At 65.5% G+C, this 57671-nt stretch carries 46 protein-coding genes (2 of these 46 only partly in view); 35 read left to right on the top strand and 11 right to left on the bottom strand.

Going from position 1 to position 57671, the window contains the following annotated elements; translation table 11 throughout:
• The 4 genes from ASC78_RS02890 to ASC78_RS02905 all read right to left on the bottom strand — a co-directional run.
• Positions 1-336, bottom strand: partial view of a hypothetical protein gene (locus ASC78_RS02890; RefSeq protein ID WP_055796104.1) — the 5' end (the start) only. Its footprint begins 360 nt before the window's first position; only the first 336 of its 696 coding nucleotides appear in the window; its start codon is at positions 334-336; its stop codon lies off the left edge, out of view.
• Positions 337-347: 11 nt separating this feature from the next.
• A complete protein-coding gene (locus tag ASC78_RS02895; RefSeq protein WP_055796107.1) occupies positions 348-1238 on the bottom strand; it encodes a substrate-binding domain-containing protein in 891 nt (296 codons plus the stop codon).
• Positions 1235-1639: a c-type cytochrome gene (locus ASC78_RS02900; RefSeq protein ID WP_055796109.1), complete on the bottom strand. Its 405-nt coding sequence runs from the start codon at positions 1637-1639 to the stop codon at positions 1235-1237. Before ASC78_RS02900 ends, ASC78_RS02895 begins: the two co-directional genes overlap by 4 nt.
• Before the next feature lie 102 nt (positions 1640-1741).
• The gene (locus ASC78_RS02905) at positions 1742-3517 is read right to left on the bottom strand and encodes a methanol/ethanol family PQQ-dependent dehydrogenase (RefSeq protein ID WP_443082702.1); all 1776 of its coding nucleotides are present in this window, start codon (positions 3515-3517) and stop codon (positions 1742-1744) included.
• A gap of 566 nt (positions 3518-4083) precedes the next feature.
• Between ASC78_RS02905 and ASC78_RS02915 the strand changes: the two genes are divergently transcribed.
• The 6 genes from ASC78_RS02915 to ASC78_RS02940 all read left to right on the top strand — a co-directional run bounded on the left by ASC78_RS02915 (position 4084) and on the right by ASC78_RS02940 (position 11192).
• On the top strand, positions 4084-4797 hold the full coding sequence (locus tag ASC78_RS02915; protein WP_055796119.1) for an ABC transporter ATP-binding protein: 714 nt from the start codon (positions 4084-4086) through the stop codon (positions 4795-4797).
• Positions 4798-4937: 140 nt separating this feature from the next.
• Positions 4938-5846: a PQQ-dependent catabolism-associated beta-propeller protein gene (locus ASC78_RS02920; RefSeq protein ID WP_443082703.1), complete on the top strand. Its 909-nt coding sequence runs from the start codon at positions 4938-4940 to the stop codon at positions 5844-5846.
• Positions 5843-7021 carry a hypothetical protein gene (locus ASC78_RS02925; RefSeq protein WP_055796126.1) on the top strand — a complete coding sequence of 393 codons (1179 nt, stop codon included), beginning with the start codon at positions 5843-5845 and terminating at the stop codon, positions 7019-7021. Before ASC78_RS02920 ends, ASC78_RS02925 begins: the two co-directional genes overlap by 4 nt.
• Positions 7003-7893 (top strand): ABC transporter permease, encoded by an 891-nt coding sequence (locus ASC78_RS02930; protein WP_055796129.1) that lies wholly within the window; start codon positions 7003-7005, stop codon positions 7891-7893. Before ASC78_RS02925 ends, ASC78_RS02930 begins: the two co-directional genes overlap by 19 nt.
• The gene (locus tag ASC78_RS02935) at positions 7890-8885 is read left to right on the top strand and encodes a tripartite tricarboxylate transporter substrate binding protein (RefSeq protein ID WP_055796132.1); all 996 of its coding nucleotides are present in this window, start codon (positions 7890-7892) and stop codon (positions 8883-8885) included. Before ASC78_RS02930 ends, ASC78_RS02935 begins: the two co-directional genes overlap by 4 nt.
• A 12-nt stretch (positions 8886-8897) precedes the next feature.
• A complete protein-coding gene (locus tag ASC78_RS02940) occupies positions 8898-11192 on the top strand; it encodes a TonB-dependent receptor (protein WP_055796135.1) in 2295 nt (764 codons plus the stop codon).
• A gap of 18 nt (positions 11193-11210) precedes the next feature.
• Here the strand turns inward: ASC78_RS02940 and ASC78_RS02945 are convergent, their stop codons facing one another.
• A complete protein-coding gene (locus ASC78_RS02945) occupies positions 11211-12188 on the bottom strand; it encodes a LysR family transcriptional regulator (protein WP_055796137.1) in 978 nt (325 codons plus the stop codon).
• Between the two features lie 127 nt (positions 12189-12315).
• On the opposite strand from ASC78_RS02945, the gene ASC78_RS02950 reads away from it, so the two are divergent.
• From ASC78_RS02950 to ASC78_RS03040, 20 genes are all read left to right on the top strand, one after another.
• Positions 12316-13773 (top strand): form I ribulose bisphosphate carboxylase large subunit, encoded by a 1458-nt coding sequence (locus tag ASC78_RS02950; protein WP_327198106.1) that lies wholly within the window; start codon positions 12316-12318, stop codon positions 13771-13773.
• Positions 13774-13822: 49 nt separating this feature from the next.
• Positions 13823-14242 carry a ribulose bisphosphate carboxylase small subunit gene (locus ASC78_RS02955; protein ID WP_055796143.1) on the top strand — a complete coding sequence of 140 codons (420 nt, stop codon included), beginning with the start codon at positions 13823-13825 and terminating at the stop codon, positions 14240-14242.
• Between the two features lie 35 nt (positions 14243-14277).
• Positions 14278-15207 (top strand): CbbX protein, encoded by a 930-nt coding sequence (gene cbbX / locus ASC78_RS02960; protein WP_055796146.1) that lies wholly within the window; start codon positions 14278-14280, stop codon positions 15205-15207.
• Complete coding sequence (locus ASC78_RS02965; protein WP_055796149.1) at positions 15204-16007, top strand: HAD-IA family hydrolase; 804 nt, start codon at positions 15204-15206, stop codon at positions 16005-16007. The genes cbbX and ASC78_RS02965 overlap by 4 nt, the downstream gene beginning before the upstream one ends.
• A complete protein-coding gene (rpe, locus tag ASC78_RS02970; protein WP_055796152.1) occupies positions 16008-16712 on the top strand; it encodes a ribulose-phosphate 3-epimerase in 705 nt (234 codons plus the stop codon).
• Positions 16709-17437: an HAD-IA family hydrolase gene (locus ASC78_RS02975; RefSeq protein WP_055796155.1), complete on the top strand. Its 729-nt coding sequence runs from the start codon at positions 16709-16711 to the stop codon at positions 17435-17437. Before rpe ends, ASC78_RS02975 begins: the two co-directional genes overlap by 4 nt.
• 19 nt (positions 17438-17456) lie before the next feature.
• Positions 17457-18530: a class 1 fructose-bisphosphatase gene (locus ASC78_RS02980; RefSeq protein WP_055796158.1), complete on the top strand. Its 1074-nt coding sequence runs from the start codon at positions 17457-17459 to the stop codon at positions 18528-18530.
• Positions 18531-18611: 81 nt separating this feature from the next.
• Positions 18612-19490: a phosphoribulokinase gene (locus tag ASC78_RS02985; RefSeq protein WP_055796161.1), complete on the top strand. Its 879-nt coding sequence runs from the start codon at positions 18612-18614 to the stop codon at positions 19488-19490.
• 60 nt (positions 19491-19550) lie between these two features.
• Positions 19551-21590 (top strand): transketolase, encoded by a 2040-nt coding sequence (gene tkt / locus ASC78_RS02990; protein WP_055796164.1) that lies wholly within the window; start codon positions 19551-19553, stop codon positions 21588-21590.
• Positions 21587-22768: a phosphoglycerate kinase gene (locus ASC78_RS02995; RefSeq protein WP_055796167.1), complete on the top strand. Its 1182-nt coding sequence runs from the start codon at positions 21587-21589 to the stop codon at positions 22766-22768. Before tkt ends, ASC78_RS02995 begins: the two co-directional genes overlap by 4 nt.
• Before the next feature lie 50 nt (positions 22769-22818).
• Positions 22819-23832 (top strand): class II fructose-bisphosphate aldolase, encoded by a 1014-nt coding sequence (fba, locus tag ASC78_RS03000; protein WP_055796170.1) that lies wholly within the window; start codon positions 22819-22821, stop codon positions 23830-23832.
• A 188-nt stretch (positions 23833-24020) separates the two neighbouring features.
• Positions 24021-32372 carry a VCBS domain-containing protein gene (locus ASC78_RS27355; RefSeq protein WP_055796173.1) on the top strand — a complete coding sequence of 2784 codons (8352 nt, stop codon included), beginning with the start codon at positions 24021-24023 and terminating at the stop codon, positions 32370-32372.
• Between the two features lie 52 nt (positions 32373-32424).
• Entirely contained in the window at positions 32425-34137 is a 1713-nt protein-coding gene (locus ASC78_RS03010) for a type I secretion system permease/ATPase (RefSeq protein WP_055796485.1), read from the top strand.
• A gap of 61 nt (positions 34138-34198) precedes the next feature.
• Positions 34199-35536 (top strand): HlyD family type I secretion periplasmic adaptor subunit, encoded by a 1338-nt coding sequence (locus tag ASC78_RS03015; RefSeq protein ID WP_055796176.1) that lies wholly within the window; start codon positions 34199-34201, stop codon positions 35534-35536.
• 214 nt (positions 35537-35750) lie between these two features.
• Positions 35751-37925 (top strand): catalase/peroxidase HPI, encoded by a 2175-nt coding sequence (gene katG / locus ASC78_RS03020; protein WP_157634374.1) that lies wholly within the window; start codon positions 35751-35753, stop codon positions 37923-37925.
• A gap of 124 nt (positions 37926-38049) precedes the next feature.
• On the top strand, positions 38050-38280 hold the full coding sequence (locus tag ASC78_RS03025; RefSeq protein WP_055796181.1) for a hypothetical protein: 231 nt from the start codon (positions 38050-38052) through the stop codon (positions 38278-38280).
• A gap of 463 nt (positions 38281-38743) precedes the next feature.
• On the top strand, positions 38744-39229 hold the full coding sequence (locus ASC78_RS26895; RefSeq protein WP_082517410.1) for a hypothetical protein: 486 nt from the start codon (positions 38744-38746) through the stop codon (positions 39227-39229).
• A 59-nt stretch (positions 39230-39288) separates the two neighbouring features.
• A complete protein-coding gene (locus ASC78_RS03030; protein WP_162246081.1) occupies positions 39289-39648 on the top strand; it encodes a hypothetical protein in 360 nt (119 codons plus the stop codon).
• A gap of 508 nt (positions 39649-40156) precedes the next feature.
• Entirely contained in the window at positions 40157-41197 is a 1041-nt protein-coding gene (gene dusA / locus ASC78_RS03035; protein ID WP_082517411.1) for a tRNA dihydrouridine(20/20a) synthase DusA, read from the top strand.
• A 155-nt stretch (positions 41198-41352) separates the two neighbouring features.
• Positions 41353-42138: an IclR family transcriptional regulator gene (locus ASC78_RS03040; RefSeq protein ID WP_055796190.1), complete on the top strand. Its 786-nt coding sequence runs from the start codon at positions 41353-41355 to the stop codon at positions 42136-42138.
• A 31-nt stretch (positions 42139-42169) separates the two neighbouring features.
• On the opposite strand, the gene ASC78_RS03045 is transcribed toward ASC78_RS03040, so the two are convergent.
• Entirely contained in the window at positions 42170-42817 is a 648-nt protein-coding gene (locus ASC78_RS03045) for a GntR family transcriptional regulator (protein WP_055796192.1), read from the bottom strand.
• Positions 42818-42945: 128 nt separating this feature from the next.
• Here ASC78_RS03045 and scpA point away from each other — a divergent pair, with 128 nt between their 5' ends.
• From scpA to ASC78_RS03080, 7 genes are all read left to right on the top strand, one after another.
• Positions 42946-45108, top strand: a complete 2163-nt coding sequence (gene scpA / locus ASC78_RS03050) for a methylmalonyl-CoA mutase (RefSeq protein WP_055796195.1) — start codon at positions 42946-42948, stop codon at positions 45106-45108.
• 14 nt (positions 45109-45122) lie between these two features.
• The gene (locus ASC78_RS03055) at positions 45123-45596 is read left to right on the top strand and encodes a GNAT family N-acetyltransferase (protein ID WP_055796198.1); all 474 of its coding nucleotides are present in this window, start codon (positions 45123-45125) and stop codon (positions 45594-45596) included.
• Positions 45597-45640: 44 nt separating this feature from the next.
• Positions 45641-46639 carry a methylmalonyl Co-A mutase-associated GTPase MeaB gene (gene meaB, locus ASC78_RS03060; protein ID WP_055796487.1) on the top strand — a complete coding sequence of 333 codons (999 nt, stop codon included), beginning with the start codon at positions 45641-45643 and terminating at the stop codon, positions 46637-46639.
• A 40-nt stretch (positions 46640-46679) separates the two neighbouring features.
• The gene (locus ASC78_RS03065; protein WP_055796201.1) at positions 46680-48224 is read left to right on the top strand and encodes an acyl-CoA carboxylase subunit beta; all 1545 of its coding nucleotides are present in this window, start codon (positions 46680-46682) and stop codon (positions 48222-48224) included.
• A 17-nt stretch (positions 48225-48241) separates the two neighbouring features.
• Positions 48242-50290: an acetyl-CoA carboxylase biotin carboxylase subunit gene (accC, locus tag ASC78_RS03070; protein ID WP_055796204.1), complete on the top strand. Its 2049-nt coding sequence runs from the start codon at positions 48242-48244 to the stop codon at positions 50288-50290.
• 140 nt (positions 50291-50430) lie between these two features.
• Positions 50431-51480 (top strand): biotin synthase BioB, encoded by a 1050-nt coding sequence (gene bioB, locus ASC78_RS03075; RefSeq protein ID WP_055796208.1) that lies wholly within the window; start codon positions 50431-50433, stop codon positions 51478-51480.
• Entirely contained in the window at positions 51477-51965 is a 489-nt protein-coding gene (locus ASC78_RS03080; RefSeq protein WP_055796211.1) for a VOC family protein, read from the top strand. The genes bioB and ASC78_RS03080 overlap by 4 nt, the downstream gene beginning before the upstream one ends.
• Here the strand turns inward: ASC78_RS03080 and ASC78_RS03085 are convergent.
• The gene (locus ASC78_RS03085) at positions 51955-52452 is read right to left on the bottom strand and encodes an Lrp/AsnC family transcriptional regulator (protein WP_055796214.1); all 498 of its coding nucleotides are present in this window, start codon (positions 52450-52452) and stop codon (positions 51955-51957) included. The genes ASC78_RS03080 and ASC78_RS03085 overlap by 11 nt on opposite strands.
• Positions 52453-52567: 115 nt before the next feature.
• Between ASC78_RS03085 and yedA the strand changes: the two genes are divergently transcribed.
• Positions 52568-53485, top strand: coding sequence for a drug/metabolite exporter YedA (yedA, locus tag ASC78_RS03090; protein ID WP_055796217.1), 918 nt, complete (start codon positions 52568-52570; stop codon positions 53483-53485).
• Positions 53486-53498: 13 nt separating this feature from the next.
• Here the strand turns inward: yedA and ASC78_RS03095 are convergent, their stop codons facing one another.
• The 4 genes from ASC78_RS03095 to ASC78_RS03110 all read right to left on the bottom strand — a co-directional run bounded on the left by ASC78_RS03095 (position 53499) and on the right by ASC78_RS03110 (position 57533).
• Positions 53499-54137, bottom strand: a complete 639-nt coding sequence (locus tag ASC78_RS03095; protein WP_055796219.1) for a LysE family translocator — start codon at positions 54135-54137, stop codon at positions 53499-53501.
• On the bottom strand, positions 54134-54766 hold the full coding sequence (locus ASC78_RS03100; protein ID WP_055796223.1) for an RnfABCDGE type electron transport complex subunit B: 633 nt from the start codon (positions 54764-54766) through the stop codon (positions 54134-54136). Before ASC78_RS03100 ends, ASC78_RS03095 begins: the two co-directional genes overlap by 4 nt.
• On the bottom strand, positions 54763-56178 hold the full coding sequence (locus ASC78_RS03105) for a polyhydroxyalkanoate depolymerase (protein ID WP_055796226.1): 1416 nt from the start codon (positions 56176-56178) through the stop codon (positions 54763-54765). Before ASC78_RS03105 ends, ASC78_RS03100 begins: the two co-directional genes overlap by 4 nt.
• A 158-nt stretch (positions 56179-56336) precedes the next feature.
• On the bottom strand, positions 56337-57533 hold the full coding sequence (locus ASC78_RS03110) for an amino acid aminotransferase (RefSeq protein ID WP_055796229.1): 1197 nt from the start codon (positions 57531-57533) through the stop codon (positions 56337-56339).
• Between the two features lie 105 nt (positions 57534-57638).
• Here ASC78_RS03110 and uvrB point away from each other — a divergent pair, with 105 nt between their 5' ends.
• Positions 57639-57671, top strand: the 5' portion of a protein-coding gene (gene uvrB / locus ASC78_RS03115; RefSeq protein ID WP_055796231.1) for an excinuclease ABC subunit UvrB. Its footprint extends 2085 nt past the window's final position; 33 of the gene's 2118 nt are visible here — the first part of the coding sequence; its start codon is at positions 57639-57641; its stop codon lies off the right edge, out of view.

A 57671-nucleotide genomic window follows, 5' to 3' on the forward strand; every position in this document is an offset into this window, starting at 1 on the left:
GATGACGGGGTTGCCCTCGGCGGCCGGCACGTCGGGCACCGCGATCTTGCGGGCGCCGCTCAGGAACACGCCCTTGGCGTCGCAGCAGCTGCCGTCGGCCTTGGCGATCAGAGCCACCGTGACGTTGTCTGCAAAGGCTTCTTCGAGGCTTCCGGTCTTGCCGAACGTGTAGCGCAGCAACATGGGTGCCTGCAGGCCTTGCAGCTGCGGCGTCATGAACAGGAGGCGCTCCGCGGCCGAGAAGTCGCGCTTGTCGGCCTCGGCATGCGGGGCCAGGGGAGCACAGAGCAGGGCGCAGAGCGAAAGACGAAGCGGAAAGGCAATGGCGAGGCGCATGGATGACCTGGTCAGTTGTTGGGTACTCCGAACGATGCATCGACCAGCGGAACGCCGTACTCCTTGAGGATGGCCTGGATCTCGGGAGCTTTGGATTCGATCAGTCCCTCGATCTGCTGCTTCCACTCGCGTTCGCCGTAGCGCACGCCCATGGCCATCTGGTAGTCGAGCCGCAAGCCCTTTTCGGACTTGAGCGGCACCACGACGAGCGCGGGGTCCTTGACGCGCCGGGCAAAGAAACCGGCGATCGGGCCCCAGACCACGACCGCATCGAGCTTGCCTTCGGCCAGGTCCCTTTCGACAATTTCGCCCGGGTATTGCGCGGGGTCGGCGCTCATGAGCTTGTAGGGCACGCCCTGCTCGAGCAGGCCGTGCTTGTTGAGCCATTGCGAAGCCGGTGAGCGGTCGTAGATGCCGATGCGCAGCGACTTGAGCTTGGCAGGATCGAGCTTCAGGAAATCTTCCGCCGAAGCCACCTTGTCCATGCCCTTGCCCTTGGGGAAGACCAGTGCGTAGGTCGAGCGGTAGTAGGGCTTGGTGACCGAGACTTCATCCAGCCCGACCGGCACGCCCATCACGATGTCGCACGGATAGTCTTGTCCCGGCAGCTTGTAGCGCAGCGTGTTGCGAAAGAAAGCCAGCCGCTGCGGAAACGAGTAGTAGACGACCGGCAGTCCCAGCGTCTTGCCGAACAGCTCGGCGATGCGGTTCTCGATGCCTTCTCCCTTGGTATTGGAGAAGGGCATGTTGTTGGGGTCCTGGCAGACGCGAAATTCCTTGCGTGGCGGCGTCAACTGGGCCATGGCCGGGATCAGCGCGCAGCAGCATGCCGCGCCCGCGAGGCCCGCCCGCAGGCGAGCGCCGAGAGAGACGGGCCTGCCAGCGCGCGGCCGGGCGGTCATTTGTTTTCTTCCACGCGTGCGCGTGTGATGGCGCCGTCGGAGCGGCCCTTCAGGTAGGCATAGAGCTGGTTGATGTTTTCCATCACGGCGGGGTTGTTGCCGAAGCTCTGCATGCCCTTGTCGAGCCGTCCGTCACGCACGACCTTGATGAATTCTTCCTTCTTCATGGTCTTCAAGCTGTTGATGAGAGAAGGTCCCACCATGCCTTCCTGGTTGGGTCCGTGGCAGCGGTCGCAGGCTGCGGAGCGCCAGGTTCGGAAACCCTTCATGGTTTCGGGGTCCACCTTGTAGCCCTCGGTCACTTTGTAGGGCGCCGGGTCCGGCGCGGCAACAGCCAGGGTGCAGACCGCGCCTGCAATCAGGAAAAGAGAAGGCAGCAACGCTGACGTACGAAATTTCATGGCTCCAGGGTCTCCGATATTGGGGGGAAATACAAGGGGAGAGCCCTCTCTTGAGTGCGCTCTCCCGGTTCCGCGCTTCGTCTCTCGCGGATTGCGGACTCGTCAGTTCTTCGGCAGCGCAAACACTGTCAGCGAACCACCGAGTTCGGTGTACTGGCTCAGCTCCTTGTAGCCGCCGACGGCGCCCAGGCCTTCGGTGCTCTTCTCGGGGTCGATGCCCGCGGCCATGCCGATGCCGGCCCAGCCGCCAATGCCGGAGAACACGCCGATGTACTGCTTGCCCTTGTGCTCATAGGTGAACACGTTGCCGATGATGCCGGACGGCGTCTTGAACTTGAACAGCTCCTTGTTGATGTCCTTGGCGTCCACGCACTTCAGGTAACCCTCGAGCGTGCCGTAGCAGGAGATGCCGCCGGCGGTGTTCAGCGAACCGCTCCACACCGAGAACTTCTCTGCCTTGGTCTGCACGATCTTGCCGGTGCCCGCATCCCAGGCGATGAAGTTGCCCATGCCGCCATGGCTGCCCGGCGTGGGGTACATCGACAGCGTGGCGCCCACGTACGGCTGGCCCGCGGTGTACTCGACCTTGAACGGCTCGTAGTCCATGCAGACGTGGTTCGTCGGTACGTAGAAGAGCTTGGTGTTGGGGTCGAAGGAGGCGGGTTGCTGGTCCTTGCTGCCGAGCGCCGCGGGGCAGATGCCCTTGGTGTTGACGTCCGCGCCGTTCTGCGCCGTGGAGTACTTGGCAACCACTTGCGGGCGGCCGGTCTTCATGTCGACGTGCGTGGCCCAGTTCACCTTGGGGTCGTACTTCTCGGCCACCAGCAGCGCACCGGTCACGCGGTCCAGCGTGTAGGCAAAGCCGTTGCGGTCGAAGTGCACCAGCGCCTTGGTCGGCTTGCCCTTGACGTTGATGTCCGCCAGGATCATTTCATTGATACCGTCGAAGTCCCATTCGTCGAACGGCGTCATCTGGTAGACCCAGTTGACCTTGCCGGTGTCCACGTCGCGCGAGAAGATGCTCATCGACCACTTGTTGTCACCGGGCCGCTGCGACGGGTTCCAGGTCGACGGGTTTCCGGTGCCGTAGTACACGGCATTGGTCGCCTTGTCGTAGCTGTACCAGCCCCAGGTGGTGCCGCCGCCGATCTTCCACTGGTCGCCCTTCCAGGTCTTCAGCGAAGAGTCCTTGCCCACCGGTGCGAGCTTGCCGTCGGTCCAGGTCATGGACTTGGCCGGGTCCATCAGCATTTCTTCGTCAGGCCCCGTGCTGAAGCCCTTCCAGGCCAGCTTGCCGTCCTTGATGTTGTAAGCGGCCAGGAAACCGCGCACGCCGAATTCGCCACCGCTGATGCCGGTGATGACCTTGTCCTTGAAGACGTGGGGTGCGTTGGTGTTGGTGGCGCCGACCTTCGGATCGCCGTTCTTCACCGTCCATGCGACCTTGCCGGTCTTTGCATCGAGCGCCACCAGCGTGGTGTCGGCCTGTTGCAGGAAGACCTTGCCCTCGGCATAGGCGAGGCCCCGGTTCACGGTGTCGCAGCACATGACGGCAATGACCGACTGGTCCTGCTTGGGCTCGTACTTCCAGAGGATCTTCTGGGTTTCGATGTCGAGTGCGTACACCTTGTTGGGAAACGGGGAATGCAGGTACATCGTTCCGTCGACCACCAGGGGCGAACCCTCGTGGCCGCGCAGTACGCCGGTGGAGAACGTCCACGCGACCTGCATCTTGCCCACGTTGCTCTTGGTGATCTGATTCAACTTGCTGTAGCGCTGGTTGAACATATCGCCCGCTTGCGTGGCCCAGTTCTTGGAGTTGGCGATGTTTTTCTCTACATCGGCATTGGCAAGCGCCAAAGCCGGAAGAGCCAACATCGCGACGCCGATATGCCGTACAAGACGGCCGGCGATCTGCCTGGAAAACTTCATAAATGTCTCCTCACATTTCAGTGGGTTTCGAACACGATCATGGCAGCACCCGCGGATCTTTCGATCGCTTTGGCGAATGCTGCGGTCCGCAACATCCATGCCTGCCAGTTCCAGCACGGAGCACTTCGAAGCCCGATGCGCGCTCCATGCGGGGACACGCGGCTCCACTCGGAAGAGGTGTGCACGAGACCGCGTTCGCGCAGCACGCGGCGGCATGCCGCAATGCGCACCGGACCTAGGGAAATCCCGGGCGTTCGGCGCATCGTCACGCGCTTGCCGGCGCGCATTGCCGCAGGCCTGCAACGTGTGTGCATCCAAATTTGGCGCAAAGTGTCTCGTGCAAAGTACGGGTGTGCGGCGCAGCAAGAGCGCGAAGGCGCTTGCGCGGGCCGATGCGTGGCAACTCGGCACAGTGAAAACCCTCGTCGTCCAGAGGCACAGAATTTGCGGATCGAATGCAAACCGCAAATACCATCGGAGCCCGAACTGCTCGCCCCATCCCACCGGCCTACATGCTGCGAACCATCGACTTAACCAAGCGCTATGGCACGCGCACGGCGCTGCAATCGTTGTCGCTGCATTTGCCCGCAGGCCAGTTCGTGGCGCTGCTCGGGCCCAATGGCGCGGGCAAGTCGACGCTGTTCCAGGTGCTGACCGGCATGTTCGCGGCCGACGAGGGCGAGGTCGAAGTGGCGGGCCATTCGCTGCGCCGCTCCGCCACTGCTGCGCTGCGGCACATCGGCGTGGTGTTCCAGCAGATGTCGCTCGATCTGGACCTGAGCATCCGGCGCAACCTGCTGTTCCAGGCCGACCTGCACGGCCTGCCGCGTCGGCTGGCGCAAGAGCGTATCGCATCGGCCTGCGAGCGCCTGAACATCGATGCCGACCTGGACCGGAAGGTGCGCGAACTGTCAGGCGGCAACCGGCGGAAGGTCGAACTCGCGCGTGCGGGCCTGCACCGGCCGGCCGTGCTCCTGATGGACGAAGCCACCGTCGGTCTCGACCCGAAGTCGCGCCAGGATCTGCTGGCCGCATTGCATGCCGACGTGCGCGAACGCGGCGTGTGCGTGCTGTGGGCTACGCACCGGGTCGAAGAGGCCGAGGGAGCCGACCGCGTGCTCGTGCTGCACAAGGGCTCGCTGCTGGCGGACGGCACGCCGGCGGAGGTGGGCCAGCTGCTCGGCGGCGCCACGCTGGAGGCGGGCTTCATCGCACGCACCGCGTGAAACAAAAAGAATCCGAGTCATAAAAATGGAGACATCGAATGCCGCATGCATCTTTCCCTTCGCTTTCCGGCGCGCACCTTCGCGCAGCCTGCGGACGTAGCGCGCTCGCGCTCGTGCTGGCCGCGGCGGGCGGTACCGCTATGGCGCAGGGCACCGCCTATGTGTCGAGCGAGAAGGACAACGCGCTGACCATGATCGACCTGGCAACGCTGACGGTGAAGGGCACCATTGCAACCTGCAAGCGCGCCCGCCATATCCAGCTGACACCCGAGCGGCAGATCATGGTGGCCTGCACCGACTCCAACCAGGCCGACCTGATCGATCCCGCGAGCGGAAAGTCGGTGCGGCGCATTGCGCTGGGCGACGAGCCCGAGGCCTTCGATCTCTCGCCCGACGGCAAGGTGATCTACGTTTCGAACGAAGACGCGGGCGAAGCCAGCTTCATCGACACGGCCAGCGGCAAGAAGCTGCGCTCCGTGAAGGTGGGCGCGGAGCCCGAGGGCGTCAAGGTGAGCGCTGACGGAAAGACCCTGTACGTAACCTCGGAGGTGGCCAGCCTTGTGCACGTGATCGACACCGCCACCGGCAAGGTCGTGAAGAACATCAAGGCCGGCAAGCGCCCGCGGCGCATGGCGATCACGCCGGATGGAAAAGAGCTGTGGATCACCAACGAGCTGGGAGCCAGCGTCAGCATCGTCTCCACCGCCACGCATGAGGTGATCCACACGCTGAAGTTCGAAGTGAAGGGCGCGCGCGCCGAAGATATCACGCCGGTCGGCATCCAGATGACGAGCGACGGCAAGCGCGCTTTCGTGGGCCTGGGCCGCGCCAACCACGTGGCCTTTGTCGACGTGCCCAGCCGCAAGGTGAGCTCGCTGGTGCTGGTCGGCAAGCGGGCCTGGAACGTCACGCTCGACAAGGCGCAGGCGCGGCTCTATGTGGTCAACGGAATGAGCGACGACGTGACCGTGGTCGACGTGGCAGGCGCCAAGGCCATCAAGAGCGTTCCGGTGGGGCGCGTGCCCTATGGGCTCGTGATCGTCGAATGAGGATGCGCGCGACGGTTTGCCATTTTTTGAGTGCGGCGCTGGTCGCGCTGCTCCTTGCGCCGTTCAGCTCGGGCGCGGCAGTGCTCAAGGCCACCTTGATCACGCCCGCCGACGATGCTCGCCTGGAGCGTAGCCGCATCGAGCGGGCCTACCTCGGCCATCCCAGCGGCCCGCTGGCCGAAGGGGTCGAGGTGGCGCTCGACGAGGCCAGGTTCGAGCTCGACGCGGCCGGTGCCGAGGTGGCGCTGGCGACGGCGCCGGCTGCCTCGCTCGATGCGGCCCGCGCCGCGGCCGTGGCGGCCGAGAAGGCCGGTGCGGCGGTGCTTTTGACCGATCTTCCCGCCGACTGGACGCTGGCCGTGGCCGATGCCGTGAAACTGCCGGTGCTGAACCTCAGCGACGCATCCGACCGTCTGCGCCAGAAGGACTGCCGGGCCCGCCTGTTCCATCTGATTCCAAGCGAACGCATGCGCAGCGATGCGTTGGCGCAGACGCTGGTGTCACGCAAATGGAGCAAGGTGCTCCTGCTGGTGGGCGGCAGTCCGCAGGATGCCGTCCGCGCGGCCACAGTGCAGGCCTCGATCAAGCGCTACGGCTTGCAGGTGGTGGCCAGCAAGCCTTTCAAGCTCTCGGCCGATCCGCGCGAGCGCGACCTGGCCAACCCGCTGCTGCTCACGGCCGGCAACAGCTACGACGCGGTGTGGGTGGTCGACAGCGACGGCGAATTTGCCCGCACGCTGCCGTACCGCACCGTGCTGCCGCGGCCGGTGGTGGGCGACGGCGGGCTGGTGGCGCTGGCCTGGCATGCGCAGTTCGAACGCTACGGCGCGCCGCAGGTGTCGCGGCGTTTTACCAAGGTCGCCAGGCGCTCGATGACCGCGCAGGACTGGGCCGCGTGGATGGCCGGCAAGACCCTGGCGGCAACCGCCATTGGCGCGCCCAAGGGCCCGAATGCAGCGTGGGCCCAGGCCATCGCCAAGGGCACCCTCGACGGCTCCAAGGGCACCAACCTGAGCTTCCGCGTGTGGGACGGCCAGCTGCGCCAGCCCATGCTGCTGAGCGACGGACAGGGTGTGGTCTCGCAGGCCCCGGCCGAAGGCATGCTGCATCCGCGCGACGTGCTCGACACGCTGGGCGCCGACGCACCGGAGAAGCTATGTCCGATCGCACGCTGAAGACGGCAAAGACGCCCGCGAGCGAAAACGCCGAGCTTGTGGCGCGGCGGGGCGTGGCGCACGCGCTGCAGGCCATGCGCGCCATCATGCTGCGCGAGCTCTACAAGTTCTCGCAGCAGACCGGGCGGCTGGTGTCGGCGCTGGTACGGCCGCTGTTGTGGCTGGCGGTGTTCGCGGCCGGCTTTCGCAATGTGTTCGGGGTGGCGATCGTGGAGCCCTACGACACCTACGTTCCCTATGACGTGTACATCGTGCCGGGGCTGGTCGGCATGGTGCTGCTGTTCAACGGCATGCAGTCGTCGCTGGCCATGGTGTACGACCGCGAGATGGGGCTGATGCGCCTCCTGCTGACGGCGCCGCTGCCGCGTCCCTGGCTGCTGTTCTCCAAGCTGTGCGCCACCGCGCTGCTGTCGGTGCTGCAGGCGCTGGCCTTCGTGATCGTGGCGGCGCTCATCGGCACCGAGCTGCCGCTGCTGTCGCTGTCCGGCCTGCATGCGCTGGTGGCGCTGGCCGCCGGCGCGCTCATGCTGGGCGCGCTCGGGCTGCTGCTGTCGGTGCACATCAAGCAGCTGGAAAACTTTGCGGGCACGATGAACTTCGTCATCTTTCCGATGTACTTCTTGTCGACCGCGCTCTATCCGCTGTGGAAGCTGCAGGAGTCCGGGGCCGAGTGGGTGTACCAGCTGGCGCGCTTCAATCCCTTCACCTATGCCGTGGAGTGGATCCGCTTTGCGCTATACGGCAAGGATCCGGGCCTTGCGCCCTACGTGGTGCTCGGCTGCCTGGCGGTTTTCTTCGGCCTCGCGTGCTGGGGCTACGACCCGCAGCGCGGCTTCGGCGGCCTGACCAAGCGCGGCGGAGGCGGGCCATGAGCGGGCAGGGCGCCTCCACCCGTCGCCGCTGGCTGCGCAATGCGGGCGCGCTGGCGCTGGGCGCATTGCCGCTGGCACGCGCCGTGGCCTCGACGGAGCCCTTTCCTTCCCGTGCGGTGACGCTCTGGGTGCCCTGGCCCGCGGGCGGCGCCACCGACATCTCGCTGCGGATCCTGGCGGAGCTGGCCTCGGTTGCGCTGGGGCAGCCGGTGCTCACCGAGAACCGCGGCGGCGCTGGCGGCACGCTGGCCATGCCGGTGCTGCAGCAGGCGCGGCCCGATGGCTACACCATCGCCCAGATGCCGCAGACGGTGTTCCGCGCGCCGCACACGCAAAAGGTGCTGTGGGATCCGATTCGCGACGTGACGCCGATCATCCAGGTGTCCAGCGTCACCTTCGGCATGCTGGTTGCGGCGGGCAGCCCCGTGCGTTCGCTCGAAGACCTGTTTGCATTCGCGCGTGCGCGGCCCGGCGAGCTGACCATTGCCACCAACGGCATCGGCACCACGCCGCACATGGTGCTGGAGGCGCTGTTCACAGCGCGCGGCCTGCGCTACATCCACGTGCCCTACAAGGGAACCGCCGAGCAGCTGAACGCGATTGCGGGCGGGCAGGTGATGGCCGGCGTCAATTCCACCGGCTTCGGGCCCGCGGTCGACTCGGGCACGCTCCGGTTGCTGGCAATCTTTTCGGGCGAACGCTCGAAGCGCTGGCCGCAGGTGCCCGTGCTGCGCGAGCTCGGCTTCGACATCGTGGCCAAGTCGCCCTTCGGCCTGGCCGGGCCGCGCGGCGTGCCGCCGGCCGTGGTGAAGGTGCTGCACGACGTATTCAAGAAAGCCATGTTCGACCAGCGCTTCAAGGACGAACTGGCCAAGTACGACCAGGAGGTCGATTACCTCGGGCCGGAAGCGTACGCGCAGTCGTGCCGCGAAATCTTCGCGCAGGAGCGCGCCATGGTGGAGAAGCTGGGCCTTACGCGCTCCGGCACCTGAGGAGGGGAACCCGTGATCCGATCGAACCAGACGACGAACCGCCGCCTGATCGGCCTTGCCGTGGCCGCCGCGGCCTGTCCGATGCCGGGACAAGCGCAGGAAACCGCGCCTCAGGTAGGCAGCCTGCCGACCGTGGAGGCGGTCAGCACCACCCCCGTGCCGGGCATCGAGGTGCCGAAGGACCAGATTCCGTCCAACGTGCAGACCGCCGACGACCTGCATCTGCGCCGCGCGCAGAGCCTGAACCTGCCCGACTTCATGGCCACGCAGATGCCGAGCGTGAACGTGAACGAGATCCAGGGCAACCCGTACCAGGTCGACGTGAACTACCGCGGCTTCAGCGCGAGCCCGGTGCTCGGCACGCCGCAGGGCCTGTCGGTGTACCAGGACGGCGTGCGCATCAACGAGCCCTTCGGCGACGTGGTGAACTGGGACCTGATTCCGAAGGCGGCCATCTCGAGCATCACGCTGCTGCCGGGCTCCAATCCGCTGTTCGGCCTGAACACGCTCGGCGGCACCCTGTCGCTGCAGACCAAGCGGGGCGACACGCACCCCGGCACCGAGCTGGAGCTGCAGGCCGGCTCGTTCGGCCGCGTGAGCACCGAGCTCACGCACGGCCGCAAGCTGGCCGAAGGCGGGCATCTGTTTCTGGCACTCGGCGGGCTCAACGAAGACGGCTGGCGCAATTACTCGCCCTCGCGCGTTCGCCAGCTCTTTGCCAAGGTGGGGCAAGACAGCGGCAAGCTCTCCTGGGACCTGAGCTTTACCCATGGCGACAACCGGCTGGTGGGCAACGGCCTGTTGCCCGAGTCCATGCTGATGCAAGACCGCAAACAGGTCTATACGCGGCCCGACCGAACCGGCAACCGCATGTCGATGCTCACGCTCAATGGCAGCTACCGCTTGAGCGACCAGCAGACGATTTCGATGACCGCATACACGCGGCGCTCGCGGTACAGCACGCTCAACGGTGACCTCAACGACGATTTCGATCCGGCCGAGAGCGGAAATTCGGGCGTCGAGAACCGCACTTACACGCGGCAGCACGGCGAAGGCGTCGCACTGCAATCGACCTATACGGCGGGCATGCATCAGCTCACCTTCGGCGCCTCGGTGGATCGCGCGCGTACCCACTTCTTGCAGACGGAAGCTGAAGGTTTGCTGGATTCCACCCGCGCCGTGGTGCCGCAGGAAGAAGCCGAGGTGGATGCGCTGCTTGCAGGCAAGAGCCGCACCGCAAGCATCTATTTTTCCGACCTGGTAACGCTGCGGCCGGACCTGCAACTGAGCCTTTCGGGCCGCTACAACGACACCCGCGTGACCACCCGCGACGACGGGCGCGCCTTGCTCGGGCTCTCAACCCAGCTCGACGGTGAAGGCCGCTACAAGAAGTTCAATCCCGCCATCGGCCTCACATGGCAGGCCACGCCGCAGCTCACGGCCTATGCCGGCTGGAGCCAGGGCAACCGCGCACCGAGCCCGATCGAACTCGGCTGCTCCGATCCGGCAAACGCCTGCGTGCTGCCCAATGCGCTGCAGGCCGATCCGCCGCTCAAGCAGGTGGTGTCGCAGACCTTCGAAACCGGGCTGCGCGGACGCTTTGCGCAGGACCTGCGTTGGAATGCATCGGTGTTCCGCACGGTCAACAAGGACGATCTGCTGTTTATCAGCAGCGGGCTCTCGCGCGGCTATTTCAGCAACTTCGGCCGCACCCTGCGCCAGGGGGTGGAACTCGGCCTCTCGCAGCAGACCGAGCGCGTCGACTGGTCTCTGTCGTACAGCTACCTGCGCGCGAGATACGACTCCCCGGCCTGCCTGGTGGCCGAAGCGAACAGCAGTGCCGAGACCAGCGCCTCCTGCACCGGCGAAGGAGAAATCGCGGTTCGGCGCGGCGATCGGCTGCCGGGCTTGCCGGCGCATGCGCTCAAGTTCAACGTCGACTGGCGCGTGACGCCCGGCTGGACCTTGGGCGCGCAATACCGCGCCTACTCGCGGCAGACGGTGCGCGGCAATGAGAACGGCTTGCACGCACCCGATGGGGATCTTTTCAGCGGCAGCGGCCGCATCGGTGGCTATGCGCTGCTGGACCTCACCACACGCTGGAAGCTGGGCCGCAACGTGGAGCTTTTTGCCAAGGTGGCGAACGTGTTCAATCGCCGCTATGCCAGCGCCGGCCAGTTGGGCCGCAACGGGTTCGACGCCAGCGGCGCGGTGCTTGCGCCGGATGCATGGCGTAACGCGCAGTTCGTGGCGCCGGGCGCCCCGCGCGCGGTGTGGGTTGGCGTGCGCGTGCAGCTCGGGGTCTGAGGCCGCGCACCGAAAGGTTCAGGCGGCGCGCTTCACGCTGCGCTTCTTAGCTGCGGGGCGCGCGGCTGGCAGAGTGCCGAGCTGATGCTTGATCTGCGCTTGGCCATTCGTGCGCAGATAGTCCTCGAACGCCAGCGCCACCTGCGGCAACTGCCGGGATGCAAGGTGCATCACGTACCAGTCGCGAACCACCGGATTGCCCGGCACCGGCAGCACGCCCAACAGGCCGGCGTTCATCTCGAGCACGCAGGTGTGCATCGACAGGAAGGCGATGCCGAAGCCCGCGGCGCACATCTGCTTGATGGCCTCGTTGCTCGACAGTTCGGAGCCGATGCGCAGCGGCAGTCCCTGGTCCTTGAAGAAGCGTTCGACCGTGGTGCGCGTGCCCGAGCCGCGCTCGCGCACCAGCATGCGCGTGTCCGACAGCATGGCAAGCGTGGGTTTGGGCGCCAACATCAGCGGATGGGAAGGCGCCGCGAGAAAGGCCATCGGGTGCTTGGCGAAGGCGCTGGAATCGGTCTTCAGCTCCGCGGGGGGGCGGCCCATGATGGCGATGTCGATCTCCTGTCCCGCGAGCATGCGCACGATCTCGTCGCGGTTGCCCACCTGCAGCTTGACCTTCACCTTCGGGTGTTCCTTGGCGAAGTTCACCAGGATGGGCGGCAGCAGGTACTCGGCCGTGGTGATGGCGCCGACGCGCAGCGTGCCCGAGAACACGCCCTGCAGCATGGCCATCTCGTCCCCCGCCTCGCGCCAGAGGTCGAGGATGCGGCCGGCGTAACCGGCCAGCAGTTCGCCCGCCTCCGTCAGCCGGATGCCGCGGCCCGTGCGCTGCAACAGCGGCGTGCCAGCCGACTCTTCGAGCGTGCCGATCTGAATCGATACCGCGGGTTGCGTCAGGTGCATTTCGTCTGCAGCAAGTGAAACGCTGCCGAGCCGCGCGACGGCGTGGAAGGTGGCGAGCTGGCGAAAACTCGCGTGCTTGGAAAGAGGCATGAAGTGATATTAGGTTTGGCAAATGTGAATGTCAAAAGATTTAATTTTTCTTTATCTGTCATGCGGCCTACATTCACTTCACCGACAGCACCAAACCCCTTCACTCGAGAGGCACTCCATGGGCAACATGAACGAAGCAATCCAGATCACCGACGCCAAGAAGCGCTACTCGGCCGGTGTGCTGAAGTACGCGCAAATGGGCTATTGGGATGGCGACTACCAGCCCAAGGACACCGACATCCTCGCGTTGTTCCGCATCACGCCGCAAGACGGCGTGGACGCGATCGAAGCCGCTGCGGCGGTGGCCGGCGAATCGTCCACCGCGACCTGGACCGTGGTGTGGACCGACCGCCTCACCGCCTGCGACATGTACCGCGCCAAGGCCTACAAGGTGGAGCCGGTGCCCAACAACCCGGGCCAGTATTTCTGCTACGTGGCGTATGACCTCTCGCTCTTCGAAGAGGGCTCCATCACCAACGTGACGGCCTCCATCATCGGCAACGTCTTCAGCTTCAAGCCGCTGAAGGCCGCCCGGCTGGAGGACATGAAGTTTCCGGTCGCCTACGTCAAGACCTTCCCCGGCCCTCCGACCGGCATCGTGGTGGAGCGCGAGCGGCTCGACAAGTTCGGCCGGCCCCTGCTAGGCGCGACCACCAAGCCGAAGCTCGGGCTCTCGGGCCGCAACTACGGCCGCGTGGTGTATGAGGGCCTGCGCGGCGGGCTCGACTTCATGAAGGACGACGAGAACATCAACTCGCAGCCGTTCATGCACTGGCGCGATCGCTTCCTCTTCGTGATGGACGCGGTCAACAAGGCCAGCGCCGCCACCGGCGAGGTGAAAGGCAGCTACCTGAACGTCACGGCCGGCACCATGGAAGAGATGTATCGCCGCGCGCAGTTCGCCAAGGAGCTGGGCTCGGTGATCGTGATGATCGACCTCGTGGTCGGCTACACGGCCATCCAGTCGATGAGCCACTGGTGCCGGCAGAACGACATGATCCTGCATCTGCACCGCGCGGGCCACGGCACCTACACGCGTCAGAAGAACCACGGCGTGAGCTTCCGCGTCATCGCCAAGTGGATGCGCTTGGCCGGCGTGGACCACATCCACGCGGGCACGGCGGTCGGCAAGCTCGAGGGCGACCCGATGACGGTGCAGGGCTACTACAACGTGTGCCGCGATACGCACACCAAGGTCGACCTGCCGCGCGGCATCTACTTCGACCAGGACTGGGGCGCGCTGCGCAAGGTGATGCCGGTGGCTTCGGGCGGCATCCATGCGGGGCAGATGCACCAGCTGCTCGACCTGTTCGGCGACGACGTGGTGCTGCAGTTCGGCGGCGGAACCATCGGGCATCCGCAGGGCATCCAGGCCGGCGCCACGGCCAACCGCGTCGCGCTCGAAGCCATGGTGCTGGCCCGCAACGAAGGCCGCGACATCGCCAACGAAGGGCCACAGATCCTGCGCAACGCGGCCAAGTGGTGCACGCCGCTGGCGGCCGCGCTCGATACCTGGGGCGAGATCTCCTTCAACTACGCCTCCACCGATACGTCGGACTACGTGCCGACACCGTCGGTGGCCTGAATCCCTGAATCCGTTCCCCCCGTTCCGCAGTTCTCCAGGAGCAACAGACATGCGAATCACACAAGGCACTTTTTCCTTCCTGCCCGACTTGAGCGACGAGCAGATCAGCCGCCAGATCGAGTATTGCCTGGACAAGGGCTGGGCCATCGGCCTCGAATACACCGACGATCCGCATCCGCGCAACACCTTCTGGGAGATGTTCGGCAACCCGATGTTCGACATCAAGGATGCCGCCGGCGTCATGCTCGAACTCGCGTCCTGCCGCAAGACCTTTCCGCAGCAATACATCCGCGTGACGGCGTTCGACTCGACGCACGGCACCGAGTCGGTGGTGATGTCCTTCATCGTCAACCGGCCTTCCAACGAACCGGGCTTCCGCCTCATCCGCACGGAGGAGCCGGGTCGCACGATCCGCTACAGCATGGAGAGCTACGCGGTGCAGGCGCGGCCCGAAGGCAGCCGGTACTGAGCGAAACCGCCGCACGCACATTGCCAGAGGCACGCATGGACGCCACCGAAACCCCCGCCACCCCGGCCGTTGCCACGGCGCCGAAGCAGCTCTTCGAGTCTTCGGGCGTGAAGGCGCTGCTCGACCAGCTCGACGCCGAGCTGATCGGGTTGGCGCCGGTCAAGGGCCGCATCCGCGACATTGCGGCGCTGCTTCTGATCGACAAGCTGCGCCAGGAGCAGGGGCTGCAGTCTCAGCCGCCCTCGCTGCACATGTCATTCACCGGCAATCCGGGCACCGGCAAGACCACGGTGGCCATGCGCATGGCCGAGGTGCTCAAGCAGCTGGGCTACGTGCGCAAGGGCCACCTGGTGGCGGTGACGCGGGACGACCTGGTGGGGCAGTTCATCGGCCACACGGCGCCCAAGACCAAGGAAGTGATCAAGAAGGCGATGGGCGGCGTGCTGTTCATCGACGAGGCCTACTACCTCTATCGGCCGGAGAACGAGCGCGACTACGGACAGGAGTCGATCGAGATCCTGCTGCAGGTGATGGAGAACCAGCGTGACGATCTGGTGGTGATTCTCGCGGGCTACAAGGATCGCATGGAGACCTTCTTCAGCAGCAACCCGGGCATGGCCTCGCGCATTGCGCACCACATCGATTTTCCGGACTACAGCGAAGCCGAGCTGATGCAGATCGCGCAGCTCATGCTGGGGCGGTTGAACTACAGCTTCGACGATGGTGCGGCATCCACCTTCTCGCGCTACGTGAGTCTCAGGCGCAGCCAGCCGCACTTTGCCAATGCGCGATCGATCCGCAATGCGCTCGACCGCATCCGGCTGCGCCACGCCACGCGGCTGTTCGGCAGCGAAGAGGCCCTGACGCGCGAGCAGCTCTGCACGCTGCAGGCGCAGGACATTCTTGCGAGCCGCGTCTTCAATCCTCCGGCGAATGCGGCGCAAACGGAAGGAGCCCAGCGATGAGCATCGAAGCCCTCGTATTCGACGTCGACGGCACCCTGGCCGACACGGAGGAAGTCCATCGCATGGCCTTCAACCTCGCGTTCGAAGAGCTCGGGCTCGGCTGGCACTGGACGCAGGCCGAATACCGCTCGCTGCTGTCGGTCACCGGTGGCAAGGAGCGCATGAAGACCTACATCGATTCACTGCCCCTCCGCGCACCGGAGAAGAAGCGGCTGCACGAGCGGGTGCCGGAGGTCCACGCCGCCAAGACGCAGCACTACACCGACATGGCGCGGCGCGGTGGCATCGAGCTGCGCCCCGGCGTGCTGCGTCTACTCGACGAGGCCCAGGACGCCGGCTTGCGTTTGGCGATTGCGAGCACCACCACGGCCGCCAACATCGATGCGCTGCTACAGGCCACGCTGGGCCCTCGCGGCCTCGCGATGTTCGACGTGATTGCCTGCGGCGACCAGGTGCGTGCGAAGAAGCCGGCCTCCGACATCTACTTGCTGGCGCTCGACACGCTCGGCGTGCCGCCCGAGCGCGCCATTGCGATCGAAGACTCGGTCAACGGACTTCACTCGGCCCTTGGTGCCGGGCTCTGGACGCTGGTCACGCCCACTTTCTGGACCGAGGGCAGCGATTTCAGCGGCGCGGGCCTGGTGCTGCCCAGCCTCGGCGACCCCGCGCAGCCGCTGCCGGGGGAGCCCGGTGGGCACCTGGCGTCTTCTGCGTGGCTCGGCATCGAGGAACTGCTGCGATTGGCCAGCGTGGCCCCGCCAATGAATGCCGTGCAGGCGCTTTACCGAGAGGACAGCTAGATGCAGAAAAACCAGACCACGATGCGGATTGCGCCCAGCCTGCTGTCGGCCGACTTCGCGCGGCTCGGCGAAGAGGTCACGGCGGTCATCCAGGCCGGGGCCGACCTGATCCATTTCGATGTCATGGACAACCACTATGTACCGAATCTGACAATCGGTCCGCTGGTGTGCGAAGCCATCAAGCCCTATGCAACGGTGCCGATCGATGTGCACCTGATGGTCAAGCCGGTCGATGCGCTGATCCCGATGTTTGCGGAGGCGGGTGCCTCGATCATCTCGTTCCACCCCGAGGCCAGCGAGCACATCGATCGCACGATCCGGCTGATCACGGCCAGCGGCTGCAAGGCCGGCCTGGTGCTCAACCCCGCCACGCCGCTGCAGGTGCTCGACCACGTGCTGGACCAGCTCGATCTGGTGCTGCTGATGTCGGTCAATCCCGGCTTCGGCGGGCAGAGCTTCATCGAGAGCGTGCTGCCGAAGATCGAGGCGGTGCGCCGCCGCATCGATGCCACGGGGTGCGACATCTGGCTGGAAGTCGATGGTGGCGTGAAGCCCGGCAACGCCGCGCGCATTGGCGCTGCGGGGGCCGACACGCTGGTCGCGGGCTCGGCGGTGTTCAGCGGCGGCCGCTACCGCGAAGCCATCGATGCGATCCGCACCCAGGCGCTGCAGGGCCGGCGCGACGTGGAAGGGCGTTCCGCATGACAAAAGACTTGCGCGATATCGACGCGATCGCCTTCGACCTCGACGGCACGCTGGTCGACAGCGCACCGGATATCCGCGTCGCCCTGAATGCCGCGCTGGAAGAGGCTGGGCTTGAACGTTTCGACCTGGCCACCGTGCGCGCATGGATCGGCGACGGCCCCGATGCGCTGATCCTGCAGGCGCTCCGGCGGCAAGACCTCGGCGGCAGCGAGGCGCTGCGCAGCCAGCTGCGCAAGGCGTTCGACGCAGCCACGCTGGCGGCGCCGCTGAAGCACGGAAGCGTGTTCGATGGCATTGCCGAGCTGATCGCCGGCCTGCGCCGTGCGCTGCCAATGGTGGTGGTCACCAACAAGCCGACGCCGCTGGCACGCGCCGTGCTGGATGCAGCCGGCCTGCTGCAGCCGATGGCCGGGGTTTTTGGTGCCGACGCGGCGGCGCAGCGCAAGCCCGCGCCTTATCTGCTGCAGGCCGCGGCGCGCCAGCTGGGTGTGGAACCCGCGCGCCTGCTGATGGTGGGCGACGGCCCGGCCGACCTGCTCGCTGCGCAAGCGGCCGGCTCGCCGGCGGCGCTGGTGGCTTGGGGCTATGGCGGCCATGCGGCTTCGGACGCAGCCGCTGTGGCGCCGGCCTGGCGGGTCGCAACGCCGCAGCAGCTGCTGTTGACGGTGCGCGAGTCGCGCGCCGTCCGCCGGGATGAAGAAACGACGACAACGACCAGATATTGAAATCAACCAGGAGACGATCATGCCCATTGCAGGCAAGGCCACGCTGACCCAATACATCATCGAGGAGCGCCGCCGCCACCCCGGGGCCACGGGCGCGCTGAACGCGCTCATCACCGACGTCTCTCTTGCCTGCAAGGCGATCTCGCGCAAGGTGGCGCTCGGCGCCCTGGGCGACGTGCTGGGCAGCGCCAACACGCAGAACGTGCAGGGCGAGGAACAGAAGACGCTCGACGTGGTGAGCAACGACATGTTCCTGCGCGCCAACGAGTGGGGAGGGCACGTTGCGGGCATGGTGTCAGAAGAGTTGGAAGAGCCCTATCTGCCGCCGCGGCAATACCCGCGCGGCAAGTATCTGCTGCTGTTCGATCCGCTCGATGGATCTTCGAACATCGACGTGAACGTGGCGGTGGGCAGCATCTTCTCGATCTTGCGCGCGCCCACGCCAGAGGCCGATGCAAAGCCCGAAGACTTTTTGCAGCCAGGCACCGAACAAGTCGGCGCGGGCTACGCGATCTACGGTCCATCGACCATGCTGGTTCTGACCCTGGGCAACGGCACGCATGCGTTCACGCTCGACCCGCAGCTGGGCGAATGGGTACTGAGCCATCCGAACCTGCGCATTCCGCGGAATACCAACGAATTTGCGATCAACGCGTCGAACAGCCGCTTTTGGGAACCGGCCGTGAAGCGCTACGTCGACGAATGCCTGGCCGGCAAGGAGGGTTCCCGCGGCATCGATTTCAACATGCGATGGATTGCCTCGCTGGTGGCCGAGACGCACCGCATCCTGATGCGCGGCGGCGTCTTCATGTACCCGCGCGACAGCAAGGAGTCGGGCCGAGACGGGCGGCTGCGGCTGCTCTACGAAGCCAATCCCATTTCCTTCCTGATCGAGCAGGCCGGCGGCATGTCGAGCACCGGCCGCAGGCGGCTGATGTCGGTCGAGCCGGAGTCGATCCACCAGCGCATCGGCCTGGTCTTCGGCTCCTCCGAAGAGGTGGCGCGTGTGGAGGCTTATCACAACGAGGCGCCGCAGGACACCTACCAGGCGCCGCTGTTCGGCAAGCGCGGCCTCTTTGCGACCGCCGCCTGAAACGCACCAGAGCACCCACATACACCGGGGCCGAGCCCGAGCGGCCCCGCAAGAATTTCTTTATCTCCCCGAGGCACCACCATGTCAGCCAAGCATCCCATCGTTGCCATCACCGGCTCGTCCGGCGCGGGCACCACGTCCGTCACGCGAACCTTCGAGAACATCTTCAGGCGCGAGAGCGTCAAGGCGGCCATCGTGGAGGGCGACAGCTTTCACCGCTACGACCGCACGACCATGAAAGTGGCCATGGCCGAGGCCGAGTCCGCCGGCAACCGGAACTTCAGCCACTTCGGCGAGGACGCGAACCTGTTCGCGGAGCTCGAGGCGCTGTTTCGCGACTATGGCGAAGCGGGCGTGGGCCAGAGCCGCAAGTACCTGCATGACGCCACGGAGGCGGCGCCCTACAAGCAAGAGCCCGGCACCTTCACGCCATGGGAGACGCTGCCCGATAGCGAGCTGCTGTTCTATGAAGGCCTGCACGGCGGCGTGACGACGGAGAAGGTCGACATCGCACGCCACGTCGACCTGCTGATCGGCGTGGTGCCGGTGATCAACCTGGAGTGGATCCAGAAGCTGCACCGCGACAAGAACACGCGCGGCTATTCGACCGAGGCTGTGACCGACGTGATCCTGCGCCGCATGAACGAGTACGTGCATTACATCTGCCCGCAGTTCACGCGCACGCACATCAACTTTCAGCGCGTGCCCGTGGTCGACACCTCCGACCCTTTCATTGCGCGCACCATTCCAAGCCCGGACGAGAGCCTGGTGGTGATCCGCTTCGCCAATCCGATTGGCTTCGACTTTCCGTATCTGCTGAGCATGCTGCACGACTCGTTCATGTCGCGCGCCAACACGCTGGTGGTGCCGGGCGGAAAGATGGAGCTCGCCATGCAGCTGATCTTCACGCCGATGATCCTGCGGCTCATGGAGCGCCGCAAGAAGTCGTACGCGATATAGCGGCTGCACCGCCCTAACCACAGGCTTCCATACATACGAACAAACAACAGGACCTCCGGCATGACGATTGAAAACCTCGCCTTGCGCACGCAGTGCGCCAACGCCATCCGCGCGCTGGCCATGGACGCCGTGCAAGCCGCCAACTCCGGCCACCCGGGCATGCCGATGGGCATGGCCGACATCGCGGAGGCGCTATGGCGGCACCGCCTGCGGCACGACCCGGCCGACCCGCGCTGGATGAACCGCGACCGCTTTGTCGTCTCGAACGGCCACGGCTCGATGCTGCTGTATGCGCTGCTGCACCTGAGCGGCTATGCATTGCCGATCGACGAGCTGCGGCGCTTTCGGCAGCTGCATTCGCGCACGCCGGGGCATCCCGAGGTCGGCGTCACGCCGGGTGTGGAAACGACCACAGGGCCGCTGGGGCAGGGCATCAGCAACGCGGTCGGCATGGCGCTGGCCGAGAAGCTGCTGGCGGAAGAATTCAACCGGCCGGGCCACGAGGTGATCGACCATCGAACGTATGTGTTCCTGGGCGATGGTTGCTTGATGGAAGGCATCAGCCACGAGGCCTGCTCGCTCGCAGGCACCTGGCGCCTCAAGAAGCTGGTGGCGTTCTACGATGACAACGGCATCTCGATCGACGGCGAGGTGGGCGGCTGGTTCAGCGACGACACGCCCGGCCGCTTCGAAGCCTACGGCTGGACCGTGCTGCGCAACGTCGACGGCCACGATGCCGCGGCGCTCGACGCTGCCATCGCCCGGGCCATCACCGCGGACCGGCCGGTGCTGGTGTGCTGCAAGACGCGCATCGGCCAGGGCTCGCCGAACCGCGCCGGAACCGCGAAGGCGCACGGCGAGGCGCTGGGCGATGCCGAGATCGCGCTGACGCGGCAGGCGCTGGGTTGGAACGCCGCGCCGTTCGAAGTGCCGCCTGCGGTTGCCGAGGCGTGGTCGGCGCGCGAATCGGGCGCCGCGCTGCACAAGGCGTGGCAAGAACGCTTTGCCGCTTATGCAGAGGAGTTTCCGGTGCTGGCGCGCGAGCTGCTGCGACGCCATCGCACCGATGCGCCGCTCACCGCGCAGGTCGAGGCGGCGTTGGCTTCGGCCGCGTCGGGTGCGGAGCAACGCAAGGCCTCTGTGGCCACGCGCAAGGCTTCGCAGGTGGTGCTCGACGAGGTCGGGCCCGCGATGCCGGAACTGATCGGCGGCTCGGCTGACCTCACGGGATCGAACCTCACGGACTGGAAGGGCCACCGCGCGCTCAAGGGCACGGGAACGGGCAACCACGTGCACTACGGCGTGCGCGAGTTCGGTATGGCGGCCATCATGAACGGGCTGGCGCTGCACGGCGGCTTCCGTCCGTTTGGCGGCACCTTCCTGACCTTCTCCGACTACGCGCGCAACGGCGTGCGCATGTCGGCGTTGATGAAGCTGCCGGTGGTCTACGTCTTCACGCACGATTCCATCGGGCTCGGTGAAGACGGACCGACGCACCAGCCGGTGGAGCACGCCTCCAGCCTGCGGCTGATTCCCGATGTCGACGTCTGGCGGCCAGCCGATGCCACCGAAACGGCCGTGGCGTGGCGGCAGGCGCTGCGCCGCGTGGACGGGCCGAGCTGCCTGCTGTTGACGCGCCAGGCGCTGCCGCATGCGGGCGGCGGCGAGGAGCGCATCGAATCCATTGCGCGCGGTGCCTATGTGCTGCGGCGCCCGGAGGCCGAGTGCGTCGCGCTGCTGGCGAGCGGCTCCGAGGTCGGCGTGGCATTGGCCGCAGCGGCCTTGCTGGCGGAGGAGGGCATCGAGGCGCGCGTGGTGTCCGTCCCGTGCATGGACGTGTTCGAACGACAGGATAAGGAATGGCGCCACGCGGTGATTCCGCGCCATCTGCCGCGCGTGGCGGTGGAGGCGGGCAGCACCGGACTGTGGTGGAAGTTCGTCGGTGAATACGGTGACGTGGTCGGGCTCGACCGCTTCGGCGAATCGGCGCCGGCGGGGGAACTGTTCAAGCTCTTCGGCCTTACGGCCGAAGTGGTAGCCGAGCGCGCGCGGCGGTTGCTCGCGAACGCCGCGGTGGTTCATGTGAAAGAGGCCGCATGACGTTCAACACGCTCGATCAGATCGACCTGCGTGGGCAGCGCGTGTTCATCCGCTGCGACCTGAACGTGCCGTTCGACGCCGCCGGTCGCATCAGCGACGACACGCGCATCCGTGCCAGCCTGGCCGGCATTCGGCACGCGCTGTCGCAGGGGGCGCGAGTGATGGTCACCTCGCACCTGGGCCGGCCGAAGGAAGGCGGGCTTGCCGACGGCGAATCGCTGGCGCCAGTGGCTGTGCGGCTTGGCGAATTGCTGGGCGCACCCGTCACCTTGGTCAGCGACTGGGTCGATAGTCCCTTCGAGGTGTCGCCCGGCCACGTGGCGCTGCTCGAGAACTGCCGAGCCAACGTGGGCGAGAAAGCCAACGCGCAAGCCCTGGCGCGGCGCATGGCGGCGCTGTGCGACGTGTACGTGAACGACGCTTTCGGCACCGCGCACCGGGCTGAAGCCACCACCGAGGCGCTGGCGCGGCTTGCGCCCGTGGCCTGCGCCGGGCCGCTGATGGCGTCGGAGCTGAACGCACTCGGCCGTGCGCTCGCGAATCCGGCTCGGCCGCTTGCCGCGATCGTCGGCGGGTCCAAGGTGTCGACCAAGCTGTCGATCCTGGAGTCGCTCGCGGCGCAGGTCGAATGGCTGGTGGTCGGCGGCGGCATGGCCAACACCTTTCTGCTGGCGGCGGGGCATCCGGTCGGGCGGTCCCTGTGCGAGCCCGAGATGGTCGAGACGGCGCGTGCCGTGACCGCGGCGCTTTCGGCGCGAGGTGCGCGGCTGTTCATGCCGACCGACGTGGTGACCGCCACCGAGTTTTCGCCGAACGCGCGCGCGACGGTGAAAGTGGTGGCCGACGTGGCGCCGGACGACATGATCCTCGACTTCGGTCCCGAGTCGGTGGCGCAACTCGTCGCCACGCTCGGCCAGTGCAAAACCATCGTCTGGAACGGACCGCTGGGCGTGTTCGAGATCGAGCAGTTCTCGCACGGCACGCGCACGCTGGCCAACGCCATCGCGCGCATGGATGCGTTCTCGCTGGCGGGCGGCGGCGACACCGTCGCGGCCATCAACCAGTTCGAGGTGGAGGAGTGCATCGACTACGTCTCCACTGCGGGCGGCGCATTCCTCGAATTCCTCGAAGGCAAGAGCCTGCCGGCCGTCAAGGCGCTGCAGGACCGCCGGCACTGAGGCAACTGGCGCCCTCATACCTATTTCCAACATCCACAGGAGCTGTTTCCATGGCCATGATTTCGCTGCGTCAATTGCTGGACCACGCCGCCGAGCACCAGTACGGCGTGCCGGCGTTCAACGTCAACAACCTGGAGCAGATCCAGGCCATCATGCAGGCCGCAAGAAAAACCGACAGCCCGGTCATCCTGCAGGCCTCGGCGGGTGCGCGCAAATACGCGGGCGAACCCTTTCTGCGCAAGATGGTCGAGGCGGCGGTCGAGATGTACCCCGAGATCCCGATCGTGATGCACCAGGACCACGGCGCCAGCCCGTCGATGTGCATGCAGGCCATCCGTTCGGGCTTCACCAGCGTGATGATGGACGGCTCGCTGATGGAAGACGCCAAGACGCCCGCCAGCTACGACTACAACGTGGACGTGACCCGCCGCGTGGTAGAGATGGCGCGCGCGGTCGGCGTCTCGGTCGAGGGCGAGCTGGGTTGCCTCGGGTCGCTCGAGTCGGGCATGGCCGGCGAGGAAGACGGCAGCGGCGCGGAGGGCGTGTTGTCGCACGACCAGCTCTTGACCGATCCGCAGCAGGCGGCCGATTTCGTCTCGCGCACCGGCGTGGATGCACTGGCCATTGCCATCGGCACCTCGCACGGCGCTTACAAGTTCAGCCGCAAGCCGACCGGCGACATCCTCGCGATCGACCGCATCAAGGACATTCACGCGCGCATTCCGAAGACGCACCTGGTGATGCACGGCTCTTCGTCCGTGCCGCAGGAATGGCTGGCGGTGATTCGCGACTACGGGGGCGACATCAAGGAAACCTACGGCGTGCCGGTCGAGGAGATCCAGGAAGGCATTCGGCACGGGGTGCGCAAGGTCAACATCGACACCGACATCCGCCTGGCCATGACCGGCGCCATGCGCCGCGCCATGGGCAGTGACCGCAGCGAGTTCGATCCGCGCAAGTTTCTGAAGGAGGCCACGGCGGCCGCGCGCGATCTCTGCATCGATCGGTTCCAGGCTTTCGGGACCGCGGGCATGGCTTCGAGGATCAAGCCCCTGGCGATGTAGCGGCTGGCTGACGCTTCAAGCAGGACAAAAGCCCCAGGCTTTCTGGGCCGTTCCAGTACTTATCGAAGGAGAAGGAAAGGACATTCCTTCCATGTGCTCACGTCGCCGGCGCGATCCAATTTGCCAACAAATGGGATACCGCGTCGAGACGACATGCGCCGGCATCCCGGCGCCCACCAAGGAAGCACATGACCACGATTACCGGCTCCAACGGCAGCGACCTTCTCACCGGCACGGCCGGAAGCGACACCATCAACAGCGGCAACGGGGACGACACCGTCAGCGGTGGAGCCGGGAACGATTCGCTGAATGGTGGCGCGGGAAGCGACACGCTCGATGGCGGCAGCGGAAGTGACCAGCTCAACGGGGGATCGGGGAGCGACACCCTGATCTACAACGTCAGCGAAAACATCGCGGCTGGAACCAAGGACGTCTATACGGGCGGGGCGGGCGTCGATACGCTGCAACTTCAATTCACGCGCGCCCAGTGGCTGGAGTCTGCCACTCAGACGCAGGTCGCCGCCTATCTGGCCCATCTTGCAGCGGTGACCAATGCGAAGACCAGCGAGGTTTCCAACGGCTCGGCCAGCGATTTCGTTTTCACCTTCGGGTCGTCCACGCTGACCGTCCAGATGTCCGAAACCCTCACAGTCCTTGTGGACGGGGTCGCGATGAATCCGGCCAACGAGGCGGCGGCGGCACTGGGCGATGCGGCCACGACGACCGAAGACGGCCCGGGGATCCAGATCCATGTGCTGCAGAACGATCTGGTCCCCGACCTGGTCAAGAGCTTGGCGCTGGCTTCGGCGCCGGCCCACGGGACGGCGACACTCGTTCAGCCGGCGATGGGCGACCCGTCGACCTGGTACTTCCAGTACCAACCCCATGCAGCTGATTTTCAGCACCTGGCCGCGGGCGAGACCGCAACCGACACCTTCACCTATCAGGTGACCGACGCCGATGGCGGGACGGGACTGGCCACGGTGACCGTCACCATCACCGGCGCCAACGATGGTCCGGTCATCACGGCCCAGGACCTGGCGGGTATGGTGAGCGAGCAGGTCGCGCCGGCGGGAACGCTGAGCGACAGCGGCGTCGTCGGCTTCAGCGACCTGGACCTGAGCGATGTGCACCTGGTGAGCGCCACCGGCACGCCGGTCGGCAGCGTGCTGGGCAGCCTGACGGCGGTCAAGAACAGCGACACCACGGGGATCGGCACCGGGGGGCAACTCACCTGGACCTACACCGTGGACGCCACGGCGATCGAGTACCTGGCCGCGGGCGAGACCCGGGTCGAGAGCTTCACCCTCGCGCTGGACGACCAGCACGGCGGCACCGTCAACCGGCAGATCGATGTGACCATCACCGGCACCAACGACGTGCCGACGATCGGCGCGGCCGATGCGGCTGCAGCGGTGACCGAGGACGCAACGGCGCCCACCCTGAGCGACAGCGGCACGATCACCTTCGACGACGTAGACCTGAGCGATGTCCACAGCGTCAACGTGGCGGCCGGTGCAGGCAACACGTTGGGCGGAGTCTTGACGGCCGACTTCAGCGACGCAGCCACGGGCGCGGGCGACGGCACGGTGAGCTGGACTTACAGCGTCGCCAACGCGGCCACGCAGTATCTGGGCTTGGGCCAGACTGCAACGGAGACCTTCACCGTCAGCATCGACGATGGCCATGGAGGCACGGCCCAGCAGCAGGTCACCGTGACGGTGACCGGGACCAACGACGTGCCGGTGATCGGTGGCGTCGCCAGCGGTGCGGTCAGCGAGGATGGCTCGTCGCCGAACCTGAGCACCAGCGGTGCGCTGACGATTGCTGATGTCGACCAGGGCCAGTCGAACTTCACACCTCAAGCGAGCACTGCCGGCAGCAATGGCTATGGCAGCTTCACGCTGGCGGCCGATGGAAGCTGGACCTACATCGCCAACAACGGCCAGGGGGCGATCCAACAGCTGGGCGCCGGTCAGTCGATCACCGACAGCTTCACTGCAGTCTCGTCCGACGGGACAGCCAGCCAGGTGGTGACCGTGACCATCACGGGGACCAACGACGTTCCGGTGATTGGCGGCGTCGCGAGCGGCGCGGTCAGCGAAGATGCCTCGACCCCGAATCTGAGCACCAGCGGGGCATTGACGATCGCTGATGTAGATGCGGGCCAGTCAACCTTCGCCCCCCAGGCGAGCACAGCCGGCAGCGGTGGCTACGGCAGTTTCACGCTGGCGGCCGATGGCAGCTGGACCTACGCGGCCAACAATGGTCAGGCGACGATCCAACAGCTGGGCGCCGGCCAGTCGCTCAGCGACAGCTTCACCGCGGTGTCCTCCGACGGTACAGCCAGCCAAGTGGTCACGGTGACCATCACAGGCACAAACGACGTGCCTGTGATTGGCGGCGTCGCGAGCGGCGCAGTGAACGAGGATGGCTCCGCACCGAACCTGAGCACCGGCGGCGCATTGACGATTGCCGATGTCGATGCAGGGCAGTCCAGCTTTACAGCCCAGGGTGGCACAACCGGCAGCAGCGGCTACGGCAGTTTCACGCTGGCAGCCGACGGCACTTGGGCCTACACGGCCGACAACAGCCAAATCGCGATCCAGCAGCTCGGTGTGGGTCAATCGATCAGCGACAGCTTTACTGCAGTCTCGTTTGACGGGACTGCCAGCCAAGTGGTGACGGTGACGATCACCGGGACCAACGACGTGCCAGTGATCGGCGGCGTCGCCACCGGCGCGACGAGCGAGGATGCCTCGACCCCGAACCTGAGCACCAGTGGCGCGCTGACGATTGCCGATGTCGATGCGGGCCAGTCGAACTTCGCGCCTCAAGCAAGCACCACCGGCGGCAACGGCTACGGCAGCTTCGCGCTGGCGGCCAATGGCAACTGGACCTACACGGCCAACAACAGCCAAAGCGCGATCCAGCAACTGGGCGCCGGCGAGTCGATCAGCGACAGCTTCACGGCAGTGTCATCCGACGGTACGGCCAGCCAGGTGGTGACGGTGACCATCACCGGGACCAACGACGTGCCGGTGATCGGTGGCGCCACCAGCGGCGCGCTGAGCGAGGATGACTCGACGCCGAACCTGAGCACCGGCGGTGCATTGACGATCGCCGATGTCGATGCGGGCCAGTCGAACTTCGCGCCTCAAGCGAGCACCGCCGGCAGCAACGGTTATGGCAGCTTCGCGCTGGCGGCCAATGGCAGTTGGATCTACACGGCTGACAACAGCCAAGCGGCTATCCAGCAGCTGGGCGTCGGCGAGTCGATCAACGACAGCTTCACCGCAGTGTCCTCCGATGGGACGGCCAGCCAGGTGGTGACCGTTACGATTACCGGGACCAATGATGTGCCGGTCATCGGCGGCGTCGCCAGCGGCGCGGCGCAAGAAGACGTTGCGGTGTCCGGTGGCAGCCTCGCGGCTAGCGGCGCGCTGACGATCGCTGATGTCGACCAGGGCCAGTCGAACTTCGCGCCCCAAGCGAGCACCGCTGGCAGCAGCGGCTACGGCAGCTTCACATTGGCAGCCGACGGCACTTGGACCTACACCGCAGACAACAGCCAGAGCGCGATCCAGCAACTGGCCGCGGGTCAATCGATCAGCGACAGTTTCACCGCCGTGTCCTCCGACGGCACGGCCAACCAGCTTGTGACGGTGACGATAACTGGCACCAATGACGTGCCGGTGATCGGCGGGGTCGCCAGCGGTGCGGTGAACGAGGATGACTCGACGCCGAACCTGAGCACCGGCGGTGCGCTGACGATCGCCGATGTGGATGTAGGCCAGTCGAACTTCGCCCCACAGGCGGACGCCGGCGGCACTAACGGCTACGGCAGCTTCACGCTGGCGGCCGACGGCAGCTGGAGCTACGCGGCCAACAATGGCCAGGCGGCGATCCAACAGCTGGGCGCAGGCCAATCGATCAGCGAGAGTTTCACTGCGGTCTCGTCCGACGGTACGGCCAGCCAGCTCGTGACAGTGACGATCACTGGCACCAACGATGTTCCGGTGATCGGCGGCGTCGCCACCGGCGGGCTGAGCGAGGATGCCTCGACACCGAACCTGAGCACCGGCGGTGCGCTGACGATTGCCGATGTCGACCAGGGCCAGTCGAACTTCGCGCCTCAAGCGAGCACTGCCGGCAGCAATGGCTACGGCAGCTTCACGCTGGCGGCCGATGGCAGCTGGACCTACATCGCCAACAACGGCCAGGGGGCGATCCAACAGCTGGGCGCCGGCCAGTCGATCAGCGATAGCTTTACTGCGGTCTCGTCCGACGGGACAGCCAGCCAGGTGGTGACCGTGACCATCACGGGGACCAACGACGTTCCGGTGATTGGTGGCGTAGCCAGCGGCGCGGTGACCGAGGATGCCTCGACCCCGAACCTGAGCATAAGCGGTGTGTTGACGATTGCCGATGTCGATGCAGGACAGTCCAGCTTTGCCGCCCAGGGCGGCACAACCGGCAGCAGCGGCTACGGCAGTTTCACGCTGGCAGCCGACGGCACTTGGACCTACACGGCCGACAACAGCCAAAGCGCGATCCAGCAGCTTGGTGCGGGTCAATCGATCAGCGACAGCTTTACTGCAGTCTCGTCCGACGGTACGGCCAGCCAGGTGGTGACGGTGACGATCACCGGGACCAACGACGTTCCCGTGATCGGTGGCGTCACCAGCGGCGCGCTGAGCGAGGATGCCTCGACCCCGAACCTGAGCACCAGTGGCGCGCTGACGATTGCCGATGTGGATGCAGGCCAGTCGAGCTTTGCGCCTCAAGAGAGCACTGCCGGCGGTAATGGCTACGGCAACTTCACGCTGACGGCCGACGGCAGCTGGAGCTACACGGCTGACAACAGCCAAGCGGCGATCCAGCAGCTTGGTGCGGGTCAATCGATCAGCGACAGCTTTACTGCAGTCTCGTCTGATGGAACGGCCAGCCAACTCGTGACCGTGACCATCACCGGGACCAACGATGTGCCCGTGATCGGTGGCGTGGCCATCGGTGCGGTGCAAGAAGATCTTGCAGTGGCTGCTGGCAACCTTGCAACCAGCGGTGTGCTGACGATTGCCGACGTTGATGCCGGTCAGTCCAACTTCGCCCTCCAGGCCGGCACCGCTGGGAGCAATGGCTACGGCAGCTTCACGCTGGCAGCCGACGGGAACTGGAGCTACACGGCCGACAACAGCCAAAGCGCGATCCAGCGGCTGGGTGCCGGGGAGTCGCTCAGCGACAGCTTCACCGCTGTGTCGTCCGACGGGACAGCCAGCCAGGTGGTGACGGTGACCATCACCGGCACCAACGACGTGCCGGTGATTGGCGGCGTCGCGAGCGGCGCGACGAGCGAGGATGACTCCACGCCGAACCTGAGCACCGGTGGTGCGTTGACGATCGCCGATATGGATGCGGGCCAGTCCAGCTTCACAGCCCAGGCTGGCACCGCCGGCAGCAATGGCTACGGTAGCTTCACGCTCGCGGCCGACGGCAGCTGGACCTACACGGCGGACAACAGCCAGGCGGCGATCCAACAGCTGGGTACGGGTCAATCGATCAACGACAGTTTCACCGCGGTGTCGTTGGACGGCACCGCCAGCCAGGTGGTGATCGTGACCATCACCGGGACCAACGACGTCCCCGTGATCGGTGGCGTCGCCGCCGGTGCGGTGAACGAGGATACCTCGACCCCGAACCTGAGCACCAGTGGTGCGCTGACGATCGCCGATGTTGATGCGGGCCAGTCGAACTTCACGCCTCAAGCGAGCACTGTGGGCAGCAATGGCTACGGCAGCTTCAACTTGCTGGCCGGTGGCAACTGGACCTACACCGCCAACAACAGCCAGGCAGCGATCCAGCAGCTGGCCGCAGGTCAATCGATCAGCGACAGCTTCACTGCGGTCTCGTCCGACGGCACGGCCAGCCAAGTGGTGACGGTGACGATCACCGGAACCAATGACGTGCCGGTGATTGCTGGTGTGGCCAGCGGCGCGGTCCAAGAAGACATTGCGGTGTCCGGTGGCAGCCTCGCGGCCAGCGGTGCACTGACGATCGCCGATGTCGATGCCGGCCAGTCCAGCTTCACAGCCCAGGTCGCCACCACTGGCAGCAGCGGCTATGGCAGCTTCACGCTGGCAGCCGACGGCAACTGGACCTACACGGCCAACAACAGCCAGGCGGCAATCCAGCAGCTGGGCGCGGGTCAATCGATTAGCGACAGCTTCATTGCAGTCTCTTCCGATGGAGCGGCCAGCCAGCTTGTGACGGTGACGATCACTGGCACCAACGACGTTGCAGTGATTGGCGGCGTTGCCACTGGCGCGGTGAGCGAAGACGCCTCGACCCCGAACCTGAGCACCAGCGGCGCGCTGACGATCGCCGATGTCGATGCCGGAGAGTCCAGCTTCACAGCCCAGGCCGGCGCCGCCGGTAGCAACGGCTACGGCAGCTTCGCGCTGGCGACCAATGGCAACTGGACCTACACGGCCAACAATGGCCAGACGGCGATCCAACAGCTGGCCGCAGGGCAATCGATCAGCGACAGCTTCACTGCGGTCTCGTCCGATGGGACCGCCAGCCAGGTGGTGACCGTGACCATCGCCGGCACCAACGATGCACCCGTGCTGAGTGCTGCCGCGACACCTGTTCTGGCATCGGTCAACGAGGATGCAGGCGGACCGGTCGGGGCCGTCGGGACGCTCGTATCGAGCCTGGTGAATCTGAATCCGCCGGCCGGCGGGCTCGACAATGTGAGCGATGCTGACAACGGCGCCGTCACCGGCATCGCGTTGACGGGCGTGAATGCCGCCAACGGAAGCTGGTGGTATTCGACCAACGGCGGCGCCAACTGGGCGGCGGTGGGTGCGGTGTCGGACGCGTCAGCACTGCTGCTGGCCGCAGACGCGAATACGCGTGTCTACTTCCAGGCGAATTCGAACTTCAGCGGGACAATCAGCGATGGCATCACCTTCCGCGCCTGGGATCAGACGAGCGGCACGTCGGGCACCACGGTGAGCACCGTCACGAACGGGAACAACTCCGCGTTTTCGAGCGCGACCGACACCGCCAACATCACCGTGACGGCCATCGACGACAACCCGGTCCCGGCCAGCGACGTGCTCTACGTGTCGAACAGCACCCTCGTGACACTGCCGACCAGCGTGCTGCTCGCCAACGACACGGACATCGACGGCGCCGCGCTCAGCGTGACGGCAATCAGCGTCGTCGCGGGAACGCTGGCCAGCCCTGTCACCATCAACCCCAACGGGACCTTCTCGTTCACGACCGGGGCGACCGGCGGGACCGTCGCCAGCCCGACCGTCGTCACGCTCAGCTACACGCTCAGCGATGGCGCCGGTGGAACTACGACTGGCGCCATCACGCTGAACGTGCTGGACACGACTTCGGGCGCGAACAACGTCGATCTCACGGGTGTTGCGAACTACCAAGGCTCCTACATCGACGGCAAGGCGGGGGGTGATACCTTGAGCGACGGTGCGTTCCAATCGGTTCTCGTCGGCAGCGGCGGCAACGATGACCTGAACGGCAACGCGGGATCGGATCTGCTGATTGGCGGCGACAACAATGACGACCTCGACGGTGGCGCCGGGAACGACGTGCTGCGTGGAGGTGCCGGCAATGACGATATCAACGGCGGGGCCGGCACGGAGGATCTGATTGATTTCTCGGAACCGACGGTCGGCGCCGGCATTACCTTCACGCTGACGCAGTCCAGCGGCAATACCGTCTTCAACGGTCCTGGTTCGCTCGGGAACGATACCTACAGAAACATCGAGGGCGTCATCGGCACGGCCGTCGCCGACACTCTCACCGGCAGCGCCTCGAACGACATCCTCCGCGGCGGCGGCGGCAATGACACGCTCGACGGAGCGGGGGGCGCCGGTGACCTGCTCGACTTCTCCGACGGCACCGCTGGCCTCACGTTCACGCTGACGCAAAGCAGCAGCACGACAAGCTTCAATGCCAGCGCCGCCGGGCTAGGCACCGACAGCTACAAAAACTTCGAGGGCGTCATCGGCACGGCCTTCGCCGACACGATCACCGGCTCGGCGTCGAACGATCAGTTGCGCGGCGGCGGCGGCAACGATGTGATCAGCGGCTTGGCAGGCGACGACCGCATCGCGGGCGGGACCGGCGCCGACATACTCACCGGCGGCACGGACAACGACACCTTCGTCTTCGATTCGGCACCCAACGCGGTGGACTCGGTCACCGACTTCGATGCCTCGGGGTCGGTGGGGAGCGGTGACCTGGTCGAGCTGTCGCTCGGCACGTTCACGGCCCTTTCGACCGCAAGCGGAAGCACGCTGTCGGCGGCCGAATTCGCATCCTCGGACGGCGGCGGTGCGGGAGACACGGTGGGCGCGGGCGTGCATGTGATCTACGACAGCGCGACCGGCAACCTGTATTACGACGCCGACGGCCTGAGCGCCGCCAACCGCACGCTGGTGGCGACGCTGACACTGAGCAATCCGGCCGACACGTTCGACAGCAACGACATCAAGGTCGGCCAGTGACCTTGCGCCAGCCGCCCGCGGATGCGGGTGGCAGCACATGAGAGACATCGACATGAAGCCTCTTCTCCAGCTTCTCAAGCGACCGCTTCTCTTTGTCGGCGGCTTCTCGTTCTTCGTGAATCTGCTGCTGTTGGCGCCCGCGCTCTTCATGCTGCAGGTTTTCGACCGGGTGCTGACGAGTCAAAGTCGGGAGACGCTGCTGGTGCTGTTGCTGGGCGTCGGCGTGGCGCTCGGCCTGATGCTGATGCTGGACTACCTGCGCAGCCGGCTGCAGGGCGTCGCGGGCAACCTGATCGCCGATCAGCTGTCTCCTGTGGTGGCCAAGGTCATGCTGGGCCACACGGCGCGCCGTGCCGAGCGCGCGCCCTGCGAAGGCTTGCGCGACGTCGCGGCGCTGCGCAACCTGTTTTCCTCCCAGGGGCTGCTGGCCCTGTTCGATGTGCCATGGGCGTTCGTCTATGTCGCGGTGATCTGGCTGGCGCATCCGATGCTGGGCATGGCCGCGGCCGCCGCGTCGTTGCTGATGCTCGTCCTTGCCGTGGTGAACGATCGCCTCACGCGCCGCGATATCGAAGCGCTTCAGAAGGAAGCTGCCAGGGCCACGCGCTACCTTGAATCGTCGATGCAGAACGCGGAGCTGGCGCAGTCGCTCGGAATGGGGGACGCGGTGATCGGGCGCTGGCGGACTCTCAACGCCGGTGTCTCCGCGCTGCAAGGCCCGACCGCGCGCAAGTCGGTGGCGATGGCTGCGCTCACGCGCACCACGCGCCAGGCGGTGCAGGTGCTGTTGCAGGCACTGGGCGCCTACCTCGTCATCGCGGGCGAAGGCACGCCGGGCATCCTGGTGGCCTGCACCATCCTGCTCGGCCGGGCGCTGGCGCCGGTCGAACAGGTGGTGGGTAGCTGGCGTGTGCTGGCCGAGGGGCGCCTGGCCTTCGCGCGCCTGTCCGAGGTGCTGGGCGCTGCCGAGCGCCAGCCGCAACGCATGTCGCTGCCGGCGCCGAAGGGCCGCCTGCACGCGGAAGGCCTTGTGTTCCGGCCTTCGCAGGGCGAGCGGATGATTCTCGCCGGCGTGTCGCTGAGCCTGGAGCCCGGCGAGTCCCTGGCCATTACCGGCGCCAGCGGTGCTGGCAAGTCGACGCTGGTGCGCCTGCTGACTGGCCTGTGGAGACCCCATGCAGGTGTCGTGCGGCTGGACGATGTCGACATCGCGCAATGGCCGCGCGAAGAACTCGGCCCCTGGCTCGGCTATGTGCCGCAGGATGTGGAGCTGTTCGCCGGCACCGTTGCCGACAACATCGCGCGGCTGGGCGATGTCGATCCGGACAAGGTGGTGCAGGCGGCGCAGCGTGCCGGCGTGCATGCGCTGATCCTGACGCTGCCAGAGGGCTACGACACCGTCGTCGACAACATGGGCGTGATGCTGTCGCCGGGCCAGCGTCAGCGCATTGCGCTGGCACGCGCTCTCTATGGCGACCCGAAGCTGCTGGTGCTGGACGAGCCCAATTCCAACCTGGACGGGGCGGGCGAACTGGCGCTGGGCGAGGCCTTGAAGGCGCTGCGCGGCCAGGTCACGGTGATCGTCGTCACGCACCGCAGCGCGCTGGTGCAGCACATGGACAAGCTGATGGTGCTGGAGGCCGGCCGCGTCAAGCAGTATGGGCCGGTGGCGGAAGTGATGCAGGCGATCAGGCGTCCGGGCCAGAACCCGGGCGGCGCCCAGGTGGTGATGATGCCGGCGCGCGCTTCGGAGAAGGTGTCATGAGCGCCGCGCCGGGCCGCCCCAAGCAAGCTCGCACCGCAGTGCGCAGCACGGAGGTTGTCCGATGAATCATTCGGCACTTGCGATCGCGGCCAACGACCCTCTGGCGCTCCATGTAGGCGAAGCGCGTCGCCTAGCGCACTGGGGCCTGGCCGTGTTGCTCTGCGGGCTGCTGCCGGCCGGCGCCTGGCTGAGCTTCGCGCCGCTGTCGTCCGCCGTGGTGGCGCAGGCCCATGTGAAGGTGGACCTGAACCGGCGCCCGGTGCAGCATGCCGAAGGCGGCATCGTGCGCGAGGTCCTGGTGCGCGACGGCCAGCATGTGCGGCAAGGGGAGCCCTTGCTGGTGCTGGGCGACGTCTCGGTCGATGCCGACAGGAACCGGCTGGACCACCGCGTCAAGACCGAGCGTGCAAGCCTCGCGCGGCTCGATGCGGAGCAGACCATGGCGCGTGCGGTCACCTTCCCGCCCGACGTGGTCGAGACCGCAGCGACCGACCCGCGCCTGGCTGCGCAGCTGGACAAGGAGCGCGCATTGTTCGAGGCGCGGCGCGATGCGCTGGTGGGGCAGGTGCGCCTCTTGCGTTCGCAACGCGAGAAGGTGGCCGAGGAAATTGTTGCGCTGCGCGCCCAGATCACGCAGGCGAACGAGTCAATGAAATTCCAGAAGAGCGATCTGGAGACCAACCGCAAGCTGCTCAAGGACGGCTTCGTCTCGGCCGCACGCATCGCGCAGTTCGAAGGCACCGTGGCCGACTACGGCGTGAAGATCGAGGAGCGGCGCGCGGAGCTCGCGCGCGCCGAGCAGCGCACGGTCGATGCCGATCTGCGCATCCGTTCGCTGGAGAGCGAGTACCGCCAGCAGGCGAGCGATCAGCTCAAGGTCACGGCGGCCCGGCTGGCGGAAATCGAGCAGGAGCGGCGCAAGTCGACCGATGCCTCGGCGCGGCAGGTGATCACTGCGCCGGCCAGCGGCGAGATCATCGATCTGAAGTATTCGACGCCCGGCGCGGTGATCCCGCCTCGCGAGACCATTGCCGACGTCGTGCCCGACGACACCCGCCTGGTCACCGATGCTCGCGTCCGGCCCGAAGACATCGGCCGCATCCAGCGCGGTCAGCCGGCCGAGATCCGCTTCACGGCATTCAAATACCGCACCACGCAGCTGGTGCATGGCAAGGTGGTCTATGTGTCGGGCGACCGCCTGATCGACCGTGCGACCGGCGCTCCCTACTACTCGGTGCTGGTCGAGGCCGATGCGGCTTCGCTCGCGACGGCGGGTGACCTGAAGCTGCTGGCCGGCATGCCGGCCGAGATCTACCTGCAGGGGGACGAGCGCACCGCACTCCAGTACCTGTTGGAGCCGGTCACCCAAGTGCTGCGCCGCGCCGCGCGCGAGCGTTGAGGCGCCGTGCCGGTGCCGACTGACTGACCGCGGCTTGCACTGCGCCGCCATCGAGCGGATCATTCATCAGCTTGCCCCGCCTGCCTTGTTGCGGCCACGGTCCGTCAGCGTGGCAATGCCCTATGGCCGTCATAGGCAAAGCCTTTGCCTATTCGTGCGTGCAACATCCAGAATCGCAGATCTCATTCAAAGTTGGAGACGCCCCATGAGCCAGATACAAGCGGAAGCCAAGTGCCCCGTCCACCATGCGGTCGGCCGCGGCCCTGTCAATCGTGACTGGTGGCCCAATCAGTTGCGGGTGGACCTGCTCCACCAACACTCCTCCAAATCCGACCCGATGGGCAAGGACTTCGACTACGCAAAGGAGTTCAAGAGCCTCGACTACGAGTCGTTGAAGAACGATCTGCGTGCGCTGATGACCGACTCGCAGGACTGGTGGCCGGCGGACTTCGGGCACTACGGGCCGCTGTTCATTCGCATGGCCTGGCACAGCGCCGGCACCTACCGTACCGGCGACGGTCGTGGCGGCGGCGGTCGGGGCCAGCAACGCTTTGCGCCGCTCAACAGCTGGCCCGACAACGTCAACCTCGACAAGGCCCGGCGCCTGTTGTGGCCGATCAAACAGAAGTACGGCCGCAAGATCTCGTGGGCTGACCTGATGATCCTGACCGGCAACGTGGCCCTGGAATCCATGGGCTTCAAGACCTTCGGCTTCGGCGGCGGCCGCCCGGACACGTGGGAACCCGATCAGGACGTCTACTGGGGCAACGAGACCACCTGGCTCGAAGACAAGAGGTACACCGGCGACCGTGAGCTGGAGAACCCTCTTGGCGCCGTGCAGATGGGCTTGATCTACGTCAATCCCGAAGGTCCGAACGCCAACGGCGACCCGGTCTCGGCGGCTCGGGACATACGCGAGACGTTCGCCCGCATGGCGATGAACGACGAGGAAACCGTCGCCCTGATCGCTGGCGGCCACACCTTTGGCAAGACCCACGGCGCAGGTCCGGCGGAGCTCGTCGGCTCGGCGCCTGAAGCAAATGATCTGGAAGAAATGGGCATGGGCTGGAAGAGCACCCATGCCAGCGGCATCGCCGGCGACGCCATCGGCAGCGGACTGGAAGTCACCTGGACGCAAACGCCGACGAAGTGGAGCAACCACTTCTTCGAGAACCTGTTCAAGTTCGAATGGGAAGCCGTCAAGAGCCCGGCCGGTGCGGGACAGTGGCAGGCCAAGGGCGCTGCGGCGGACATTCCGGATGCACACGACAAGTCGAAGACGCGCCTGCCGACCATGCTGACCACCGACCTCTCGCTGCGCTTCGACCCGGCCTACGAAAAGATCTCCCGGCGCTTCCTCGAGCACCCCGAGCAGTTCGCCGACGCGTTTGCGCGCGCCTGGTTCAAGCTGACGCATCGCGACATGGGTCCGCGCTCGCGCTACCTGGGCCCGGAAGTGCCCGCCGAAGAGCTGATCTGGCAAGACCCGATTCCGAAGGTCGACCATCCCCTCATCGACGACAAGGATGTCACGGCGCTCAAGGCCAAGATCCTGGCCTCGGGCCTCTCGGTGTCCGACCTGGTGCTGACGGCCTGGGCCTCGGCAGCCACCTTCCGCGGCTCCGACATGCGCGGCGGCACCGACGGCGGCCGCATTCGCCTGGCGCCACAGAAGGACTGGGAAGTCAACGAGCCGGCCAAGCTGGCCAAGGTGCTCCAGACGCTGGAAGGCATCCAGGGCGAGTTCAACAAGGCGCAATCCGGCGGCAAGAAGGTCTCGATGGCCGACCTGATCGTGCTGGCTGGCTGCGCCGGCGTCGAGCAGGGCGCCAAGAACGCCGGTCATAGCGTCACGGTGCCCTTCACCCCCGGCCGTATGGATGCGTCGCAGGCGCAGACCGACGTGGAAGCCATGAAGGTGCTGGAGCCCGTGGCCGACGGCTTCCGCAACTACCTGAAGAAGGACTACGCGGTTCCCGCGGACGCGCTGCTGGTGGACAAGGCCCAACTGCTGACGCTGACGGCGCCCGAGATGACGGTGCTGGTGGGCGGCATGCGCGCGCTGGGCGCCAACGTCGGTGCCACCAAGCACGGCATCTTCAGCCAGAAGGAGCACACGTTGACCAACGAGTTCTTCGTGCGCCTGCTCGACCTGAACACGACCTGGAAGGCCGTGCCCGGCGAGAACAACCTGTACGAGGGAGTTGACCGAAAGTCGAGCCAGCGCAAGGGCAGTGCCACGCGCGTGGACCTGGCCATCGGCTCCAATTCAGTGCTGCGCGCTCTGGCCGAGGTCTACGGCAGCTCGGACGCAGAGGAGAAGTTCGTTAAGGACTTCATCGCGGCGTGGACCAAGGTAATGAACCTTGGCCGCTTCAACATGGGCTAGAGACAATCCTCGCGGTTGCCGATTCGATGTAGTAGCTGGAAGCAGTCGCCGTTGCGAGGGCGGCGCAATTTGGCGCCGCTACGCCTATGCAGACAAGCGCAGGAGACAAGCGCAGGAGACAACGATGACGGCCAGCTACGTAGAAATACAAGGCGCCCAGGCGGATGTTGACCTCTGGGATGGATTGATCTCGGATCAAAACGCCCTCATCGGCGTCATGATGCAGAAGATGTCCCAAGCCGGATGCGCGGATGCAGCATGGTTCGATGAGCGAATCACGGAGGCGGAAAGTATCGAGAACCGCCTGGTCGTCGGACTCGACCGCGCACAGCGCCGACTAAGGGCTTTGATCTAGGGAGCGTCTGAGCCGGAGCGCCCTTCAACCGGCGCAGAAAGCGCCAGCACATTCGTCCCATGGAAGGCGTCCGTTCTTAACGGACACGACGAAACTGTCGTAACCAGCTACAACGCGTGCAACTGGCCCTGGGAGGGTCCAGCATGCACCGCGTTCCGACTGCTGGCGCCAACGAGTATTGAGTTGCAATGCTTCCTGTTGAAGCCGTGGAGGGCGGTACAGCCACGCGGCACCCGTCTCGCAAGGCACTGAGATTGCGCGCGCGAGGAAATGACGTCGGAACCTGTTGCGTGTTGCCACGGAGATAAGTAAGTTCCGCTGGCGCCTATCCGGCTTGGTGTCAAACTTAATTATTAAGTTCAGCATGCCTGCGTTCTCCGGACGCCGCGACGTTGACCTGATCGCCAGCACCGAGACGCACCCAAGAACAGATGATTATTCAATCTAACTTGGAAAGCCTAATATGAAAAAGTCATTACTCATAGCGGCAGTGCTGACGTTTGGAGCCGGGCAGGCGCTCGCCGGGGCACACTTTTTCAGTGCCGATGCATCCGTCAATTCGAATGGGGCGCTGGTGGTCAGTTTTGATGAAGCCGGAGTGGCGAATGCAACAGTGGTTGAAAGCCTTACTGCTCAAGGCTCGGCGGTGTATGCGTGCATCAACCGCGGGGGAAAGAATCCGAGCGCCAGCAACAAGACCTCCGTCTCGGGAGCCGTGCGTGCTGACAACACTTTCTCAGCCACCAAGAACGGCCGAGTCAGGGGGACCTTGGAAGCCGGCCCTCCGGACGAGGGCAACTTTGCGTGCCCAGGTGGTCAAGATCTCGTAGTGGCATGCGTCAGATACACAGACGTGCTGCTCTCTGATCTGACCAACGGCGTCTCGATTGTGCCAACTGGCACCTTCTCCAGAAACTTCTTGAGCATCCCAGGCTCTTGTCCCAATTAAGCAAGAGGCCGCGTCGAAAGGGCCCTGGGCAAGCCTGGGGCCACACCAAGGACACAGTCGTGGCGCATCGACAACGTGGAGCGCGCCTAGCGCTTGCAGGTCTTTGCCTGGCAGCCCTGTCGGCAACCGCGGGTGCACCGGTGTTCGCAGCCGAAGCTCAGAAGCCGTCCTCCGTCGAAGCCGATCGGATCGAACAATCAGCCGGCGCCGACGAGTCTGGCTTGGTCAGCCATGGCGGCGCGCTCTACAACCCGTTCAGCACCGCTGTTGATATGGCAGCGTCAAAACCTCACGCCGACGCCGCGCCGACACGACAAGACGCGGACGAAAGATCGCCCGACCTCATGGCGACGGCAGTTACCGCGCTCGTTGCTGCTGGGTTCCTCGTCATTCTTGTTCGCGTCCTGATTGCGAGTTAGGGACGCCTGCGCCTTGACCGCCAACGGCAGCTCGTTCTTCAGCCCGGATCGGCAGCTTCAGGTTCAGCTGATGAACCGCACAGCAAGCAGCGCGAGCAAATACAAGAACACCATGAAGAAATTTCCCGGTAGCAGGTTGCGTTCCATGTGCGTTCTCCAGTGAGGTGGACAACCGGCGCCGCTTGTTTGCCTGTCTCGGAGCAAAGCGTTTCGCCGTGAAGTCACTGTAGGAATTGCGCCGCACGCGCGCATGAGCGGTACGCACCTTTTTCCGGGGAGACAAATGCCCCGCTCCCGCTCTGCCACCTTGACGGCATCGGCATCGGCATCGCCAGCGGGATGCGGATACTCCGCGAGCCGCGCGATGTAGGTGAGCCATGTGCGCTACGCTTCCGTCTGCGCGCTTGCTTCGTGACGGCGCCCGTGGGGGGCTTTTTCGGTGGTACGTGCCGGTTTGTGGCACGCAATGTGCCGCCGGAACCCGAAAAACAGCGCTAGACGAGATCGAATGACACCAAACGAGAACCCCAAAGACGCTGGGCCTGAGAGCGATTTGCTTCGGAGCGCCCGTGCTGCCGAGGCCATGCGCGTCTCAGTTGCGCCCATGATGGACTGGACCGACCGCCATTGCCGGTACTTCCACCGCCTGCTGTCGCGCCACGCGCTGCTCTACACCGAGATGGTGACCACCGGTGCGCTGATCCATGGCGACGTGCCCCGTCACCTTCGCTTCAACGCCGAAGAGCACCCTGTGGCCCTGCAGCTGGGCGGCAGCGAACCGGACGACCTGGCGCACTGCGCGAAGCTGGGCGAAGAGTGGGGCTACGACGAGATCAACCTCAATTGCGGCTGCCCGAGCGAGCGCGTGCAGCGCGGCGCTTTTGGCGCCTGCCTGATGGCGGAGCCGGCGCTGGTGGCCGACTGCGTGAAGGCCATGGTCGACGTGACGAGCCTGCCGGTCACGGTCAAGCACCGCATCGGCATCGACAAGATCGAAAGCTACGACTTCGTACGCGATTTTGTCGGCGCGGTGAGCGAAGCGGGCTGCGGCACGTTCATCGTCCACGCCCGCAATGCCTGGCTGCAGGGGTTGAGCCCGAAGCAGAACCGGGAGATTCCGCCGCTGCGCTACGAGCTCGTGCACCGGCTGAAGCACGACTTTCCAGCCCTGGCCTTTTCGATCAACGGCGGCATTTCGGCCACTGCGCAGGTTCACGAACACCTGCGGCTGCTCGATGGCGTCATGGTCGGGCGGGAGGCTTATCACAACCCCTGGTGGCTGGCCGAGTGGGATGCCGAGTTCTACGGCGCCGCGCCGCAGCCGCTCACCCGGGAAGAAGTGGAGTCGCTGATGTGCGACTACATGGTGCGCGAGGCGGCCGAGCACGGTACGCAGTGGTCGTCGATTGCGCGGCATATGCTGGGCTTGCGCAATGGGCTGCCGGGCGCGCGCCGCTGGCGCCAGGTCTGGAGCGACCATCGGCTCAAGGCACTCCCGCCGCACGACGTGATGGCGCTGGCGCACGAGCCCTTGGTGCAGGCTGCCTAGAGCGTATATGCCGCCTTGGGTGAGCAACCCGTCCCAACACTTCGCAGTCCAGCAACACGAAGTGTTCCAAAATGATAATGATTTGCAGGGGGGTGCAACTTTTCAATTTTTCTGCTGAAGAATCAAGAAACACCAATAAATAGGGGTTTCGATTCATGACTGACACGGTTGGGGGCAAGGAAGAAGTCACTGCGCTCGGCCGGGGGCTGGCCCTGCTCAAGGTCATCGGGACGGCGCCGGGCCCGGTGAGCAACCGCGAACTGGCAGACAGCACCGGCATTCCCAAGGCGACGGTATCGCGCCTGACCGCCACGCTGGTGAGCGCGGGCTACCTGCGGCAGGCGACGGACAGCGAGCGCTTCAGCCTGGGCCCGGCCCTGCTCGACATGAGCAGCCGCTACCTTCGCCAGTTCGACTTGCGCTCGGTGGCAAGGCCCCACCTGGCGGAGTTGTCGGAGTTTGCGGGCGCCAGCGTCCATGTCGCAGTGCGTGTCGAGCTCGAGATGATGGTCATCGATTCACTGCGACCGCGCTCGGCGCTGATCAGCTCGCGCCTGGAGATTGGCACGCGCCTCACCGTCGTCACCTCGGCCGCCGGCCGGGCCTGTCTCGCGGCGCTGCCCGCCGCCGAGCGGGCCACGCTGCTGGAGCAGATCCGGGAGGAAAGCGGCGAAGAGTGGCCATCCATCGAGCCGCGACTGATGGCCGGTATCGACGAATACATCCGCCTGGGCTACTGCAGCTCCTTCGGCGAGTGGCATCCGCACATCCACGCGCTCGGCTTCGCGCTGAAAGGGCCGCATGGCGAGCACTACGGCGTGAGCTGCGGCGGCCCCGCCTACCTGCTGCCCAAGGAAATGATGCTCACGCAGGTCGCTCCGCGCCTGCTCGAAGTGGCCCGGCGTATTTCGGCCGAAACGGGATCCGTTCACCCCGATTAGCGCCACGAAGTGCGCGAAGCCTGGGGCGAGGCTATACAGCGGCTTCCAGGCCGTTCTTGAAATGCTCGCGCATGCGCGCCATTGCCGCCGTGGCGTCGCGCGACTCGATCGCCGCCATCATTGCGCGGTGCTCCGCCAGCGATTCGGCAATCCGCCCCTCCTTGAGCAGCGAATTGTGGCGGTTGAGCTTCATCACCTTGCGCAGGTCGGCCACCATCTGGTCGCGCCACTTGTTGTTGGCAATGGCCAGGAGGCGCATGTGGAAGCGCTCGTTCACCGCAAAGAAGTGCTCTCGGTTTTCCTTGCCCGGGGCGGCGGCGGCCTCCAGTTCGGCGTGCAGCGCCTTCAGTTCGGCGCGCTGGGCGTCGGTGGCGCGCTCGGCCACCACGCCGGCCGCGTCGCTCTCGAGCAGCGAGAGCAGGTGGTACACGTCGGCCAGGTCCTGTTCAGACACTTCGGTAACGTAGGCGCCGCGCCGCACCTTCATCGTCACCAGCCCTTCGGCCGCCAGCACCTTCAGGGCTTCGCGCAGCGGCGTGCGGCTGATGCCGTATTCCTCGGCCAGCTTGAGTTCGTCGATCCAGCTGCCCGGCTCTAGCTCGCGGCGGAAGATCCGCTGGCGCAGCAGCTCGGCCACCTCTTCATAGAGGGCGCGCGGGGTGAGGGTGAGGGCGGACATGGGGCGGACTGTACCGCAAAAATTGGGTTTGAATTAATAATTATGAATCGGTTAGACTCGCTGCGGCTTGCAAATCCCTTGCAGGCAAATTTGCGACTACCCTGCAAGACACTGCAAAACGGCCCCTCATGAGCAGCACACCCGAACCCACCTTCAAGCCTGCCAACCTCGCTGACTGGGCCAAGGCCGCGGCCAAGTCGGCACCGGGCGGTGACCTGAATGCGCTGAACTGGATCACGCCGGACGGCATCAGCGTGAAGCCGCTGTATACCGCCGCCGATCTGCAGGGGCTCAAGTACACCGACACGCTACCCGGATTCGAGCCCTACCTGCGCGGGCCGCAGGCCACCATGTACGCGGTGCGGCCGTGGACCATTCGGCAGTACGCAGGCTTTTCGACCGCCGAGGAATCGAACGCGTTCTATCGCAAGGCGCTGGCCGCCGGCGGGCAGGGCGTGTCAGTGGCCTTCGACCTGGCCACCCACCGCGGCTACGACAGCGACCATCCCCGCGTGACCGGCGACGTCGGCAAGGCCGGCGTGGCCATCGATTCGGTCGAGGACATGAAGATCCTGTTCGACCAGATCCCGCTCGACAAGGTCTCTGTGTCCATGACGATGAACGGCGCCGTGCTGCCGGTGCTGGCAGGCTACGTGGTCGCGGCCGAAGAGCAGGGCGTGGCGCAAGACCAGCTGAGCGGAACCATCCAGAACGACATCCTCAAGGAGTTCATGGTCCGCAACACCTACATCTTTCCCCCTGCGCCGAGCATGCGGATCATCGGCGACATCATCGAGTACACGGCGCAGCACATGCCCAAGTTCAACTCGATCTCGATCAGCGGCTACCACATGCAGGAAGCCGGCGCCAACCAGGCGCTGGAGCTGGCCTTCACGCTGGCCGACGGCAAGGAATACGTGAAGACCGCGTTGGCCAAGGGCCTGGACGTCGACGGCTTTGCCGGACGGCTCTCGTTCTTCTGGGCCATCGGCATGAACTTCTACCTGGAGGTGGCCAAGATGCGCGCCGCGCGCCTCCTGTGGTGCCGCATCATGAAGGAGTTCAACCCCAAGAACCCGAAGAGCCTGATGCTGCGCACGCACTGCCAGACCTCGGGCTGGTCGCTCACCGAACAAGACCCGTACAACAACATCGTGCGCACCACCATCGAGGCCATGGCTGCGGTGTTCGGCGGTACGCAGAGCCTGCACACCAACGCGCTCGACGAGGCGATTGCACTGCCCACCGAGTTCAGCTCGCGCATCGCGCGCAACACGCAGCTCATCATCCAGGAAGAGACGCACATCACCAATGTGGTCGACCCGTGGGCCGGCAGCTACATGATGGAAAAGCTCACGCAGGACATGGCCGATGCGGCCTGGGCCATCATCGAAGAGGTCGAGGCGATGGGCGGCATGACCAAGGCAGTCGACAGCGGCTGGGCCAAGCTCAAGATCGAAGCGGCCGCCGCCGAGAAGCAGGCGCGCATCGACTCGGGCAAGGACGTGATCGTGGGCGTCAACAAGTACAAGCTGAAGAATGAGGACGCGATCGACAGCCTCTCCATCGACAACGTGATGGTGCGCGACCAGCAGGTGGCGCGGCTGCAGAAGATTCGCGCCTCGCGCGACACGCCCAAGGTGCAGGCCGCGCTCGACGCACTGACCGAAGCCGCCGAGAACGGCACCGGCAACCTGCTCGCGCTCAGCGTCGACGCGGTGCGCCTGCGCGCCACGGTGGGCGAGATTTCGGACGCGCTCGAAAAATCATTCGGCCGCCATCGGGCCGACACGCAAAAGGTGACCGGTGTGTACGCAGCTGCCTATGACTCCGCTGAAGGCTGGGAAGCCCTCAAGACCGAAATCAACGCCTTCGCCGAAGCGCAGGGCCGCCGCCCGCGCGTGATGATTTCCAAGCTGGGGCAGGACGGGCACGACCGCGGCGCCAAGGTGGTGGCTACGGCGTTCGCCGACCTGGGTTTTGACGTGGACATGGGGCCGCTGTTCCAGACACCCGAAGAGTGCGCGCGGCAGGCGATTGAAAACGACGTGCATGCCGTCGGCGTGAGCACGCTCGCGGCCGGCCACAAGACGCTTGTGCCGGCCATCATCAATGAGCTGAAGAAGCAGGGCGCGGACGACATCATCGTGTTCGTCGGCGGCGTGATTCCGCGGCAGGACTACGACTTTCTCTACGAGGCCGGCGTCAAGGGCATCTACGGGCCAGGCACGCCCATTCCGGCCAGCGCCAAGGACGTGCTGGAACAGATTCGCGCGGCGGTCTCGGCCTGATCGGGACGCTAGACGTGGGCGATCTCTTGTCTCGGCTGTCGCTGCAGCCGGTGGATTCCAGCGATTTCGAAGCCATGCTCGCCTTGCGCGTCGATGCGATGCGCCCGAGCCTGGAGCGTGTCGGGCGCTTCGACCCCGCGCGTTCGCGCGAACGGCTCCAGGCCGGTTTCGTCGTGCCCTTCATGCACCACATCGTGCTCGACGGGGACCGGCGCATCGGTTTCGTCACGCTCAAGCCCGAGGGCGCGGATGCCCTGCGGCTCGATCACCTCTACCTGCGCACGGGCTTCCAGGGCCTGGGCATCGGCGAATGGGCGCTGGAGTGGGCCAAATCGCAGGCACGTGAACAGCAGCTGGACATCAAGCTCACCGCGCTCGTGCAGAGCGATGCCAACCGCTTCTATCTGCGGCACGGCTTCGTGCTTGAAGGCGAGGAGGGGGTCGACCTGCACTACCGCTGGCGCGCGTCGTCGGAGGGGGCGTGCTGAAGTCGGCCGAGGCACTCGAACGCGCGATCACCGAGCCGGATGGCATGGTGCAGCGCCGCGCCATCGCCAAGGCGATCACGCTGCTCGAATCCACCCGCGCCGACCATCGCGTTCAGGCCGACAAACTGCTCACCGCCCTGTTGCCGCGCACCGGCAACTCCTTTCGGCTCGGCATCTCGGGTGTGCCGGGCGTCGGAAAATCGACCTTCATCGAAACGCTGGGGCTGTTGCTGATTGGCAAGGGCCACCGCGTGGCGGTGCTCACCATCGATCCATCGTCCACCGTGTCGGGTGGCTCCATCCTGGGCGACAAGACGCGCATGGAGCGGCTCTCGGTGCACGAGCGCGCCTACATTCGGCCCAGCCCGTCGAGCGGCACGCTCGGCGGCGTGGCCGAGAAGACGCGCGAAGCCATGCTGGTGTGCGAGGCCGCGGGCTACGACGTCGTGATCGTCGAAACCGTGGGCGTGGGCCAGAGCGAAACCGCCGTGGCCGGCATGACCGACATGTTCGTGCTGATGCAGCTGCCCAATGCGGGCGACGATCTGCAGGCCATCAAGAAAGGCGTGATGGAGCTGGCTGATCTCGTGGTCATCAACAAGGCCGACATCGACAAGGATGCCGCCACGCGCGCGCAGGCGCAGATCACCTCTGCATTGCGCCTGTTCGGCCACCAGGGCAATCCAGACCATGCGCATGCGGTGCATGACGCGCACAGCGGCGCGGAGATCCGTTTCTGGCTACCCAGGGTGCTGCAGCTCAGCGCGCTGGCTGGCACCGGCGTCGATGCATTCTGGGATGCCGTCACGCAGTTCAGGCAACTGCAGACCGCCAATGGCAAGCTCGACAAGCGGCGCGAAAAACAGGCCACGGCGTGGATGTGGGAACGCATCGACGCCGGCTTGAAGCAGGCGTTCAGGCAGCATGCACAGGTGCGCGAACTGCTGCCTCAACTCACTCAGCAGGTGGCAGAGGGCTCGCTGCCCGCATCGACGGCGGCACGCCAGCTGCTTGCGGCGGCGGCCATCACCGCCAGGCCATGACGGCCGACACAATTCAGGACCACAGCTTCGGAAGCACACCATGCAAGAACTGATCGAACAACTCGAAAAGCGCCGCGCCCAGGCGCGCCTCGGCGGCGGGAAAAAGCGCATCGATGCGCAGCATGCCAAGGGCAAGCTCACGGCGCGTGAGCGCATCGAGCTGCTGCTGGACGACAACACCTTCGAAGAGTGGGACATGTTCGTCGAGCACCGCTCGGTCGATTTCGGCATGGCCGAGCAGAAGATTCCCGGCGACGGCGTGGTCACCGGTTACGGCATGATCAACGGCCGCCTCGTCTTCGTCTACAGCCAGGACTTCACCGTCTTCGGCGGTGCGCTCAGCGAAGCGCACGCAGAGAAAATCTGCAAGGTGATGGATCAGGCGATGAAGGTCGGCGCACCGGTCATCGGCCTCAACGACTCGGGCGGCGCGCGCATCCAGGAAGGGGTAGCGTCGCTCGGCGGCTATGCCGACGTGTTCCAGCGCAACGTGATGGCCTCGGGCGTGGTGCCGCAGATCAGCATGATCATGGGCCCGTGTGCCGGTGGCGCGGTGTACTCGCCCGCCATGACCGACTTCATCTTCATGGTGAAGGACTCGAGCTACATGTTCGTCACCGGTCCGGATGTGGTGAAGACCGTGACACACGAGAGCGTCACGGCCGAAGAGCTCGGCGGCGCCGTCACGCACACCACGCGCAGCGGCGTGGCCGACATGGCGTTCGAGAACGACGTCGAGGCGCTGATGATGCTGCGCCGCCTGTACAACTACCTGCCGCTCAACAATCGCGAGAAGCCGCCAGTGCGCCTGGGCAACAACGGCCAGGGCGACCCGGCCGACCGGCCCGACTATTCGCTCGACACGCTGGTGCCCGACAACCCCAACAAGCCCTACGACATCAAGGAGCTGATCCTCAAGGTGGTGGACGACGGGGACTTCTTCGAGCTGCAGCCCGACTACGCGAAGAACATCGTGATCGCCTTCGCGCGCATGGAAGGCCAGACCATCGGCATCGTCGCCAACCAGCCATTGGTGCTGGCGGGCTGCCTGGACATCAAGAGCAGCATCAAGGCCGCGCGCTTCGTGCGTTTTTGCGATGCCTTCAACATCCCGGTGGTTACCTTTGTCGACGTGCCCGGCTTCATGCCAGGCACCGGCCAGGAGTACGGCGGCATCATCAAGCACGGCGCCAAGCTGCTCTATGCGTATGCGGAATGCACGGTGCCGAAGATCACCGTCATCACCCGCAAGGCCTATGGCGGCGCGTATGACGTGATGGCCTCGAAGCATCTGCGCGGCGACGTCAACCTGGCCTGGCCGCGCGCCGAGATCGCGGTGATGGGCGCCAAGGGCGCGGTGGAAATCATCTTCCGCGAAGACAAGAACGACCCCGAGAAACTGGCCGCCCGCGAGGCCGAATACAAGGCCCGCTTTGCCAACCCCTACGTGGCGAGCGCGCGCGGCTACATCGACGACGTGATCCTGCCGCACGAAACCCGCAAGCGCATCTGCCGCTCCCTGGTGATGCTGCGCGAGAAGAAGCTCGAGAACCCGTGGCGCAAGCACGGGAACATCCCGTTGTAAGGACGCAGGACAACAATATGTTCAAAAAAATCCTGATCGCCAACCGCGGTGAGATCGCGTGTCGAGTGATCCAGACCGCAAAAAAGATGGGCATCCTCACGGTCGCCGTCTATTCCGACGCCGACAAGGAAGCCCGCCACGTCGAGCTGGCCGATGAGGCCGTTCACATCGGCGCAGCGCCCAGCCGCGAGAGCTACCTGCAAGCCGACCGCATCATTGCGGCCTGCAAGCAGACCGGCGCCGAGGCGGTGCATCCGGGCTACGGCTTCCTGTCGGAGAACGAAGCCTTTGCGCGCAAGGTCGAGGAAGAGGGCATTGCCTTTATCGGGCCCAAGCACTATTCGATCGCGGCGATGGGCGACAAGATCGCCTCGAAGAAGCTCGCGAATGAAGCCAAGGTCAACACCATTCCGGGTTGGAACGATGCCATCGAAACGGCCGAGCGCGCGGTCGAGATCGCCAAGGACATCGGCTATCCCGTGATGATCAAGGCGTCGGCCGGCGGCGGCGGCAAAGGGCTGCGCGTTGCCTACGACGACAAGGAAGCGTTCGAGGGCTTTACCTCGTGCCGCAACGAGGCGCTGAACAGCTTCGGCGACGACCGCGTGTTCATCGAAAAATTCGTCGAGGAGCCGCGCCACATCGAGATCCAGGTGCTGGGCGATTCGCATGGCAACGTCATCTACCTGAACGAGCGCGAATGCTCGATCCAGCGCCGGCACCAGAAGGTGATCGAGGAGGCGCCGTCGCCCTTCATCTCCGACGCGACGCGCAAGGCAATGGGCGAGCAGGCGGTGCAGTTGGCCAAGGCTGTGAAGTACCAAAGCGCGGGTACCGTGGAGTTCGTGGTCGGCAAGGACCAGAGCTTTTATTTCCTGGAGATGAACACGCGGCTGCAGGTGGAGCATCCGGTGACCGAGTGCATCACCGGGCTCGACCTGGTCGAGCTGATGATCCGCGTCGCGGCGGGCGAAGAGCTGCCGCTCACGCAGGCCGAGGTGAAGCGCAATGGATGGGCCATCGAGTGCCGCGTCAATGCCGAAGATCCGTTCCGCAATTTTCTGCCTTCGACCGGCCGGTTGGTGAAGTTCCAGCCGCCTGCCGAGACCATGTTTGCCAGCGATACCGGGCACCTGAACGGCGTGCGCGTGGACACCGGCGTGTACGACGGCGGCGAGATCCCGATGTACTACGACTCGATGATCGCCAAGCTCATCGTGCACGGCAAGGACCGGCAGCATGCGATTGCGCGGATGCGCGAGGCGCTCAATGGCTTCGTGATCCGCGGCATCAGCAGCAACATTCCGTTCCAGGCGGCGCTGCTCGCGCACCCGAAGTTCGTGGCGGGCGACTTCAACACCGGCTTCATCGCCGAACACTATGGCAAGGGCTTCCATGCCGAAGACGTGCCGCACGCCGATCCGTCGTTCCTGATTGCGCTCGCGGCCTATGTGCACCGCCGCTACCGCGCGCGCGCCTCGGGCATCAGCGGCCAACTCGAAGGCCATGGCGTGAAGGTGGGCGAGCAGTTTGTGGTGGTGGAGCTGGGGCCCGAGGGCAAGCATGTACACCACCCTGTGTCGGTGACCGACTTCCACGGCAAGACCGGCGCCAGCGCCGTGGCCGTGGGCGGCAAGAGCTACAAGATCGACAGCGGCTTCGCACTCGGCGCTGTCCGCGTGCAGGGTATGGTCAACGACCGGCCTTTTACCGCGCAAGTGGAGCGCGGCGCGGGCAGGAACCCGCTGGCGCTGCGCGTGTCGCACGACGGCACGCAGGTCGAGGCGATGGTGCTTTCGCCCCGGGGCGCGCGCCTGCTCGAACTGATGCCCTACAAGGCACCGCCGGACCTGAGCAAGTTCCTCATGTCGCCGATGCCGGGCTTGCTGGTCGAGGTGTCGGTGCAGCCGGGCCAGCAGGTGCGTGCCGGCGAAAAGCTGGCCGTGATCGAGGCCATGAAAATGGAGAACGTACTGTTCGCCACGCAAGACGGCGTGGTGGGCAAGATTTCGGCCAACAAGGGCGAGTCGCTCGCGGTCGATCAAATTATTCTGGAGTTTGAATAAAGCTCACCCCCAGGCTTCGCGCACTTCGTGTCGCTTCTCCAACCCCCTTCCGGGGGCAACACCTGCGGCCCGGCGAAGCCGGTTCCGCGGTGTTTCCCGAACAGTCAACGCTTCGGGCACTTACGAAAGATTTCATTGATATGACGACCTCCGATCTTTTTTTTGAAGCGCCCATCTCGGCGCCTGTCACGCTGCACCGGCCCGCAAAGCCGGTGACGCCGCAAGGCCCTTGGTCGGTCGAGGCGATCCAGGCGCTGCTCGACAAGCCGCTGATGGATTTGCTGTTCGAAGCGCAGACGGTGCATCGCGAGCATTTTCCCGAGGGCGACATCGAACTGGCGACGCTCCTTTCGGTCAAGACCGGCGGCTGCCCCGAGAACTGCGGCTACTGCCCGCAATCGGCTGAGTTCGACACTGGCGTAAAGGCGCAGAAGCTCATGGAGGTCGACGAGGTGGTGCGCGCTGCGCAGGCCGCCAAGGACGCCGGCGCCACGCGTTTCTGCATGGGCGCCGCATGGCGCGCGCCGAAGGACCGCGACGTGGAGAAGGTGGCCGTGCTGGTTGAAGCGGTGAAAGGCCTCGGCCTGCAGACCTGCGCCACGCTCGGCATGCTGGAGCCGCACCATGCGCACCAGCTCAAGGCCGCGGGCCTGGACTACTACAACCACAACCTTGATACCGCGCCCGAGTACTACACCGACATCGTCGATACGCGCACCTACCAGGACCGACTCGACACGCTGGCCCACGTGCGCAGCGCCGGCATCAGCGTGTGCTGCGGCGGCATCGTCGGCATGGGCGAGCAGCCGGTGCACCGCGCGGGCCTCATCGCGCAACTGGCCAACTTGAATCCGTACCCGGAGTCGGTGCCGATCAACAGCCTGGTGCGCGTGCCGGGCACGCCGCTGGCCGATTCGGAGCCGGTCGATCCGTTCGACTTCGTGCGCATGATCGCCGTGGCGCGCATCACGATGCCGACCGCGCGCGTGCGGCTTTCGGCAGGTCGCCAGCAGATGGGTGACGCCGTGCAGGCACTGTGCTTCATGGCGGGCGCCAACTCCATCTTCTACGGCGACAAGCTGCTGGTCACCGGCAACCCCGACGTGGAGGCCGACGTGCAGCTGCTGCGCAAGCTGGGGCTAGAGGCGCGCCGGACCACCGCCACCGAAGAAGCAGGGGCCTGCGCATGACGGCCGCGGCGCGTCCCTTCAAGGTGCTGGGCATCCAGCAGATCGCCATCGGCGGGACGGACAAGCTGCGGCTGCAAAAGCTCTGGGTCGACATGCTGGGGCTCGAAGTCACGGGCACCTTCAAGAGCGAACGCGAGAACGTTGACGAAGACATCTGTTCGATGGGCAGTGGCCCGTTCAAGGTCGAGGTCGACCTGATGCAGCCGCTCGATCCTGAGAAGAAGCCGGCGGTGCACACCACGCCGCTCAACCACGTGGGCCTTTGGATCGACGACCTGCCAAAGGCCGTCGAATGGCTCACCGCGCAGGGCGTGCGCTTTGCGCCTGGCGGCATCCGCAAGGGCGCGGCCGGCTTCGACATCTGCTTTCTGCATCCGAAGGCGAACGACGAGTTTCCGATCGCGGGCGAGGGCGTGCTCATTGAGATGGTGCAGGCGCCGCCCGAAGTGGTGACGGCCTTCAGCGCCCTGGCCGCTACGCGTTGAGCACCTTCTTGATCGGCGGCTTCACGTCGGAGCGCTGAGGCGGCAGCATCGGCTGGTGCTCGCGCGCCGGGTTCAGGATGATTGAGGTCGCCGTTTCGGTGAGGATGCAGAACTTGGTGACCACCGCATCGAGATGGCTCACGTCGATGACCGCAATCTCGAGAATCCAGCTGTCGTCTCCGGTCACGTTGTAGGCATTGACGCACTCTGGCGTCTGCTGAACCAGTTCGACTACGCGCGCGTAGTCGGCGCGGCCCACGCGGATGATGGCGCGAATGCCATAGCCCAGCTTGCCGAGATTGACCGTGGCGCGATAGCCGCTGATCACGCCTGCGGCCTCCAGTTTTTTCACGCGCTCGGTTACGGCCGGCTGGCTCAGGTGCACGCGGCGACCGAGCTCGGCCATGGTGAGCCGCGCGTCGCCCTGCAATTCGGCCAGGATGCGCGTGTCGTGGGCATCGAGTGCGGGGTTCAAGGGGAAGTCCATAAAACTCCTTTAAATCGACGGTGCAAGACACCTAGAACCGTGAATTGTGCATGGCCGCGGGAGGATCGCTTTCATACCATCGATGGCGTTCCAATACCAACAAGACTGACGTCGCATGCCTACTCTTGCATCCCCCGCCCAAGCCGCGCACGGTTCCGTACGCGGTTCGCTGCCGCCGCTGCTGTGGCTTTGCCTGGCTGCCACGTGGGTGGTCTGGGGCTCGACTTATCTCGCGATCAAGTACGCGCTGATCAGCTTTGCGCCTTTTCTTCAGATGGGCTCGCGCTTCCTGTTCGCGGGCGTGCTGCTTGCCGCGTGGATGCGCTGGCGCGGCGCGGACTGGCCATCGCGCCTGCAATGGCGCAATGCCCTGGTCGTCGGCTCGCTGATGCTCGGCGGAGGCATGGGCGGAACCGCTCATGCCGAAGTGTCCATCGGCTCCGGGCTGGTGGTGGCCTTCATTGCGGTCGTGCCGCTGCTGATCGCGCTGCTGAACCTCATCTGGGGCGTGAAGCCGACGCGGCTCGAAGCCACGGGCATTGCGCTCGGCCTCGTCGGCGTGCTGATGCTGACGCAGGGGAGCGGCTTCCAGTCATCGCCGGCGGGCCTCGTCGCGATTTCCATCGCGTGCGTCTGCTGGTCGATGGGCAGCGTGCTGAGCCAGCGCAGCCTGCCGCTTGCGCCAGGAGCGATGGGCTTTGCCAGCGAGATGATCTGCGGCGGCGTGGTGCTGCTGGTGCTGTCGGTAATTTCCGGCGAGCAACTCGTGTGGCCGCCGCAGCCCGAGGCTGCTGCGGCCTGGCTGTATCTCGTGGTGTTTGGCTCGCTGATCGCGTTCAACGCTTATATGGTGCTGCTCGCCAAGGCGCCGGCTGCGCTGGCCGCGAGCTACACCTTCGTCAACCCGGTGATCGCAATGCTGCTGGGCGTGTGGATTGCGAACGAGACCGTGACGCACTTCGAGTGGTATGCCGTGGCCATCATCTTGGCCGGCGTGCTGCTGTTGCTCTTCAAGCGCCCGCAGAAGGGCTGAGCCCGCGCGCGGCTCAGGTGCCCGGACGGCGCCAGAAGGCAAGCGTGGCCGCCAGCAGCCACATGCCCGCCGCGCAGCTGCGGTTCAGCACCTTGAGGCCACGGCGCGACAGCAAGCGCACGGCCTGCGTTCCGGCGGCCGCATAGGCGAGCATCACGAAGGTGTCGAGTACCACGAAGATCGCCCCCAGCAACAGGTATTGCGTACCCTGCGGCTTGGCAATGTCGATGAACTGCGGCAGAAAGGCCGCGAAGAACAGCACCGTCTTGGGGTTGGACAGCGCCACGAGCAGGCTGCGCATGAGTGCAACGCGGCCGTGCGGGCGAACCTCGATGGCCGACTTGGCCAGCGCCGTGCCGAGGTCGGTCGCCTCGCTGCGCCACAGCTTGATGCCGAGCCAGACCAGGTAGGCGACACCGGCCACGCGGATTGCGTTGAAGAGCAGCTCCGATGCGGCGAGCAGCGAACCGAGCCCGAGCGCGACCACCGCGATCAGCGTGACGCTGCCGAGCGACGCGCCGGCAATGCCCCAGCTCGCGCGGCGCATGCCGCCGTCGATGCCGTTGGACAGCGCCAGCAGCATCGTGGGCCCGGGAATCACCGCCAGTGCCAGCGAGGCGACGGCGTAGATCAGCAGTGTGTCGAGTGTCATGGCTTGGGGGCGGGTGGACGTTGTTGCGAGGCGGCGCGGGCACGCGCCAGAGCGGCTTCGACGATGGATCGCTTGCGCGTGTCGGCAGTTTGCGGTTCAGCGATCGGGGCCGGTTCGTTGGCTTGCAGCTTGTCGACACGGCGATGCTCGCCATGCAGCTTGTAGCGTTGCAGAGCGGCTTCTGCCTGCGCTTCTGACCAGGCTTGCCAGCCGGTGCGGCCGGGCGTCTCGACCTCGAGCGAAATGCAATCGACGGGGCAGACAGGAATGCAAAGCTCGCAGCCCGTGCAGTGCGCTTCGATCACGGTGTGCATGCGCTTGTTGATGCCGACGATGGCATCGGTCGGGCAGGCGTCCAGGCAGAGCGTGCAGCCGATGCACCACGCTTCGTCGATGACGGCCATGGCGCGCGGGCCTTCGGTGCCGAACTGCGAATCGAGCGGGAGCGGCTCGCGGCCTGTCAGCCGTGCCAGCCTGGCGATGCCTTCGGCTCCGCCAGGAGGGCATTGGTTGATGTTGGCGGCGCCATCGGCCACCGCCTGGGCATATCCGGCGCAATCAGGGTAGCCGCAACGTGTGCACTGCGTCTGGGGCAGTGCACTGTGGATGCGTGCGGCCAGCCCGATCACTTCCTGCGTGCCGCGGGCTTCTTCACGGCGGCGACTGCCACCGCTTTCTTGGCTGCGACATTCTTCCTGGCCGCAACGGCAGGCGTGCTCCGGCCCGGCTTGATCCGGTCTTCGGCCGGCAGGGTCTCGCGGGCATCACTGCGCCGCTGGGGCTGGTCGTGCGCGGCGATGAACTTCTGCATCTTGGGGTAGACCAGATCGCGCCAGCGGCGGCCGCTGAAGATGCCGTAGTGGCCCGCGCCCTTGACTTCGTAATGTTCGCGCTGCGCGTTGTCGATGCCGGTGCACAGGCTGTGCGCGGCCTCGGTTTGGCCCGAACCCGAGATGTCGTCGAGCTCGCCCTCGACGGTGAGCAGGGCCGTGGAGTGGATGTCTTGCGGGCGCACGCGCTCGATCTGGCCCTTGGGGTTCTTGACGTCCCAGGTACCGTTGACGAGTTCGAAATCCTGGAACACGACGCGAATGGTGTCCAGGTAGTAATCGGCGTCCATGTCGAGCACGGCGTTGTACTCGTCGTAGAACTTGCGATGGGCCTCGGCGCTGGCGTCGTCGCCCTTGATCAGGTCCTTGAAATAGTCGTAGTGGCTGGTGGCGTGGCGGTCGGGGTTCATGGCCACGAAACCCGTGTGCTGCAGGAAGCCCGGGTACACGCGGCGACCTTCACCCGGGAAGCCCTGCGGCACGCGGTAGATCACGTTGTTCTCGAACCACTCGAAGCTCTTGTTCATCGCGAGGTTGTTCACCGCGGTGGGCGACTTGCGCGCGTCGATGGGGCCGCCCATCATCGTCATGGTGAGCGGCAGCTGCTCGCCGCGGCTCGCCATGAGCGACACGGCAGCAAGCACCGGCACAGTGGGCTGGCACACGCTCACCACGTGGCAGTTGCCGTATTCGGCCTGCAGGCGGCGGATGAACTCCTGCACGTAGTTGATGTAATCGTCGAGGTGGAACTCGCCTTCGGACAGTGGCACGAGGCGTGCGTTCTTCCAATCGGTGATGTAGACCTTGTGGTCTTGCAGCATGGTGCGCACGGTGTCGCGCAGCAGCGTGGCGTAGTGGCCCGACAGCGGTGCCACGACCAGCACCACGGGCTGGCTCTTGAGGGTCTTGAGGATGTGCGGCTCGTCGGTGAAGCGCTTGAAGCGGCGCAGCTCGCAGAACGGCTTGTCGAGCTCGACGGCCTCCTGGATGACCACGTCTTCGCCCTCGACCTTCACGGACTTGATGTTGAACTCGGGCTTTTCGTAATCCTTGCCCAGCCGATAGAGCAGGTCGTAACCCGCTGCCATGCGCTGGGCCATGGGGGCTTGTCCCCAGACGGCACCTTGGCCGAAGAGCTTGGACGCCGCTTGCGCGAAGTCCGAAAACGGCTCCATCAAGGAACGCTGGGCTTCGTAGAGTTGGTAGAGCATCGCTGGTGTTTGAGTGGAATGTTGCGGTGCAATATATCAGCGCCATGGGCACCGCGCAGCGGGCCTTACCCGTACGTAGATCCCGCTGCGGGGCGCTTATTTCTCATCAAATGTGAAGGAATGTCAGCTAATGAAATTCCCCCACATTTTCCTGACAATCAGATGACTTTGGCGATCGAAGCGCAGACGTAGTCGATGTTCTTGCTGTTGAGCGCGGCCACGCACATGCGGCCGGTGTCGGTGCCGTACACGCCGAATTCATTGCGCAGGCGCACCATCTGGTCCTTGCTGAGGCCCGAGTAGCTGAACATGCCGATCTGCGTGGTGATGAAGCTCATGTCTTCCTTTACACCGGCGGCCTTGAGGCCGTCGACCAGCTTCTGGCGCATGGCCTTGATGCGCACGCGCATTTCGCCGAGTTCCTTTTCCCACAGGGCGCGAAGCTCTGGGTTGCCGAGCACCGCGGCCACCACGGCACCGCCGTGGATCGGCGGGTTGCTGTAGTTGGTGCGGATCGCGATCTTCAGCTGCGACAGCACGCGGCCGGCTTCTTCCTTGCTTTCGCACAGCACCGACAGGGCGCCCACGCGCTCGCCGTACAGGCTGAAGCTCTTCGAGAACGAGGTCGAGACGAAGAAGGTCAGGCCGGCGTTGACGAACTTGGCAACCGCGGCGCCGTCTTCCTTGAGGCCGTAGCCGAAGCCCTGGTAGGCCATGTCGAGGAAGGGGACGAGATTCTTGGCCTTGACGGCGGCGACGACCTGGTCCCACTGCTCGGACGTGATGTCGTAGCCGGTCGGGTTGTGGCAGCAGGCGTGCAGCACGACGATGGTGCCGGCCGGCGCCGCATTCAGGGCGGAGAGCATGCCGTCGAAGTTGATGCCGCGCTTGGCTGCGTCGTAGTAGGGGTAGCTTTCGACTTCGAAGCCCGCGTTGGTAAACAGCGCGCGGTGGTTTTCCCAGCTCGGGTCGCTGATCAGCACCTTGGCGTTGGGGTTGAGCTTCTTGAGAAAGTCGGCGCCGACCTTGAGGCCGCCGGTGCCGCCGATGGCCTGGATCGTGGCCACGCGGCCCGACTGCACGGGTTCGCTGTCGACGCCGAAGACCAGGCCCTTGACTGCGTTGTCGTAGGCAACGATGCCGTCGATGGGCAGGTAGCCGCGAGCCGAGGGGGCTTTCATCATGTTCTGTTCGGCGGCCTGCACGCACTGGAGCAGGGGCAGCTTGCCGTTGTCGTCGTAATAAACGCCGACGCCGAGGTTGACCTTGTTGGGGTTGGTGTCGGCTGCAAATTGCTCGTTGAGGCCGAGGATCGGGTCGCGCGGTGCCATTTCGACCGCGGTGAACATAGACATGGAAAGGTCCTTTGGATGAAAGCTTCGCTGGCAACCGGAGGAGGCTTTATCCTTTCCGGTTGCCTTGAATTTTACCGGCGCTACCGCCACCTGTCGGGAACAGCCATGCCAGAGAACAACGAAGCCATAGCAGACCTG

This window comes from Variovorax sp. Root318D1 (assembly GCF_001424835.1).
In the GTDB taxonomy this organism is placed as follows: Bacteria; Pseudomonadota; Gammaproteobacteria; order Burkholderiales; family Burkholderiaceae_C; genus Variovorax.

Excerpts from the sequence above, each read along its gene's own strand:
- accC (WP_055796204.1), top strand. The coding sequence starts at position 48,242 with ATGTTCAAAAAAATCCTGATCGCCAACCGCGGTGAGATCGCGTGTCGA.
- ASC78_RS02975 (WP_055796155.1), top strand. The coding sequence starts at position 16,709 with ATGACAAAAGACTTGCGCGATATCGACGCGATCGCCTTCGACCTCGAC.
- ASC78_RS02930 (WP_055796129.1), top strand. The coding sequence starts at position 7,003 with ATGTCCGATCGCACGCTGAAGACGGCAAAGACGCCCGCGAGCGAAAAC.
- dusA (WP_082517411.1), top strand. The coding sequence starts at position 40,157 with ATGACACCAAACGAGAACCCCAAAGACGCTGGGCCTGAGAGCGATTTG.
- ASC78_RS02980 (WP_055796158.1), top strand. The coding sequence starts at position 17,457 with ATGCCCATTGCAGGCAAGGCCACGCTGACCCAATACATCATCGAGGAG.
- rpe (WP_055796152.1), top strand. The coding sequence starts at position 16,008 with ATGCAGAAAAACCAGACCACGATGCGGATTGCGCCCAGCCTGCTGTCG.
- ASC78_RS26895 (WP_082517410.1), top strand. The coding sequence starts at position 38,744 with ATGAAAAAGTCATTACTCATAGCGGCAGTGCTGACGTTTGGAGCCGGG.
- ASC78_RS03040 (WP_055796190.1), top strand. The coding sequence starts at position 41,353 with ATGACTGACACGGTTGGGGGCAAGGAAGAAGTCACTGCGCTCGGCCGG.
- ASC78_RS02900 (WP_055796109.1), bottom strand. The coding sequence starts at position 1,639 with ATGAAATTTCGTACGTCAGCGTTGCTGCCTTCTCTTTTCCTGATTGCA.
- ASC78_RS02905 (WP_443082702.1), bottom strand. The coding sequence starts at position 3,517 with ATGTTGGCTCTTCCGGCTTTGGCGCTTGCCAATGCCGATGTAGAGAAA.
- cbbX (WP_055796146.1), top strand. The coding sequence starts at position 14,278 with ATGGACGCCACCGAAACCCCCGCCACCCCGGCCGTTGCCACGGCGCCG.
- ASC78_RS03095 (WP_055796219.1), bottom strand. The coding sequence starts at position 54,137 with ATGACACTCGACACACTGCTGATCTACGCCGTCGCCTCGCTGGCACTG.
- tkt (WP_055796164.1), top strand. The coding sequence starts at position 19,551 with ATGACGATTGAAAACCTCGCCTTGCGCACGCAGTGCGCCAACGCCATC.
- ASC78_RS02895 (WP_055796107.1), bottom strand. The coding sequence starts at position 1,238 with ATGACCGCCCGGCCGCGCGCTGGCAGGCCCGTCTCTCTCGGCGCTCGC.
- ASC78_RS02920 (WP_443082703.1), top strand. The coding sequence starts at position 4,938 with ATGGCGCAGGGCACCGCCTATGTGTCGAGCGAGAAGGACAACGCGCTG.
- ASC78_RS27355 (WP_055796173.1), top strand. The coding sequence starts at position 24,021 with ATGACCACGATTACCGGCTCCAACGGCAGCGACCTTCTCACCGGCACG.
- ASC78_RS02935 (WP_055796132.1), top strand. The coding sequence starts at position 7,890 with ATGAGCGGGCAGGGCGCCTCCACCCGTCGCCGCTGGCTGCGCAATGCG.
- fba (WP_055796170.1), top strand. The coding sequence starts at position 22,819 with ATGGCCATGATTTCGCTGCGTCAATTGCTGGACCACGCCGCCGAGCAC.
- ASC78_RS02950 (WP_327198106.1), top strand. The coding sequence starts at position 12,316 with ATGAACGAAGCAATCCAGATCACCGACGCCAAGAAGCGCTACTCGGCC.
- ASC78_RS03085 (WP_055796214.1), bottom strand. The coding sequence starts at position 52,452 with ATGGACTTCCCCTTGAACCCCGCACTCGATGCCCACGACACGCGCATC.
- ASC78_RS03015 (WP_055796176.1), top strand. The coding sequence starts at position 34,199 with ATGAATCATTCGGCACTTGCGATCGCGGCCAACGACCCTCTGGCGCTC.
- yedA (WP_055796217.1), top strand. The coding sequence starts at position 52,568 with ATGCCTACTCTTGCATCCCCCGCCCAAGCCGCGCACGGTTCCGTACGC.
- ASC78_RS03105 (WP_055796226.1), bottom strand. The coding sequence starts at position 56,178 with ATGCTCTACCAACTCTACGAAGCCCAGCGTTCCTTGATGGAGCCGTTT.
- ASC78_RS03080 (WP_055796211.1), top strand. The coding sequence starts at position 51,477 with ATGACGGCCGCGGCGCGTCCCTTCAAGGTGCTGGGCATCCAGCAGATC.
- ASC78_RS03045 (WP_055796192.1), bottom strand. The coding sequence starts at position 42,817 with ATGTCCGCCCTCACCCTCACCCCGCGCGCCCTCTATGAAGAGGTGGCC.
- ASC78_RS02925 (WP_055796126.1), top strand. The coding sequence starts at position 5,843 with ATGAGGATGCGCGCGACGGTTTGCCATTTTTTGAGTGCGGCGCTGGTC.
- bioB (WP_055796208.1), top strand. The coding sequence starts at position 50,431 with ATGACGACCTCCGATCTTTTTTTTGAAGCGCCCATCTCGGCGCCTGTC.
- ASC78_RS03010 (WP_055796485.1), top strand. The coding sequence starts at position 32,425 with ATGAAGCCTCTTCTCCAGCTTCTCAAGCGACCGCTTCTCTTTGTCGGC.
- scpA (WP_055796195.1), top strand. The coding sequence starts at position 42,946 with ATGAGCAGCACACCCGAACCCACCTTCAAGCCTGCCAACCTCGCTGAC.
- ASC78_RS03065 (WP_055796201.1), top strand. The coding sequence starts at position 46,680 with ATGCAAGAACTGATCGAACAACTCGAAAAGCGCCGCGCCCAGGCGCGC.
- ASC78_RS02955 (WP_055796143.1), top strand. The coding sequence starts at position 13,823 with ATGCGAATCACACAAGGCACTTTTTCCTTCCTGCCCGACTTGAGCGAC.
- ASC78_RS03025 (WP_055796181.1), top strand. The coding sequence starts at position 38,050 with ATGACGGCCAGCTACGTAGAAATACAAGGCGCCCAGGCGGATGTTGAC.
- ASC78_RS02985 (WP_055796161.1), top strand. The coding sequence starts at position 18,612 with ATGTCAGCCAAGCATCCCATCGTTGCCATCACCGGCTCGTCCGGCGCG.
- ASC78_RS02945 (WP_055796137.1), bottom strand. The coding sequence starts at position 12,188 with ATGCCTCTTTCCAAGCACGCGAGTTTTCGCCAGCTCGCCACCTTCCAC.
- ASC78_RS03110 (WP_055796229.1), bottom strand. The coding sequence starts at position 57,533 with ATGTCTATGTTCACCGCGGTCGAAATGGCACCGCGCGACCCGATCCTC.
- ASC78_RS02965 (WP_055796149.1), top strand. The coding sequence starts at position 15,204 with ATGAGCATCGAAGCCCTCGTATTCGACGTCGACGGCACCCTGGCCGAC.
- ASC78_RS02915 (WP_055796119.1), top strand. The coding sequence starts at position 4,084 with ATGCTGCGAACCATCGACTTAACCAAGCGCTATGGCACGCGCACGGCG.
- meaB (WP_055796487.1), top strand. The coding sequence starts at position 45,641 with ATGGTGCAGCGCCGCGCCATCGCCAAGGCGATCACGCTGCTCGAATCC.
- ASC78_RS02995 (WP_055796167.1), top strand. The coding sequence starts at position 21,587 with ATGACGTTCAACACGCTCGATCAGATCGACCTGCGTGGGCAGCGCGTG.